Source organism: Tianweitania sediminis, assembly GCF_017813335.1.
GTDB classification, from domain to species: Bacteria; Pseudomonadota; Alphaproteobacteria; order Rhizobiales; family Rhizobiaceae; genus Tianweitania; species Tianweitania sediminis.
Genome location: NZ_JAGIYY010000010.1, coordinates 1 through 54300 on the forward strand (window position 1 = coordinate 1; position 54300 = coordinate 54300).

64 protein-coding genes (1 of these 64 only partly in view) are annotated in these 54300 nt (G+C 61.4%); 52 read left to right on the plus strand and 12 right to left on the minus strand.

Translation table 11 applies throughout. The annotated features are described in order from the left end of the window. The 35 genes from J5Y06_RS19730 to J5Y06_RS19900 form a co-directional block, all read left to right on the plus strand. Positions 1-547, plus strand: a 547-nt coding sequence (locus tag J5Y06_RS19730; RefSeq protein WP_245248161.1) for an EF-Tu C-terminal domain-related protein, incomplete at its 5' end; no start/stop codon positions are given. Positions 548-613: 66 nt separating this feature from the next. Continuing rightward, complete coding sequence (gene rpsJ, locus J5Y06_RS19735; RefSeq protein WP_007066362.1) at positions 614-922, plus strand: 30S ribosomal protein S10; 309 nt, start codon at positions 614-616, stop codon at positions 920-922. A 105-nt stretch (positions 923-1027) separates the two neighbouring features. Next, positions 1028-1750: a 50S ribosomal protein L3 gene (gene rplC / locus J5Y06_RS19740; RefSeq protein ID WP_209336919.1), complete on the plus strand. Its 723-nt coding sequence runs from the start codon at positions 1028-1030 to the stop codon at positions 1748-1750. Next, on the plus strand, positions 1750-2370 hold the full coding sequence (rplD, locus tag J5Y06_RS19745; RefSeq protein ID WP_209336920.1) for a 50S ribosomal protein L4: 621 nt from the start codon (positions 1750-1752) through the stop codon (positions 2368-2370). Before rplC ends, rplD begins: the two co-directional genes overlap by 1 nt. After that, a complete protein-coding gene (locus J5Y06_RS19750) occupies positions 2367-2660 on the plus strand; it encodes a 50S ribosomal protein L23 (RefSeq protein ID WP_209336921.1) in 294 nt (97 codons plus the stop codon). The genes rplD and J5Y06_RS19750 overlap by 4 nt, the downstream gene beginning before the upstream one ends. A gap of 22 nt (positions 2661-2682) precedes the next feature. Then, positions 2683-3516, plus strand: coding sequence for a 50S ribosomal protein L2 (gene rplB / locus J5Y06_RS19755; RefSeq protein ID WP_209336922.1), 834 nt, complete (start codon positions 2683-2685; stop codon positions 3514-3516). 18 nt (positions 3517-3534) lie between these two features. After that, complete coding sequence (gene rpsS, locus J5Y06_RS19760) at positions 3535-3813, plus strand: 30S ribosomal protein S19 (RefSeq protein WP_209336923.1); 279 nt, start codon at positions 3535-3537, stop codon at positions 3811-3813. A gap of 1 nt (position 3814) precedes the next feature. Continuing rightward, positions 3815-4204 (plus strand): 50S ribosomal protein L22, encoded by a 390-nt coding sequence (rplV, locus tag J5Y06_RS19765; RefSeq protein WP_209336924.1) that lies wholly within the window; start codon positions 3815-3817, stop codon positions 4202-4204. Then, entirely contained in the window at positions 4204-4908 is a 705-nt protein-coding gene (gene rpsC, locus J5Y06_RS19770) for a 30S ribosomal protein S3 (protein WP_209336925.1), read from the plus strand. The genes rplV and rpsC overlap by 1 nt, the downstream gene beginning before the upstream one ends. A 31-nt stretch (positions 4909-4939) precedes the next feature. Further along, positions 4940-5353, plus strand: coding sequence for a 50S ribosomal protein L16 (gene rplP, locus J5Y06_RS19775; RefSeq protein WP_209336926.1), 414 nt, complete (start codon positions 4940-4942; stop codon positions 5351-5353). Positions 5354-5368: 15 nt separating this feature from the next. Continuing rightward, positions 5369-5569: a 50S ribosomal protein L29 gene (rpmC, locus tag J5Y06_RS19780; RefSeq protein WP_209336927.1), complete on the plus strand. Its 201-nt coding sequence runs from the start codon at positions 5369-5371 to the stop codon at positions 5567-5569. Between the two features lie 11 nt (positions 5570-5580). Next, a complete protein-coding gene (rpsQ, locus tag J5Y06_RS19785) occupies positions 5581-5823 on the plus strand; it encodes a 30S ribosomal protein S17 (protein ID WP_209336928.1) in 243 nt (80 codons plus the stop codon). A 63-nt stretch (positions 5824-5886) separates the two neighbouring features. Next, a complete protein-coding gene (gene rplN, locus J5Y06_RS19790) occupies positions 5887-6255 on the plus strand; it encodes a 50S ribosomal protein L14 (RefSeq protein WP_209336929.1) in 369 nt (122 codons plus the stop codon). A gap of 13 nt (positions 6256-6268) precedes the next feature. Next, positions 6269-6580 carry a 50S ribosomal protein L24 gene (gene rplX / locus J5Y06_RS19795; RefSeq protein ID WP_209336930.1) on the plus strand — a complete coding sequence of 104 codons (312 nt, stop codon included), beginning with the start codon at positions 6269-6271 and terminating at the stop codon, positions 6578-6580. Continuing rightward, complete coding sequence (rplE, locus tag J5Y06_RS19800) at positions 6573-7130, plus strand: 50S ribosomal protein L5 (RefSeq protein WP_209336931.1); 558 nt, start codon at positions 6573-6575, stop codon at positions 7128-7130. Before rplX ends, rplE begins: the two co-directional genes overlap by 8 nt. A 25-nt stretch (positions 7131-7155) precedes the next feature. Next, positions 7156-7461: a 30S ribosomal protein S14 gene (gene rpsN / locus J5Y06_RS19805; protein WP_209336932.1), complete on the plus strand. Its 306-nt coding sequence runs from the start codon at positions 7156-7158 to the stop codon at positions 7459-7461. 12 nt (positions 7462-7473) lie between these two features. After that, entirely contained in the window at positions 7474-7872 is a 399-nt protein-coding gene (gene rpsH / locus J5Y06_RS19810) for a 30S ribosomal protein S8 (RefSeq protein WP_209336933.1), read from the plus strand. A gap of 31 nt (positions 7873-7903) precedes the next feature. Further along, entirely contained in the window at positions 7904-8437 is a 534-nt protein-coding gene (rplF, locus tag J5Y06_RS19815) for a 50S ribosomal protein L6 (protein ID WP_209336934.1), read from the plus strand. A gap of 12 nt (positions 8438-8449) precedes the next feature. Beyond that, positions 8450-8809 (plus strand): 50S ribosomal protein L18, encoded by a 360-nt coding sequence (gene rplR, locus J5Y06_RS19820; protein WP_209336935.1) that lies wholly within the window; start codon positions 8450-8452, stop codon positions 8807-8809. A gap of 89 nt (positions 8810-8898) precedes the next feature. Then, a complete protein-coding gene (gene rpsE, locus J5Y06_RS19825) occupies positions 8899-9465 on the plus strand; it encodes a 30S ribosomal protein S5 (protein WP_209336936.1) in 567 nt (188 codons plus the stop codon). 11 nt (positions 9466-9476) lie between these two features. Then, on the plus strand, positions 9477-9677 hold the full coding sequence (gene rpmD, locus J5Y06_RS19830; protein WP_209336937.1) for a 50S ribosomal protein L30: 201 nt from the start codon (positions 9477-9479) through the stop codon (positions 9675-9677). A 14-nt stretch (positions 9678-9691) separates the two neighbouring features. Continuing rightward, positions 9692-10162: a 50S ribosomal protein L15 gene (gene rplO / locus J5Y06_RS19835; RefSeq protein WP_209336938.1), complete on the plus strand. Its 471-nt coding sequence runs from the start codon at positions 9692-9694 to the stop codon at positions 10160-10162. Positions 10163-10318: 156 nt separating this feature from the next. After that, on the plus strand, positions 10319-11659 hold the full coding sequence (secY, locus tag J5Y06_RS19840; RefSeq protein ID WP_209336939.1) for a preprotein translocase subunit SecY: 1341 nt from the start codon (positions 10319-10321) through the stop codon (positions 11657-11659). Next, positions 11656-12240 (plus strand): adenylate kinase, encoded by a 585-nt coding sequence (locus tag J5Y06_RS19845; RefSeq protein WP_209336940.1) that lies wholly within the window; start codon positions 11656-11658, stop codon positions 12238-12240. The genes secY and J5Y06_RS19845 overlap by 4 nt, the downstream gene beginning before the upstream one ends. A 200-nt stretch (positions 12241-12440) precedes the next feature. After that, positions 12441-12809 carry a 30S ribosomal protein S13 gene (gene rpsM, locus J5Y06_RS19850; RefSeq protein ID WP_209336941.1) on the plus strand — a complete coding sequence of 123 codons (369 nt, stop codon included), beginning with the start codon at positions 12441-12443 and terminating at the stop codon, positions 12807-12809. Positions 12810-12957: 148 nt separating this feature from the next. Continuing rightward, on the plus strand, positions 12958-13347 hold the full coding sequence (rpsK, locus tag J5Y06_RS19855; RefSeq protein ID WP_209336942.1) for a 30S ribosomal protein S11: 390 nt from the start codon (positions 12958-12960) through the stop codon (positions 13345-13347). Positions 13348-13461: 114 nt separating this feature from the next. Beyond that, complete coding sequence (locus J5Y06_RS19860) at positions 13462-14472, plus strand: DNA-directed RNA polymerase subunit alpha (protein WP_209336943.1); 1011 nt, start codon at positions 13462-13464, stop codon at positions 14470-14472. Between the two features lie 59 nt (positions 14473-14531). Beyond that, on the plus strand, positions 14532-14960 hold the full coding sequence (gene rplQ, locus J5Y06_RS19865) for a 50S ribosomal protein L17 (protein ID WP_209336944.1): 429 nt from the start codon (positions 14532-14534) through the stop codon (positions 14958-14960). A gap of 142 nt (positions 14961-15102) precedes the next feature. Next, a complete protein-coding gene (locus tag J5Y06_RS19870) occupies positions 15103-16599 on the plus strand; it encodes a DegQ family serine endoprotease (protein WP_245248163.1) in 1497 nt (498 codons plus the stop codon). Then, positions 16599-17921 (plus strand): replication-associated recombination protein A, encoded by a 1323-nt coding sequence (locus J5Y06_RS19875; RefSeq protein WP_209336945.1) that lies wholly within the window; start codon positions 16599-16601, stop codon positions 17919-17921. The genes J5Y06_RS19870 and J5Y06_RS19875 overlap by 1 nt, the downstream gene beginning before the upstream one ends. Before the next feature lie 29 nt (positions 17922-17950). Continuing rightward, positions 17951-18709: a siderophore-interacting protein gene (locus tag J5Y06_RS19880; protein ID WP_209336946.1), complete on the plus strand. Its 759-nt coding sequence runs from the start codon at positions 17951-17953 to the stop codon at positions 18707-18709. A 61-nt stretch (positions 18710-18770) separates the two neighbouring features. Beyond that, the gene (locus J5Y06_RS23630) at positions 18771-19148 is read left to right on the plus strand and encodes an HNH endonuclease (RefSeq protein ID WP_209336947.1); all 378 of its coding nucleotides are present in this window, start codon (positions 18771-18773) and stop codon (positions 19146-19148) included. 42 nt (positions 19149-19190) lie between these two features. Then, positions 19191-19568 (plus strand): fluoride efflux transporter CrcB, encoded by a 378-nt coding sequence (crcB, locus tag J5Y06_RS19890; RefSeq protein WP_209336948.1) that lies wholly within the window; start codon positions 19191-19193, stop codon positions 19566-19568. 33 nt (positions 19569-19601) lie between these two features. Continuing rightward, positions 19602-20591, plus strand: coding sequence for an RluA family pseudouridine synthase (locus J5Y06_RS19895; protein WP_209336949.1), 990 nt, complete (start codon positions 19602-19604; stop codon positions 20589-20591). A gap of 122 nt (positions 20592-20713) precedes the next feature. Continuing rightward, positions 20714-21508 (plus strand): ATP12 family chaperone protein, encoded by a 795-nt coding sequence (locus J5Y06_RS19900; protein ID WP_209336950.1) that lies wholly within the window; start codon positions 20714-20716, stop codon positions 21506-21508. A gap of 23 nt (positions 21509-21531) precedes the next feature. On the opposite strand, the gene J5Y06_RS19905 is transcribed toward J5Y06_RS19900, so the two are convergent. Next, on the minus strand, positions 21532-21723 hold the full coding sequence (locus J5Y06_RS19905; protein WP_209336951.1) for a DUF2735 domain-containing protein: 192 nt from the start codon (positions 21721-21723) through the stop codon (positions 21532-21534). Between the two features lie 356 nt (positions 21724-22079). Between J5Y06_RS19905 and J5Y06_RS19910 the strand changes: the two genes are divergently transcribed. Next, positions 22080-23120: a glutamine synthetase beta-grasp domain-containing protein gene (locus J5Y06_RS19910; protein ID WP_209336952.1), complete on the plus strand. Its 1041-nt coding sequence runs from the start codon at positions 22080-22082 to the stop codon at positions 23118-23120. Positions 23121-23186: 66 nt separating this feature from the next. Here the strand turns inward: J5Y06_RS19910 and J5Y06_RS19915 are convergent, their stop codons facing one another. The 3 genes from J5Y06_RS19915 to J5Y06_RS19925 form a co-directional block, all read right to left on the minus strand. After that, complete coding sequence (locus J5Y06_RS19915; protein ID WP_209336953.1) at positions 23187-23654, minus strand: pyridoxamine 5'-phosphate oxidase family protein; 468 nt, start codon at positions 23652-23654, stop codon at positions 23187-23189. Between the two features lie 84 nt (positions 23655-23738). Beyond that, positions 23739-25148, minus strand: coding sequence for a type I glutamate--ammonia ligase (gene glnA / locus J5Y06_RS19920; protein WP_209336954.1), 1410 nt, complete (start codon positions 25146-25148; stop codon positions 23739-23741). Between the two features lie 42 nt (positions 25149-25190). Further along, on the minus strand, positions 25191-25529 hold the full coding sequence (locus tag J5Y06_RS19925; protein ID WP_209336955.1) for a P-II family nitrogen regulator: 339 nt from the start codon (positions 25527-25529) through the stop codon (positions 25191-25193). Positions 25530-25823: 294 nt separating this feature from the next. Between J5Y06_RS19925 and J5Y06_RS19930 the strand changes: the two genes are divergently transcribed. Then, positions 25824-27305 (plus strand): NAD(P)H-hydrate dehydratase, encoded by a 1482-nt coding sequence (locus tag J5Y06_RS19930; RefSeq protein WP_209336956.1) that lies wholly within the window; start codon positions 25824-25826, stop codon positions 27303-27305. Here the strand turns inward: J5Y06_RS19930 and J5Y06_RS19935 are convergent. The 3 genes from J5Y06_RS19935 to uvrA are packed head-to-tail and all read right to left on the minus strand — an operon-like array spanning position 27295 to position 31712. Beyond that, the gene (locus J5Y06_RS19935) at positions 27295-28101 is read right to left on the minus strand and encodes a DUF72 domain-containing protein (protein ID WP_209336957.1); all 807 of its coding nucleotides are present in this window, start codon (positions 28099-28101) and stop codon (positions 27295-27297) included. The two genes, J5Y06_RS19930 and J5Y06_RS19935, sit on opposite strands and share 11 nt — an antisense overlap. A 31-nt stretch (positions 28102-28132) precedes the next feature. After that, the gene (locus J5Y06_RS19940) at positions 28133-28759 is read right to left on the minus strand and encodes a glutathione S-transferase family protein (protein WP_209336958.1); all 627 of its coding nucleotides are present in this window, start codon (positions 28757-28759) and stop codon (positions 28133-28135) included. A 28-nt stretch (positions 28760-28787) separates the two neighbouring features. After that, complete coding sequence (gene uvrA / locus J5Y06_RS19945; protein ID WP_209336959.1) at positions 28788-31712, minus strand: excinuclease ABC subunit UvrA; 2925 nt, start codon at positions 31710-31712, stop codon at positions 28788-28790. A 678-nt stretch (positions 31713-32390) separates the two neighbouring features. Between uvrA and ssb the strand changes: the two genes are divergently transcribed. From ssb to lpxB, 14 genes are all read left to right on the plus strand, one after another. Further along, the gene (ssb, locus tag J5Y06_RS19950) at positions 32391-32921 is read left to right on the plus strand and encodes a single-stranded DNA-binding protein (RefSeq protein WP_209336960.1); all 531 of its coding nucleotides are present in this window, start codon (positions 32391-32393) and stop codon (positions 32919-32921) included. A 223-nt stretch (positions 32922-33144) separates the two neighbouring features. Continuing rightward, positions 33145-33939 carry a 30S ribosomal protein S2 gene (gene rpsB, locus J5Y06_RS19955; protein ID WP_209336961.1) on the plus strand — a complete coding sequence of 265 codons (795 nt, stop codon included), beginning with the start codon at positions 33145-33147 and terminating at the stop codon, positions 33937-33939. 121 nt (positions 33940-34060) lie between these two features. After that, entirely contained in the window at positions 34061-34984 is a 924-nt protein-coding gene (gene tsf / locus J5Y06_RS19960; protein WP_209336962.1) for a translation elongation factor Ts, read from the plus strand. 132 nt (positions 34985-35116) lie between these two features. Next, a complete protein-coding gene (pyrH, locus tag J5Y06_RS19965) occupies positions 35117-35842 on the plus strand; it encodes a UMP kinase (protein ID WP_209336963.1) in 726 nt (241 codons plus the stop codon). 28 nt (positions 35843-35870) lie between these two features. Further along, positions 35871-36431: a ribosome recycling factor gene (gene frr / locus J5Y06_RS19970; RefSeq protein ID WP_209336964.1), complete on the plus strand. Its 561-nt coding sequence runs from the start codon at positions 35871-35873 to the stop codon at positions 36429-36431. 70 nt (positions 36432-36501) lie between these two features. Then, positions 36502-37191 carry an isoprenyl transferase gene (locus J5Y06_RS19975; RefSeq protein WP_245248188.1) on the plus strand — a complete coding sequence of 230 codons (690 nt, stop codon included), beginning with the start codon at positions 36502-36504 and terminating at the stop codon, positions 37189-37191. Further along, positions 37188-38054, plus strand: a complete 867-nt coding sequence (locus J5Y06_RS19980) for a phosphatidate cytidylyltransferase (RefSeq protein ID WP_245248166.1) — start codon at positions 37188-37190, stop codon at positions 38052-38054. The genes J5Y06_RS19975 and J5Y06_RS19980 overlap by 4 nt, the downstream gene beginning before the upstream one ends. An 80-nt stretch (positions 38055-38134) precedes the next feature. Then, a complete protein-coding gene (gene rseP, locus J5Y06_RS19985) occupies positions 38135-39274 on the plus strand; it encodes an RIP metalloprotease RseP (RefSeq protein ID WP_209336966.1) in 1140 nt (379 codons plus the stop codon). A 204-nt stretch (positions 39275-39478) separates the two neighbouring features. After that, positions 39479-41845 carry an outer membrane protein assembly factor BamA gene (gene bamA / locus J5Y06_RS19990; protein ID WP_209336967.1) on the plus strand — a complete coding sequence of 789 codons (2367 nt, stop codon included), beginning with the start codon at positions 39479-39481 and terminating at the stop codon, positions 41843-41845. Positions 41846-41899: 54 nt separating this feature from the next. After that, positions 41900-42952, plus strand: a complete 1053-nt coding sequence (lpxD, locus tag J5Y06_RS19995) for a UDP-3-O-(3-hydroxymyristoyl)glucosamine N-acyltransferase (protein ID WP_209336968.1) — start codon at positions 41900-41902, stop codon at positions 42950-42952. A gap of 28 nt (positions 42953-42980) precedes the next feature. Continuing rightward, positions 42981-43418, plus strand: coding sequence for a 3-hydroxyacyl-ACP dehydratase FabZ (gene fabZ, locus J5Y06_RS20000; RefSeq protein WP_209337077.1), 438 nt, complete (start codon positions 42981-42983; stop codon positions 43416-43418). Beyond that, complete coding sequence (lpxA, locus tag J5Y06_RS20005; RefSeq protein WP_209336969.1) at positions 43419-44258, plus strand: acyl-ACP--UDP-N-acetylglucosamine O-acyltransferase; 840 nt, start codon at positions 43419-43421, stop codon at positions 44256-44258. It abuts the gene before it with no gap. Next, complete coding sequence (locus tag J5Y06_RS20010; RefSeq protein ID WP_245248168.1) at positions 44227-45129, plus strand: LpxI family protein; 903 nt, start codon at positions 44227-44229, stop codon at positions 45127-45129. The genes lpxA and J5Y06_RS20010 overlap by 32 nt, the downstream gene beginning before the upstream one ends. Further along, the gene (gene lpxB, locus J5Y06_RS20015; RefSeq protein ID WP_209336970.1) at positions 45126-46283 is read left to right on the plus strand and encodes a lipid-A-disaccharide synthase; all 1158 of its coding nucleotides are present in this window, start codon (positions 45126-45128) and stop codon (positions 46281-46283) included. Before J5Y06_RS20010 ends, lpxB begins: the two co-directional genes overlap by 4 nt. A 48-nt stretch (positions 46284-46331) precedes the next feature. Here lpxB and gltA read toward each other — a convergent pair whose 3' ends face one another. Continuing rightward, a complete protein-coding gene (gltA, locus tag J5Y06_RS20020; RefSeq protein ID WP_209336971.1) occupies positions 46332-47621 on the minus strand; it encodes a citrate synthase in 1290 nt (429 codons plus the stop codon). A gap of 165 nt (positions 47622-47786) precedes the next feature. Continuing rightward, the gene (gene gltX, locus J5Y06_RS20025) at positions 47787-49208 is read right to left on the minus strand and encodes a glutamate--tRNA ligase (RefSeq protein WP_209336972.1); all 1422 of its coding nucleotides are present in this window, start codon (positions 49206-49208) and stop codon (positions 47787-47789) included. A gap of 346 nt (positions 49209-49554) precedes the next feature. Here gltX and J5Y06_RS20030 point away from each other — a divergent pair, with 346 nt between their 5' ends. Then, on the plus strand, positions 49555-51657 hold the full coding sequence (locus J5Y06_RS20030) for a ComEC/Rec2 family competence protein (protein WP_209336973.1): 2103 nt from the start codon (positions 49555-49557) through the stop codon (positions 51655-51657). Positions 51658-51677: 20 nt separating this feature from the next. Here the strand turns inward: J5Y06_RS20030 and lexA are convergent, their stop codons facing one another. The 3 genes from lexA to J5Y06_RS20045 all read right to left on the minus strand — a co-directional run. Continuing rightward, positions 51678-52391 (minus strand): transcriptional repressor LexA, encoded by a 714-nt coding sequence (lexA, locus tag J5Y06_RS20035; RefSeq protein ID WP_209336974.1) that lies wholly within the window; start codon positions 52389-52391, stop codon positions 51678-51680. 138 nt (positions 52392-52529) lie between these two features. Next, positions 52530-53189 carry a DsbA family oxidoreductase gene (locus J5Y06_RS20040; RefSeq protein ID WP_209336975.1) on the minus strand — a complete coding sequence of 220 codons (660 nt, stop codon included), beginning with the start codon at positions 53187-53189 and terminating at the stop codon, positions 52530-52532. Next, a protein-coding gene (locus J5Y06_RS20045) for an extracellular solute-binding protein (RefSeq protein WP_209336976.1) crosses the window boundary here: on the minus strand, positions 53186-54300 show its 3' portion. 697 nt of this gene lie beyond the right edge of the window; the window shows 1115 of its 1812 coding nt (coding positions 698-1812); its start codon lies off the right edge, out of view — the gene reads right to left on this strand; it ends in the stop codon at positions 53186-53188. The genes J5Y06_RS20040 and J5Y06_RS20045 overlap by 4 nt, the downstream gene beginning before the upstream one ends.

The window sequence follows — 54300 nt, forward strand, 5'->3', positions numbered from 1 at the left end:
GCCGATCGAAGACGTGTTCTCGATCTCGGGCCGCGGCACGGTTGTGACCGGTCGCGTTGAGCGCGGCATCGTGAAGGTGGGTGAAACGGTTGAGATCGTGGGCATCCGCGCGACATCGTCGACCACGGTGACGGGCGTTGAGATGTTCCGCAAGCTGCTGGACCAGGGCCAGGCTGGCGACAACATCGGTGCGCTGGTTCGCGGCGTTGACCGTGACGGCGTTGAGCGTGGCCAGGTTCTGGCCAAGCCGGGTTCTGTGAAGCCGCACAAGAAGTTCAAGGCGGAAGCTTATATCCTGACCAAGGATGAAGGTGGCCGTCACACGCCGTTCTTCACGAACTACCGTCCGCAGTTTTATTTCCGCACCACCGACGTGACGGGCATCGTTTCGTTGGCCGAAGGCACGGAAATGGTGATGCCGGGCGACAATGTGACGGTTGACGTGGAACTGATCGTTCCGGTTGCGATGGAAGAAAAGCTGCGCTTCGCGATCCGCGAAGGCGGCCGCACCGTCGGCGCTGGCGTCGTCATCTCCATCACCGAGTAATCAAGGCACGGGCTCCTCTCACGGCTGCAAGGCAGTCGTGAGATGGCAGCGCAAGGAAGTGACGCAATGAACGGACAAAATATCCGCATCCGCCTGAAAGCGTTCGACCATCGCGTGCTCGACGCTTCCACGCGTGAGATCGTTTCGACGGCAAAACGTACGGGTGCGAATGTACGCGGACCGATCCCGCTCCCGACCCGCATCGAGAAGTTCACCGTGAACCGCTCGCCGCACATCGACAAGAAGAGCCGCGAACAGTTCGAGATGCGCACCCACAAGCGTCTTCTCGACATCGTGGATCCGACCCCGCAAACGGTAGACGCGCTGATGAAGCTCGATCTCGCCGCTGGCGTGGATGTTGAGATCAAGCTTTAGGATGCTTTCGCGACAGGCTTGTGACGCGAGAGCGTGGGCAGCCTGAGGAAGAACAAGAGACGTGGACGGCTGCGGCCGACAGCGAACTCTGAAGGAAACGAACCGATGCGTTCAGGTGTAATTGCACAGAAGTTGGGGATGACGCGCATCTACAACGATGCCGGCGAGCATGTGCCCGTGACGGTTCTCCGCATGGAGAACTGCCAGGTGGTCGCTCAGCGCACCCAGGAAAAGAACGGCTACACGGCCGTGCAGCTTGGCGTTGGCCTTGCGAAGGTGAAGAACACCTCCAAGGCGCTGCGTGGGCATTTTGCCGGCGCGTCCGTCGAGCCCAAGGCGAAAGTCGCCGAGTTCCGGGTGACCCCCGACAATCTGCTGGATGTCGGCGCAGAGATCACGGTTGACCACTTCGTGGCTGGCCAGAAGGTCGATGTCACCGGCACCTCGATCGGCAAGGGCTTCCAGGGTGTTATCAAGCGTCACAACTTCGGTGGTGGCCGCGCAACCCACGGTAACTCGGTATCGCACCGCGTTCACGGCTCGACTGGCCAGCGCCAGGATCCGGGCAAGGTGTTCAAGGGCAAGAAGATGGCCGGCCACATGGGCGACGTTCGCGTCACCACCCAGAATGTGGAGATCGTCTCGACCGATACCGATCGTGGCCTCATCCTGATCCGCGGCGCCGTGCCGGGCTCCAAGGGTGCCTGGATCATGGTCCGTGATGCAGCCAAGGTGGCTTTGCCCGACAATGCGCCGAAGCCGGCTGCCATTCGCGCTGCCGCCGCTCAGGCTTCCAACGAAGCTCCGGCTACTGAAGGGGCCGAATAATGGATCTGACGGTTAAAACACTTGCCGGCGGCGATGCCGGGCAGCTCCAGCTGAACGAAGGCATCTTCGGCCTTGAGCCACGCGACGACATTCTCGCTCGCGTTGTTCGCTGGCAGCTTGCCAAGCGCCAGCAGGGCACACACCAGACCAAGGGCCGCGCGGACATTTCGCGCACTGGCGCTAAGATGTACAAGCAGAAGGGAACGGGCCGCGCTCGTCACTCTTCGGCACGTGCGCCGCAGTTTCGCGGTGGTGGTAAGGCTCACGGCCCGGTTTCGCGCTCCCATGAGCACGATCTGCCGAAGAAGGTTCGTGCGCTTGGCCTGAAGCATGCCTTGTCTGCAAAGGCGAAGGCTTCGAGCCTGATCGTGATCGATGATCTCGCCGTGCAGGATGCCAAGACCAAGGCGCTGCTCGCCAACTTCGCCACGCTTGGGCTGACCAATGCGCTGGTGATCGGTGGCGCCGAGCTCGACCAGAACTTCGCCCGGGCTGCCTCGAACATCCCGAACATCGACGTGCTGCCGATCCAGGGCATCAACGTTTACGACATCATGCGCCGCGGTACGCTTGTTCTTTCCAAGTCGGCCGTGGAAGCTCTCGAGGAGCGCTTCAAATGACGGACCTGCGCCATTACGACGTGATCGTCAGCCCGGCGATCACCGAGAAGTCCACGATGGCTTCCGAATACAACCAGATCGTCTTCAACGTGGCGAAGAAGGCTTCCAAGCCCGAAATCAAGGCCGCTGTTGAAGCTCTGTTCAACGTCAAGGTCACGGCAGTGAACACGCTCGTCCGCAAGGGCAAGGTGAAGCGCTTCCGCGGCACCGTCGGCCAGCAGGGCGACGTAAAGAAGGCCGTAGTGACCCTGGCGGACGGCGACTCGATCGACGTTTCGACGGGTCTGTAAGAAGGCCGGAAGGACAAGAACAATGGCACTCAAGTCATACAATCCGACGACGCCGAGCCAGCGCCAGCTGGTTATCGTCGATCGTTCCGCGCTCTACAAAGGCAAGCCGGTCAAGGCGTTGACCGAGGGTCTGACCAAGAGCGGCGGTCGCAACAACTACGGTCGCATCACCGCCCGCTTCATCGGCGGCGGTCACAAGCGCTCTTACCGCATCATCGACTTCAAGCGTCGCAAGTTCGACGTGACTGGGACGGTGGAGCGTTTGGAATACGATCCGAACCGCACGGCCTTTATCGCGCTCATCCGCTATGAAGATGGCGAGCTGGCTTACATTCTTGCTCCGCAGCGTATTGCTGCCGGTGACAAGGTGGTGGCGGGCGCTTCCGTTGACGTGAAGCCGGGCAACGCAATGCCGCTGCAGGCCATGCCGGTCGGCACCATCATCCACAACGTGGAGATGAAGCCGGGCAAGGGTGGTCAGATTGCACGGTCTGCTGGTGCCTACGCCCAGTTGGTCGGTCGCGACCAGGGCATGGCAATCCTGCGCCTCAACTCCGGTGAACAGCGCATCGTTCATGGCACCTGCATGGCGACCGTCGGCGCGGTGTCCAACCCGGATCACGGCAACATCAACGACGGCAAGGCTGGTCGCACGGTTTGGCGCGGCAAGCGCCCGCACAACCGCGGCGTTGTCATGAACCCGGTCGATCACCCGCACGGCGGTGGTGAAGGCCGCACCTCTGGTGGTCGCCATCCGGTGTCCCCGTGGGGCAAGCCGACCAAGGGCAAGAAGACGCGGTCCAACAAGGCGACCGATAAATTCATCATGCGCTCGCGCCACCAGCGCAAGAGCTAAGAATAGAGGTACGCAGCAGTGACCCGTTCAGTCTGGAAAGGCCCGTTCATTGACGGCTATCTCCTGAAGAAGGCCGACAAGGTTCGCGAAGGCGGCCGCAGCGAAGTGATCAAGATGTGGAGCCGTCGCTCCACCATCCTGCCGCAGTTCGTTGGCCTCACCTTCGGTGTTTACAACGGCCAGAAGCACATTCCGGTCGCCGTGTCCGAGGACATGGTCGGCCACAAGTTCGGTGAGTTCGCTCCCACCCGGACCTATTACGGTCATGGCGCGGACAAGAAGGCGAAGAGGAAGTAACATGGGCAAGGCCAAAGCTCCGCGCCGGCTTGCTGACAACGAGGCGCGCGCCGTTCTGCGCACCATCCGTATCAGCCCGCAGAAGCTGAACCTCGTTGCCGCGCTGATCCGCGGCAAGAAGGTCCAGACCGCGCTGTCGGATCTGGAGTTCTCGCAGAAGCGCATCTCCGGCACCGTCAAGAAGACGTTGGAATCGGCGATCGCTAATGCCGAGAACAATCACAACCTCGATGTCGACGCCCTGGTGGTTGCTGAGGCTTATGTCGGCAAGTCGATCGTGATGAAGCGCTTCCACACCCGTGGTCGTGGCCGCGCCAGCCGCATCGAGAAGCCATTCGCGCACCTGACGATCGTTGTGCGCGAGAAGGAAGAGAAAGTGGAGGCTGCCTGATGGGCCAGAAAGTCAACCCGATCGGTCTGCGCCTCGGCATCAACCGCACGTGGGACTCGCGCTGGTACGCGAACACCGGCGAGTACGGTCAGTTGCTCCATGAGGATCTGAAGATCCGCAAGTACTTGATGAGCGAGCTCAAGCAGGCTGCGATCTCCAAGGTTGTGATCGAGCGTCCGCACAAGAAGTGCCGCGTCACAATTCATGCCGCGCGTCCGGGCCTCATTATCGGCAAGAAGGGTGCGGACATTGAAAAGCTTCGCAAGAAGCTCACGGAGATGACCAAGTCCGAAACGCACCTCAACATCGTTGAAGTGCGCAAGCCGGAGATTGACGCAACGCTGGTTGCCCAGTCGATCGCCCAGCAGCTCGAGCGCCGCATTGCGTTTCGCCGCGCCATGAAGCGCGCCGTGCAGTCGGCAATGCGTCTCGGTGCCGAAGGCATCCGCATCAACTGCTCGGGCCGTCTCGGCGGCGCGGAAATCGCACGTATGGAATGGTACCGCGAAGGTCGCGTGCCACTGCACACGCTGCGCGCCGACGTTGATTACGGGACGGCTGAAGCCCACACCGCCTATGGCATCTGTGGCGTCAAGGTTTGGGTCTTCAAGGGCGAGATCCTGGAACACGATCCGATGGCGTCGGAGCGTCGCGCGACCGAAGGCGAGCAGTCTTCGTCTAATCGCCGCCGCGAGAACGCGTAAGCGGTCGCAAGGAAATTTGGAGTAGAGAACAATGCTGCAGCCAAAGCGCACAAAGTTCCGCAAGCAGTTCAAGGGCCGTATCCACGGCCTGGCCAAGGGCGGCACCGACCTGAACTTCGGTGGCTTTGGTTTGAAGGCGCTTGAGCCGAACCGTGTCACTGCACGCGAGATCGAGGCGGCCCGCCGCGCGATTACTCGCGAAATGAAGCGCCAGGGTCGCGTCTGGATCCGGGTATTCCCGGATCTGCCGGTGACCTCGAAGCCGACCGAAGTCCGCATGGGTAAGGGCAAGGGCGCAATCGATTACTGGGCATGCCGGGTCAAGCCTGGTCGCGTGATGTTCGAGATCGATGGCGTTCCGGAAGAAACGGCGCGCGAGGCTCTTCGCCTTGGTGCTGCCAAGCTTTCGGTTAAAACGCGCTTCATCCAGCGCATCGCAGAATAAGGAAGGGCGAGGATCATGAAGACCGCCGACGTCCGGGCGATGAGCCAGGATCAGATGAACGACAAGCTGGCTGAGCTCAAGAAGGAGCAGTTCAACCTGCGCTTCCAGAAGGCGACCGGCCAGATGGAAAAGACAGCCCGCGTCAAGCAGATCCGCCGCGACATTGCGCGGATCAAAACGATCGCCGCCGAGCAGTCGGCCGGTCAGAAGGCATAAGGAAGACAACGATGCCAAAGCGCGTGATGCAGGGCACTGTGGTCAGTGACAAGAACGAGAAGACGGTTGTGGTCAAGGTGGAGCGTCGCTTCACCCACCCGGTCATGAAGAAGACCATCCGTATGTCTAAGAAGTACAAGGCTCATGATGAGGGCAACGACCACAAGGTGGGCGATGTCGTTTTCATCCAGGAGTCGGCACCGATTTCGCGTGATAAGCGCTGGGTCGTGATTTCGGCCGAAGAAGCCAAGTAAGAACAGTTGACAAGCCGGGGAGGGTGCAAGCCTTCCCTTTGAAAAAGAAGAAGGCGGCCAGTCATGATTCAGATGCAGTCGAACCTCGACGTGGCGGATAATTCCGGTGCGCGTCGCGTCATGTGCATCAAGGTGCTGGGCGGTTCCAAGCGCAAGTACGCTTCCGTGGGCGACGTTATCGTCGTGTCCATCAAGGAAGCGATCCCGCGGGGCCGCGTAAAGAAGGGTGACGTGATGAAGGCCGTCGTGGTTCGCACCGCGAAGGACATTCGCCGTCCCGATGGCAGCGTGATCCGCTTCGACAAGAATGCGGCCGTGCTGATTGACAACAAGAAAGAGCCGATCGGTACGCGTATCTTCGGGCCGGTTCCGCGCGAGTTGCGCGCCAAGAACCACATGAAGATCATCTCGCTCGCGCCAGAAGTGCTCTGAGGAGAACGGACCAATGAACAAGATCCGCAAAGGCGACAAGGTCGTCGTCCTCTCGGGCAAGGACAAGGGCCGCAGCGGCGAAGTGCTGCAGGTCATGCCCAAGGACGACAAAGCACTCGTCCGTGGCGTCAACATCGTGCGCAAGCACCAGAAGCAGACGCAAGCACAGGAAGGCGGCATCATTTCCAAGGAAGCCCCCATCCACCTGTCCAACATTGCGCTCGCCGATCCGAAGGATGGCAAGCCGACGCGTGTCGGCTTCGATGTCCGCGACGGCAAGAAGGTGCGCATTTCCAAGCGCTCGGGAGACGTGATCAATGGCTGAGCAGCAATACACGCCGCGCCTGAAGACGCTTTACCAGGATACGATCAAGGCAGCGCTGCAGGAGCAGTTCTCCTACGCCAACGAGATGCAGATCCCGCGCCTCGACAAGGTCGTGATCAACATGGGCGTGGGCGAAGCAACCGCCGACTCCAAGAAGCCTTCCGTGGCAGCCGAGGACCTCGCCCTGATCGCCGGCCAGAAGGCTGTTGTGACGCGGGCCCGTACCTCCATCGCCGGCTTCAAGGTTCGCGAGAACATGCCGATCGGCGCCAAGGTGACGCTTCGCAAGGAGCGCATGTACGAGTTCGTCGACCGCCTGGTCACAATCGCCTTGCCGCGCGTTCGCGACTTCCGCGGCCTGAACCCGAAAAGCTTCGATGGCCGCGGCAACTTCGCCATGGGCATCAAGGAACACATCGTGTTCCCCGAGATCAACTACGACAAGGTCGACCAGATCTGGGGAATGGACATCATCGTTTGTACGACTGCGGCAACGGATGACGAGGCGAGGGCACTCCTCAAGGCCTTGAACTTCCCGTTCCGCCAGTAACGGCTACGAGCAAAGGATTATCTGAATGGCAAAGACCAGCTCAGTCGAGAAGAACAAGAAGGTCCGCAAGACGGTCAAGCGTTACGCTGCCCAGCGCAAGGCGCTGAAGGACCTGATCATGGACCAGGACAAGCCGATCGAAGAGCGCTTCCGCGCGCAGCTGAAGCTCGCAGCGCTGCCGCGCAACTCGGCCAAGGTCCGTATTCGGAACCGCTGCGAGGTTACGGGTCGTCCGCGCGCCTATTACCGCAAGCTCGGTATGTCGCGTATTGCCTTGCGTGATCTGGGCTCCGTGGGTGCGATCCCCGGCCTGGTCAAGTCGAGCTGGTAAGGGGAACACGTTATGTCGATGACAGATCCTCTCGGCGATATGCTGACCCGTATCCGCAACGCCCTCGGCCGCCGCAAGCAGACGGTTTCAACCCCGTCGTCGCGTTTGCGCCAGCGCGTTCTGGATGTGCTGAAGTCCGAAGGTTACATTCGCGATTATTCGGTGTCTGATTTCGAGAACGGCAAGTCCGAGATCGAGATCCAGCTGAAGTATCACGAAGGTGCTCCGGTGATCCGCGAGATCACCCGCATTTCGAAGCCGGGCCGTCGCGTCTATGTTTCGATGAAAACCATTCCGCACGTGGCCAACGGCCTCGGCATCTCGATCCTGTCGACGCCCAAGGGCGTAATGGCCGATCACGAGGCGCGCGAGCAGAACGTCGGCGGCGAAATCCTCTGCCAGATCTTCTGATCGGCGGACAAGAAGAACGAGGACAAGACCAATGTCTCGTATTGGCAAGAAACCGGTTCCGGTCCCGCAGGGCGTGACCGCAAACGTGAACGGCCAGACCGTCACGGCAAAGGGCCCGAAGGGCGAGCTCAACTTCGTCGTCAATGACGAAGTGCTCGTGAAGATGGAAGGCAGCGACATCTCGGTGGAGCCGCGCGACCAGTCCAAGGACGCGCGCTCCAAGTGGGGCATGTCGCGCACCCAGATCGTCAACATCCTGACGGGTGTCGACAAGGGTTTCGAGCGCCGTCTCGAAATCACGGGCGTCGGCTATCGTGCCGCCATGCAGGGCAAGAACCTGCAACTGGCCCTTGGCTTCAGCCATGACGTCGTTTACGAGACGCCGCAGGGCATCACCATCGCGACGCCGAAGCCGACGGAAATCGTCGTCACCGGCATCGACAAGCAGGCGGTGGGCCAGGTCGCTGCCGAGATTCGCGAGTATCGCGGTCCCGAGCCCTACAAGGGCAAGGGCGTGCGCTATGCTGGCGAGCGGATTGTCCGCAAGGAAGGCAAGAAGAAGTAAGGATCGCCGGTTATGGCCAACAAAGTTGCTCTCAAGAAGCGCGCCTCCCGCATCCGCCGTCAGATCAAGGCGGTTTCCGGTGATCGTCCGCGCTTGTCCGTTCATCGCTCGTCGAAGAACATCTATGCGCAGGTCATCGATGATGCCAGCGGTCACACGCTGGCTGCGGCGTCCACCCTCGAGAGCGATCTCAAGGGCTCGCTGAAGACCGGTGCTGACGCGGCGGCTGCTGCTGCTGTCGGCAAGCTCGTTGCCGAGCGCGCGACGAAAGCGGGTGTCACGCAGGTCGTGTTCGACCGTGGCGCCTACATCTTCCATGGCCGCGTCAAGGCCCTGGCGGAAGCTGCCCGCGAAGGCGGTCTCAGCTTCTAAGACCTGGATTAGTCGCCCCAGCCGGTGCTTTCACGCGCCGGCTGGATTTTATTTCAGCTGTGCTTCCGGAAAAGAACAAGGAACAGGATATGGCACAAGAACGTCGGGAAGGCGGCCGCGAGCGCCGCGACCGCGAAGAGCGTGATGACGGTTTCGTCGACAAGCTCGTTCACATCAACCGTGTTGCCAAGGTCGTAAAGGGTGGTCGTCGCTTCGGCTTCGCCGCACTCGTCGTCGTCGGCGATCAAAAGGGCCGCGTAGGCTTCGGCCACGGCAAGGCACGTGAAGTGCCTGAAGCGATCCGCAAGGCGACTGAAGCTGCCAAGCGCGATTTGATCTTCGTGCCGCTGCGCTCGGGCCGGACGCTCCACCACGACGTGGAAGGCCGCCACGGCGCCGGACGTGTTCTGCTTCGCGCCGCAAAGGCCGGTACCGGTATCATCGCCGGTGGTCCGATGCGCGCTGTGTTTGAAACGCTCGGCATGCACGACGTGGTCGCTAAGTCGATGGGGTCTTCGAACCCGTACAACATGGTTCGTGCGACGTTTGACGCCCTGAAGAGCCAGGTGCATCCTAAGGATGTCGCCGCTGCTCGCGGGATCAAGTTCTCGACCCTCCAGGCTCGTCGCGGCACTGCCGTCACGGCTGAAGAATAAGGAGCGGGATCATGGCAAAAAGCGAAGGCGCCAAGACGCTCGTCGTTGAGCAGATCGGAAGCCCGATCCGCCGTCCCAAGGAACAGCGCGCAACGCTGATCGGACTGGGATTGAACAAGATGCACCGCCGCAGCACTCTGGAAGACACCCCTTCCGTGCGCGGCATGATCGCCAGCGTGCAGCACCTCGTCCGCATCGTGGACGAGGCCTGAGCGAGGAGGCCAACATGAAACTCAATGAAATCCGCGACAACGAAGGCTCCACCTATTCGCGCAAGCGTTTGGGTCGCGGCATCGGCTCTGGGTCTGGCAAGACCGGCGGCCGCGGCGTCAAGGGTCAGAAGGCACGCTCCGGGGTTGCCATCAACGGCTTCGAGGGCGGCCAGATGCCGCTTTATCGTCGCCTTCCGAAGCGCGGCTTCAACAACCTTTTCCGCAAGGATTTTGCGGCGGTTTCGCTGAAGCGGATCCAGGCGGCTGTTGACGCTGGCAAACTTTCTGCTGACGAAACCGTCACGGGCGAAGCTCTGGTGAAGGCCGGCGTTCTGCGCCGTGCCAAGGACGGCGTTCGCCTTCTCAGCGATGGCGAACTGACCTCCAAGCTGTCCTTCGACGTAGCGGGCGCTAGCAAGACCGCGCGCGAAAAGATCGAGAAGGCCGGCGGCTCGCTGAAACTGCCAGAAGCTGCCGCTGAGTAGGTGGTGATGGTCTGGTGGGGATGACCCGCCGGACCGTGCTTGCATCTTTTCCTGCCGGAGCCTATCTCGGGATTTCGGCGAAACGCGGCGCCCGCTTTGTCGGGCGCCTTGTTGCGTAAGGAAGCGCCTTCACACGGCGCGAGCGGAGACTTCCCCATGGCATCTGCTGCAGAGCAGCTCGCATCGAACCTGAACTTCTCTGCCTTTGCCAAGGCCGAGGATCTCAAGCGTCGCATCTGGTTCACCATCGGCGCGCTGCTTGTTTACCGGCTCGGCACCTATATACCGATGCCTGGCATCAATCCCGACGCTTTCGCGCAGGCCTTCCAGCAGCAGTCTGGCGGCGTGCTTGGCATGTTCAACATGTTTGCGGGCGGTGCGGTTGAGCGCATGGCGATCTTCGCGCTCGGCATCATGCCCTACATCTCCGCTTCCATCATCGTGCAGCTCATGACCTCGGTGATTCCGAGCCTTGAAGCGCTGAAGAAGGAAGGCGAGGCGGGCCGCAAGGTTATCAACCAGTACACCCGCTACGGCACCGTGCTTCTGGCGACCGTGCAGGCCTACGGCATCGCGGTCGGGCTTGAAAGCGCAGCCAACCTTGTGGTCGATCCCGGCTGGTTCTTCCGGCTTTCCACCGTGATCACGCTCGTGGGGGGCACCATGTTCCTGATGTGGCTGGGAGAACAGATCACCGCCCGCGGCATCGGCAATGGTATCTCGCTGATCATCTTCGCTGGCATCGTTGCCGGACTGCCGGTTGCCATCAGCGGGACGCTTGAACTTGGCCGCACCGGCGCGCTGTCCACTGGACTGATTCTCGCCATCCTCATCCTTGCGGTGGCGGTGATCGCCATCATCGTGTTCTTTGAGCGCGCACAACGTCGGCTGCTGATCCAGTATCCAAAGCGCCAGGTCGGCAACCGGATGTTCCAGGGCGACACGTCGCATCTGCCGCTGAAGCTCAACACGGCGGGCGTGATTCCGCCGATCTTCGCCTCGTCGCTGCTGCTGTTGCCGGCAACGGCCGCCGGCTTCACGAACAGCACGGAATTGCCGGGCTGGGCTGGCAGCGTGCTCGCGGCCCTGGGGCACGGTCAGCCGCTTTACATGCTGCTTTATGCGGCGCTGATCATGTTTTTCTGCTTCTTCTACACGGCCATCGTCTTCAATCCGAAGGACACGGCTGACCAGCTCAAGAAGCATTCGGGCTTCATCCCGGGCTATCGCCCTGGCGAGCGCACGGCAGACTATATCGATTACGTCCTGACACGCATTACGGTGGTCGGCGCGATCTACATCACTCTGGTTTGCTTGCTGCCGGAGTTCCTGATTTCGGCCACCGGTGTCCCGTTCTATCTTGGCGGCACCTCGCTTCTGATCGTTGTCAGCGTCACGCTTGATACCGTCGCGCAGATCCAGGGCCATCTGGTCGCACATCAGTACGAGGGACTGATCAAGAAGTCGAAGCTACGTGGAGGGAAGAGGGGACGATGAGGCTTATTCTGCTTGGACCCCCGGGGGCGGGTAAAGGCACGCAGGCGCAGCGCCTAGTGGAGCGGCACGGAATCCCGCAGCTTTCAACGGGAGACATGCTGCGTGCCGCTGTCAAGGCTGGGTCGGACGTCGGGCTAAGAGCGAAGGCGGTTATGGACTCCGGTCAACTCGTGTCCGACGACATCGTCAACCAAATCGTGTCGGAGCGGGTGGAGCAGCCGGATTGTGCGAAAGGCTTCATTCTCGATGGCTTTCCCCGTACGGTTCCGCAGGCGGAAGCCCTGAACGACATCCTCGCTGCCAAAGACATGAAGCTCGACGCGGTCGTTGAGTTGAAGGTGGATGAGGCTGCTTTGATGCAGCGCATCGAGAAGCGCGTAGCCGATACGGTTGCCGCGGGCGGGGTGGTCCGGGCGGATGACAATGCGGAAGCCTTCGCCAAGCGTCTTGAAGAGTACCGCGCGAAAACCGCGCCTCTGTCTTCCTATTACGAGAAGACCGGGCAGTTGCGAACCGTTGATGGCATGGCCGACATGGATGTGGTGACTGCAGCGATCGAAGAGATCGTGGGCGGGCGCTGAGGCGCCGGCCGAAAACGAAGTACCGGCTGTTGACGAGTCGCCGTGTTCGCACTATACGGGCGGCCTGCTATCAGACACGTGGCTGAATGGCCTCTCCGGTTGTGGCATTGACGTCGCGACCGAACAACCCGCAAGGGCCGGCCTCCACCGGACGCGGGATAATCAATCGCCGGTTCAACCGGCCGACATGGAGTAGACACATGGCTCGTATCGCGGGCGTTAACATCCCGACCAACAAGCGCGTCGTTATTGCGCTGCAGTACATTCACGGCATCGGCAAGCATTTTGCTCAGGAGATCGTCGACAAGGTCGGCATCCCCGCCGAACGCCGCGTCAACCAGCTGACCGACGCTGAAGTCCTGCAGATCCGCGAAGCGATTGATCGTGATTACCAGGTAGAAGGCGATCTTCGCCGCGAAACCTCGATGAACATCAAGCGCCTGATGGACCTCGGTTCGTATCGCGGCTTGCGTCACCGCCGCAACCTGCCGGTTCGCGGCCAGCGCACGCATACGAATGCGCGCACCCGCAAGGGTCCGGCTAAGGCAATCGCCGGCAAGAAGAAGTAATCGGCGAGGCGACTATGCGGATTAGGCGAACAGGTGAATGATGGGGCAAAGCCTCCCCTATTCACCTATTTGCCTGCTCACTTAGTCGCTTCGTAAGGTGGAGCCGCTGGCACTACGGCGGCGTAGAGATCAATAAGAAAGGACTACCATGGCCAAGGATGCCGGTCGCATTCGCCGTCGCGAACGCAAGAACATCTCGTCGGGCGTCGCCCACGTGAACTCGACCTTCAACAACACGATGGTGACGATCACCGACGCGCAGGGCAATGCGATCGCTTGGTCGTCGGCTGGCGCGCAGGGCTTCAAGGGTTCGCGTAAGTCGACCCCTTTCGCTGCTCAGATGGCTGCTGAAGATTGCGCCAAGAAGGCGCAGGAACACGGCATGCGCACGCTTGAGGTTGAAGTGTCGGGCCCGGGCTCGGGTCGTGAGTCCGCGTTGCGCGCCCTTCAGGCTGCCGGGTTCACCATCACCTCGATCCGCGACGTGACGCCGATCCCGCACAATGGCTGCCGCCCGCGCAAGAAGCGCCGCGTCTAAGCCGCACCAATCTGAGCCGCGATTGCGCCGGGCAGCTTGCCTGGCGTTTCGTGGTTTCTCCGAGCCGATGATTGCCACGATTGGATGGTGGCAACGCAGGAAGGAATGAAACGAATGATCCAGAAAAACTGGCAAGAACTGATCAAGCCGAACAAGGTCGAGTTCTCATCGAAGAACAAGACGTTGACGACGCTTGTTGCCGAGCCGCTTGAGCGTGGTTTCGGGTTGACGCTGGGCAACGCCCTGCGTCGCGTGCTGCTTTCTTCGCTTCGCGGTGCTGCTGTCACCGCCGTGCAGATTGACGGCGTGCTGCATGAATTCTCCTCGATCCCCGGCGTCCGCGAAGATGTCACGGACATCGTGCTGAACATCAAGGAAATCGCCATCCGCATGGAAGGCGATGGACCCAAGCGCATGGTCGTGCGCAAGTCGGGACCAGGAACGGTGACAGCCGGCGACATCCAAACGGTGGGCGATGTCGAGATCCTCAATCCCGACCACGCGATCTGCACGCTCGACGAGGGCGCGGAGATCCGCATGGAATTCACCGTGGATACCGGCAAGGGCTATGTACCCGCTGACCGAAACCGCGCCGAAGACGCGCCAATCGGCCTGATCCCGGTCGACAGCCTGTATTCGCCGGTGAAGAAGGTGTCCTACAAGGTCGAGAACACCCGCGAGGGCCAGGTTCTCGATTACGACAAGCTGACCATGTCGATCGAGACCAATGGTTCGATCACGGGTGAAGATGCTGTTGCGTTCGCTGCCCGCATCCTGCAGGACCAGCTCGGCCTGTTCGTCAACTTCGACGAGCCGCAGAAGGAGCAGGTTTCCGAGCAGGTCACGGAGCTTGCCTTCAACCCGTCGCTTCTCAAGAAGGTCGACGAGCTGGAGCTTTCGGTACGTTCGGCAAACTGCCTGAAGAACGACAACATCGTTTACATCGGCGACCTGATCCAGAAGTCGGAAGCAGAGATGCTGCGGACCCCGAACTTTGGCCGCAAGTCGCTGAACGAGATCAAGGAAGTTCTCGCTGCCATGGGTCTGCACCTTGGCATGGAAGTGGCCGAATGGCCGCCAGAGAACATCGACGATCTCGCCAAGCGTTACGAAGACCAGTATTGAGCCAACATCAGCCTGGAAGCGACTTCCGCTTTCCGGCTTAAACCCAAAGGAGATTAGCCATGCGCCATGGACGTGCCCATCGCCGGTTGAATCGGACCCATAGCCACCGCAAGGCACTGTTCACCAACATGGCTGCCTCGCTGATTGAACACGAGCAGATCGTGACGACGTTGCCGAAGGCCAAGGAGCTTCGCCCCATCGTGGAGAAGCTGGTGACCCTCGGCAAGCGTGGCGACCTGCATGCTCGCCGCCAGGCCATCAGCGCCATTGGCAGCGAAGCAATGGCCAAGCGCCTGTTCGACACCATTGCTCCGCGCTATGCCACCCGCAATGGTGGTTATCTGCGCATCATGAAGGCGGGCTTCCGTCATGGCGACAATGCTGCCATGGCTGTGATCGAATTCGTGGATCGCGATGTTTCCGCCAAGGGCGCGGCAGATCGTGCCCGTCACGAAGCTGAACAAGCCGAGGAAAACGAGGCGGCCTGATCGGCTTCCACGTATTCATTGACGATGAGAGGGGCCTTTCGGCCCCTTTTTCTTTCTTGAAGCACCAGGTGCCGTGTGATGTGTATGGCATCCCCGCCCTGATCGCTTACATAACCTGCGCTTGTTCGCAGGGATTCGGTTCATGCCTTTCTTTAAACGATCCGCCGTGGCTGCGTTCGGCCTCGCAACTCTGCTCCTGTTCGGCCAGTCGGCCATGGGCCAAGACAACGGAGGAGGCTTGCGCTCGCTCCTGCGCAATCTTCTTGGCAGCGAGCAGCCAGAAACGAGTCCTGTCGAGCCGGCAACGCCCGGCGAGCGGATGCGGCGGGTGCCATTCGGGCAAGAGGAACTCCAGCTTTCGTTTGCACCTCTGGTAAAGGCCACCGCTCCAGCCGTTGTGAATGTTTACGCGTCGCGGCAGCCGCAGGGGATGCGCTCGCCTTTTGCCGGCGATCCATTTTTCGAGCAGTTCTTCGGCCGGCAATTACCGCCGCGGGCCCAGTCGGCGTTGGGGTCCGGCGTTATTGTCGACCCTTCCGGTCTCGTGGTGACGAACTACCACGTCATCAAGGACGCCGACGAGATCCGCGTTGCGATGGCGGACGGACGGGAGTTTCAATCAAGCATTCTCCTGCGCGACGAGTCGCTCGATCTTGCGGTGCTTCAGATCGAGGGCGGGGGTACATTTCCGGTGGTGGCCGTTGGCGACTCCGAGGCTCTGCAGGTCGGAGACCTCGTTCTAGCGATCGGGAACCCGTTCGGCGTGGGGCAAACAACCACCAGCGGCATCGTGTCGGCGCTTGCGCGGACCCACATCGGCGTTAATGATTTCGGCTTCTTTATCCAGACCGATGCGGCCATCAATCCCGGCAATTCGGGCGGCGCGCTGATCGACATGGGCGGGCGGCTGGTCGGCATCAACACGGCGATCTACAGCCGCTCCGGCGGCTCGATCGGAATCGGCTTTGCGATCCCGTCGAACATCGTTCGCGCCGTTGTTGCCTCGGCAAAGGCCGGCAACGACTACTTCGAACGGCCCTATGTGGGCGCGACCTTCGACGCTGTCACGCCCAACATCGCAGAAGCGCTCGGAATGTCCCTCCCGCGCGGCGCGCTTGTTGCGGATGTGGCTGAAGAGGGACCGGCGGAAAAGGCCGGCCTGCGGGCGGGCGACGTCGTCCTTTCCATGAACGGGATGCCCATCTTGAACCCCGATGGGCTGGGTTACAGGCTTGCAACGCAGGAGATTGGAAGCACCGCCACCATGCGCGTGATGCGGTCCGGGGCTGAACGGGACGTCACCATTGAGCTCGCACGAGCACCCGAAAGCGAGGCGGGCGAGGTGGAGATCAGCGGGCCAAGTCCACTGGCAGGTGTGAGGGTTGCCGAGCTGTCGCCGGGTCTCGCCCAGCGCATCGGCATGCCCATCAACAAGGTCGGCGTGGTCGTGGTGGATGTGAAAGCGCCGTCACCAGCTGCTGACGTCGGCTTTCGGCCAAAGGACGTGATCCGCGAGGTCAATGACGTCGAGATTACAGGTGCGCAGGACCTCAGCGAAGCGACATCCGCCCGTGCACGCTGGTGGCGCCTTGTGATCGAGCGCGACGGGCGCCTGATCCAGCAGACCCTGCGCTTCTGATGGCTGATCTTTTCGGCGCCGGCGATGGAGCGAAACGGGGTGCGGCGGACCCGTCGCCGCGACCCCTTGCTGATCGTTTGCGCCCGAAGACGCTTGGCGAGGTGGTGGGGCAGGAACACATCACGGGAGAGGACGGCGTCCTTACACGGATGATCGCGTCCGGCTCGCTGGGCTCGATGATCTTTTGGGGACCACCCGGCACGGGCAAGACCACTGTCGCCCGGTTGCTTGCCCACCAAACCAACTTTGCCTTTGAACAGATCTCAGCCGTGTTCTCCGGCGTCGCCGACCTGAAAAAGGTGTTTGATGCGGCCAGGCTTCGCCGCGGCAATAGCCGACAGACCCTGCTTTTCGTGGATGAAATCCACCGCTTCAACCGGGCGCAGCAGGATTCGTTTCTGCCCGTCATGGAAGACGGCACGGTCGTGCTGATCGGTGCCACAACGGAGAACCCGTCCTTCGAGCTCAATGCGGCTTTGCTGTCGCGTGCACGCGTTCTGACCTTCAAAGCCCATTCGGAAGACAGCATCGGCAAGCTGCTGGCGCGTGCGGAGGAGGTGGAGAATAAGCCACTGCCGCTGGATGACGATGCGCGGGCAATGCTCATTCGCATGGCGGACGGCGACGGGCGTGCTTCCCTGACGCTGGCCGAGGAAGTCTGGCGCACTGCCAAACCCGGCGAGATCTTTGATGGTGGCGGACTCGTGCGGGTCGTGCAGCGCCGTGCCCCGGTCTACGACAAGAGCCAGGACGGCCACTACAATCTCATCTCGGCCCTTCACAAGTCGGTGCGCGGCTCCGACCCCGATGCGTCTCTGTATTACCTGGCCCGCATGCTCGATGCCGGCGAGAACCCGCTTTACATCGGCCGCCGCCTCGTGCGCATGGCTGTGGAAGACATCGGCCTTGCCGATCCCCAGGCATTGGTTATCGCCAACGCGGCCAAAGACGCCTTTGATTACCTCGGCTCGCCGGAGGGCGAACTGGCGCTGGCAGAAGCTTGCGTTTATCTGGCAACCGCGCCCAAGTCGAATGGCGTGTACACCGCCTTCAAGGCTGCCATGCGGGCCGCCAAGGAGCACGGTTCTCTCGTTCCGCCCAAGCACATCCTCAACGCGCCGACCAAGCTCATGAAGGACGAGGACTACGGACAGGGCTACGCCTATGACCATGACGAACCCGAAGCATTTTCCGGCCAGAACTATTTTCCGGAAAAGCTTGGCCGCCCGACCTTCTATGATCCGCCCGACCGCGGCTTTGAGCGGGAAATTCGCAAGCGATTGGATTATTGGTCGAAGCTTCGCCGGGAACGGCAGGGCTGAGGCCTGCTTCCACCCTTCAGCTTCCTAGGATGATCCCCATGAACGACTCCTCCGCCGCTGCTGACAAGCCGTTGACGACCCGCATCAAGCACGAGCTGGTTCGGCGCCGCTTGACTGTAAAGGCAGTCGATCGCCTGTCGCCCGGAATGGTGCGCATCCTGCTCGGGGGTGACGAATTGAAGGGCTTTACTAGCGCAGCTCCGGATGACCACATCAAGCTCTTCTTCGGCGACGACATGCGTGACTTCACGCCGCGCTTTTATGATCCGGAAGAGAACACGCTTGCGGTCGACTTCGTTCTTCACGCGGGCGGCCCGGCCGGCGACTTCGCGGCACGAGCGAAGGTCGGTGACCACCTCACCATCGGCGGTCCGCGTGGTTCCCTCGTCGTTTCGGATGAGGTGACGAGGTGGTTGCTGATCGGCGATGAAACGGCGCTGCCGGCGATCGCGCGGCGTCTGGAGGAGCTGCGGCCCGGCAACCGTGCGCAAGCCGTGGTTGTTGTTGCGGATCCCGACGAGGAACAGCCGCTCACATCACCCGCCGATTGCCGCGTCACCTGGGTGCACCGCCCCGCTTCACAAGCTGGCGACGCGACTGCCGTGATCGACGTGGTGCGGGCGCTCTTGCTTACACCTGACACTTTCATCTTCGTGGGGGCGGAAGCGTCGGTCGCCAAGGCTCTGCGGCATCATCTTCTTGAACGCGGACATCCGCGCGCCTGGATCAAGGCTGCAGGCTACTGGGTTAAAGGTGCGCCGGGTGAGCACCAGCCGCTGGACGACTGAGAATCCAAGCTTTGTTAAGTGATGCGGCTGTAGAGGTAAAGCATCCATCTGCAGGACGCTTATGTCACAAGCAAATCCCATCGCACTGATCAGCAGGAAGACTGGCAACTGGTGGGCTGACGATCGTCGCCATTGGTGTGCTTACTGCGGTGACAAGCTGGAGGGCAAAGCTGGTAGCACACCCAAAGCAACACGCGACCACGTTCTGCCGCGCGCCCACCTTGGACGTCACGTCACCATTCCGGCTTGCCGGCCTTGCAATCAGGCAAAGGCGAACACGAGCTTGCCCGACTTCCTCCTGACGCCGTACTTCGCATCTGTAAGAGCACGGGAACGATCGACACGCTGGCCACTGCGGGACCTTTGGCTCGTGATGGCCTTGGCGGCTGTGGAACAGGCGCGAAGCCTGAGCGATACCTGGCCCGACAGTTCGGCCTAGCGCCAGCTTGACCAAAGCCTCCGCCTGCGGGCATCTGAGGTCATGCTGAACTTCCTCCTTGTGGCACTCGGCGGTGCCTTGGGCGCATCGGCCCGCCACCTCGTCAGCCTTGGGGCGATCCGTGCCGGCCTAACCACCTTTCCCTGGCATACAACGGCCGTCAACATCCTTGGCTCGCTCGTCATGGGCGCGTTTATCGGCTGGTTGGCGCGACGCGGCAGTTCGTCAGACGCGTTGCGCTTGTTTGTGGCGACGGGGGTCCTTGGCGGCTTTACGACCTTCTCCGCCTTCTCCCTCGATTTTGCGACCCTGTGGCAGCGCGGAGAGCTAGGCTATGCCTTTGGCTACGCAGCCGGCAGCGTGCTTCTGTCGCTGATGGCCGTCTTCCTCGGTTTATGGCTCGCAAGGGTCATCCCCTGATGCTATGGCCGCCGCAAACGAGAGCACGAAGACATGGCCGGGGTTGAACAAAAAGCGGTAAGCGCAGACGAAGCCGGCATGCGCCTCGACCGCTGGTTCAAGGTTCATTATCCGGGCCTCGGCTTTGGGCACCTCCAGAAGCTTTTGCGCTCCGGCCAGGTGCGCGTGGATGGCGGCCGCGCCAAGGCGGATACGCGTATCCAACCCGGGCAAATGGTCCGTGTTCCCCCGTTGCCGATTGACGAAAAGGGGAGTCCCGGGCCGCTCACGGCAAAAACCATCCGCTCGCAGCAGGACGGCGACGTTCTGGCCAAGATGCTGATCTACGAAGACGACAAGGTTTTCGTGTTCAACAAGCCGTCGGGCCTCGCCGTGCAGGGCGGGTCCGGCGTCACAAGACACGTCGATGGCCTCCTGGAAGCCTGGCGTTCAAAGAAGGGTGAGAAGCCCCGCCTGGTGCATCGCCTTGATCGTGATACATCGGGGGTACTTGTTGTCGCCCGTACACGTCTGGCAGCCATGAAGCTCGCTGAAGCTTTTCGCGCGCGCGAAACCCGCAAGACCTACTGGGCACTCGTGAAAGGCGTTCCAAAGAACCGCGACGGAAAGCTTTCAACGTGGCTGGTCAAGGAACAAACCCCGGACGGTGATCGCATGCGCATCGCCGCACATGGGGAAAAGGGCGCTGATCACGCGGTGTCGTACTATCGTGTCGTTGATCAGGCCGGGCAGAACCTCAGCTGGCTTGAGATGGAGCCTTACACCGGGCGAACCCACCAGCTACGCGTTCATGCCTTGGAGCTTGGCTGCCCGATCATCGGGGATCCGAAATATTTCGAGGCCGATACGAATTGGGACTTTCCTGGCGGCATGCAGAACCGGCTTCACCTCCATGCGCGCCGGATCATCATCCCGCATCCGGAACGCGGCAAGCTTGACGTGACGGCCGAAATGCCACCCCACATGGTGCAAAGCTGGAACCTGATCGGCTTCGAAGAGGCAACCGGCAACGATCTGGCGTAAGTGCCTGTGTCGGTGCGGTTCTTCGCCGCTGGGATCTTGGATCCGAGGCGGCCAATACGCATCTTCGATGCGACGCTTCAAGCGCCCCGGGCGGGCGCAACCTTCCCTTCGAAAGCAAGATCATGCGTGACATCCTGAGCGACCTCGAAGACAGCAAGTTTCATTCGGACGTGGATCCAGTGAAGCGTGCCCAGCAGTTGACGAAGCCGGTAATGCCTAAACGCTTCTACAAGAGCGTCGACGTGGAGGAGGGTGAGGGCGGCTGGACGGTTCTGCTGGACGGGAAGGCAATCCGCACGCCTGCTCAGGCGCTCATCGTGTTGCCGACCGAAAATGCCGCCTTGCTGGTTGCTGCGGAGTTCAGCGCTCAGACAGACGTCGTGAACCTCGCGACCATGCCGGCTTATCGTCTGGTGAACACGGTGATCGACGGGGTCTCTGCGGACCCGCAGGCGGTGATCGAGGACATCATGCGCTTCGCATCGAGCGACATGACCTGTTACCGCGCCGATGCGCCGGATGCTCTCGTCGTTTCACAGTCCAGCGCATGGGATCCGGTGCTGGACTGGGCGCAGGAGCGCCTTGGAGCGCGGTTCACCTTGTCGGAAGGCGTGATGCATGTGGAGCAGCCGCGCGAAAGCATCGCGGCAATCGGCCACCACCTGCGTCAGGACGCCGATCCGTTTCGTTTGGCGTCGCTGCATGTGATGACGTCGATTAGTGGCTCGGCGCTGATCGCACTGGCGCTGGAGGCTGGCACGCTGTCGTTCGATCAGGCCTGGGCCGCGGCTCACGTTGACGAAGATTGGAACATCGCGCAATGGGGCGAGGACCAAGAAGCTGCCGCACGCCGCGCGTTCCGCAAGCGTGACATGGAAGCAGCTTACGCTGTTCTGGCGGCGCGCCGGGCGACCTAGCTAGCGCGACCCACTGCCCTCCATCAGTTCTTCCGGGTGTGATCGACCGATTGGATTTCCGTGTCGTGATACCAGCCGCTGCTCGCCATCACAGGCACCAGGGGGCGCATGGTGCTTGCAGCCGCGGCCTTGCCCTCGCTGCCGGCCGCGCGACGGCCTCCGAGTGGAAAATGGAAGATCTTTGCTGACGTTTGTTCCTGCGGGAGACGGGACATGAAAGGTTCCTTCTTCTGGCTCCTCGAACTCGAAGATGGGGTGCAGCATAGGTGATGAAAATAGATGCATCACATGATTATTCGTTGGGCAATCTATCACCCGAACCGTTTGGAAGGAGGCGAGAAAAGGCGTCGAAGCATTGGTTTCTGTGATGTTCCGGATCAACAGGCAGAATGGTTTGGCGGCAAACAGGTTCCGCTAAGGCGGTTTGTAGGGCTGAACGGATCCCGGTAGCAGGCCCTGCTCACTATGCTTCGAATTGGCACGCGGTTTGCAAAGGAGGTTGCGGAACCGCCGGTGCCTTCACGACCGGGACCGGTGCGGCAGTTCCAGGTCGTGGTTGCGAGAGGCTAGAATGACGAAGTACAAGCTCGAATATATTTGGCTGGACGGTTACACGCCTGTCCCCAATCTTCGCGGCAAGACGCAGATCAAGGAATTCGCTTCCTTCCCGACTCTGGAAGAGCTGCCGCTGTGGGGCTTCGATGGCTCATCGACCTTGCAGGCTGAAGGACACTCCTCGGATTGCGTTCTCAAGCCGGTCGCCTTGTATCCCGATCCGGCGCGCACCAATGGCGTGCTGGTGATGTGCGAAGTCATGATGCCGGATGGCGTGACCCCGCACGCCTCCAACAGCCGTGCCACGATCCTTGATGATGATGGCGCATGGTTCGGCTTCGAACAGGAATACTTCTTCTACAAGGACGGCCGTCCGCTCGGCTTCCCCGCGTCCGGCTATCCTGCGCCACAAGGCCCGTATTACACGGGCGTCGGCTACAAGAATGTCGGCGACGTGGCTCGCCAGATCGTTGAAGAGCACCTCGACCTTTGCCTCGCGGCTGGCATCAACCACGAAGGCATCAACGCCGAAGTGGCCAAGGGCCAATGGGAATTCCAGATCTTCGGCAAGGGCTCGAAGAAAGCCGCGGACCAGATCTGGATGGCGCGTTACCTACTCCTGCGCCTAACCGAGAAATACGGCATCGACATCGAGTTTCATTGCAAGCCGCTCGGCGACACTGACTGGAACGGCTCGGGCATGCATTGCAACTTCTCGACCGCCTATATGCGCGAAGTCGGCGGCAAAGAGTATTTCGAGGCGCTGATGGCGGCTTTCGACAAGAACCTGCACGACCACATCGCAGTCTACGGCCCTGATAACGACAAGCGCCTGACCGGCAAGCATGAAACCGCGCCGTGGAACAAGTTCTCCTATGGCGTGGCGGATCGCGGCGCTTCGATCCGCGTGCCCCACTCCTTCGTCAACAACGGCTACAAGGGTTATCTCGAGGATCGTCGTCCGAACTCGCAGGGCTGCCCTTACCAGATCGCCTCGCAGGTTCTGAAGACGATTGCGGAAGTACCGACCGAGGCCTTCAAGAAGGCGGCCGCTTGAGCCGCTAGCTACTCCAAAGGGGAACACGAGGAAACGGCCCGGCAGCAACTGTCGGGCCGTTTCCTTTCATTCGGCGTTCGGACGAACCCGGTAGCGGCGGAACGCTTCTGCCATGCGTTCGCCTTCGCTGCGCTCTGGGAAGAGCTGGTAGCTCGGAGCCCAGATCCGGCTGATCTTTTCGATGCGTAAGGCGATGACGTTGCGCACCGGATAATCGGGACCTGCAAGATCGATCAAGCCTGCCGCGAACCGCTCGAAGTTCGGGTCGTCTTGTGCAATGATGCGGGCCGAGCCCGCCGCTTTGAACCCCCGCTGACGAAACACATCCACGAAGGACAGGCAGGCGCGAGGCTGTCCCCCAATGTTGCGGACGCTGTTGGACGACATGATGTCAGCCACCACGAGCGTTTCCTCGTCATGCACCGTGAAGATCTCCTTTGGCGTGACGTTCGGCATGCCATCCCCGTCCACAGTGGCAAGCCAGCACAGCACTGCGCCGTCGAGCTCGGCGCGGAAGGTCTCGTTGATCTTCATGGCGAGAGAACTCCTCGTATAGCCAAAGAAAAAGCCCGGCGGATGGTCCGCCGAGCTCCCCTTGTTGTTCGGTAGGCGGCTGCCTTACACGGAGTAGTACATGTCAAACTCGACGGGGTGCGGCGTCATCTCGAAACGCATGACCTCGGCCATCTTGAGCTCGATGTAAGCGTCGATCTGGTCATCGTCGAACACGCCGCCTGCCTTCAGGAATCCGCGATCGCGATCAAGGTTCTGCAGGGCCTCGCGCAGCGAACCGGACACGGTCGGGATCTTCTTCAGTTCCTTCGGCGGCAGATCGTAAAGATCCTTGTCCATCGGCTGACCCGGGTGGATCTTGTTCTTGATGCCGTCCAGACCAGCCATCAGCAGGGCTGCGAAGGCGAGGTATGCATTCGCACCCGGATCCGGGAATCGCACTTCAACGCGCTTCGACTTCGGCGACGAACCGAACGGGATACGGCAGGAGGCCGAGCGGTTGCGCGCCGAGTACGCGAGCAGCACTGGCGCTTCATAACCGGGCACGAGGCGCTTGTAGGAGTTGGTCAGCGGGTTGGTGAAGGCGTTGATCGCCTTGGCGTGCTTGATCACGCCGCCGATGAAGAACAGGCAGTTCTCCGATAGGCCGGCATATTCGTTGCCGGCGAAGGTCGGCTTGCCGTCGCGCCAGATCGACATGTGCACGTGCATGCCCGAGCCGTTGTCGCCGAAGATCGGCTTCGGCATGAAGGTCGCGGTCTTGCCGTAGGCATTGGCGACCTGGTGCACGACATACTTGTAGATCTGCATCTTGTCGGCGTTGCGCACCAGCGTATCGAACTTTAAGCCGAGTTCGTGCTGGGCCGCAGCCACTTCATGGTGGTGCTTCTCGGTGCGAACGCCCATCTCGGTGAGAACCGTGAGCATCTCCGAGCGCATGTCCTGCGCGGAATCGATCGGTGGAACCGGGAAATAGCCGCCCTTCATGCGCGGCCGATGACCCATGTTGCCGGTTTCGTAGTCCGTATCGTCGTTGGTCGGCAGTTCCGTGGAGTCTAACTTGAAGCCGGTGTTGTAGGGGTCGGCCTTGTACTTCACGTCATCGAAGATGAAGAACTCGGCTTCCGGGCCGACGAAGATCGTGTCGCCAACGCCTTCCGACTTCATATAGGCTTCCGCCTTCTTGGCGGTGCCGCGCGGATCGCGGTTGTAGGCTTCGCCCGAAACCGGATCCAGGATGTCGCACATGATCACCATGGTCGACTGCGCAAAGAAGGGATCCATGTGGACGGTGTCGGTGTCCGGCATCAGCACCATGTCCGACTCGTTGATCGCCTTCCAGCCGGCGATGGAAGACCCGTCGAACATCACGCCGTCGGCGAACATGTCCTCGTCGACTTCTGCGATGTCCATGGTGACATGGTGCATCTTGCCCTTCGGATCAGTGAAGCGCAGGTCAACGAACTTCACCTCGTTGTCCTTGATCTGCTTCATGATGTCACTGGCTGTCGTCATGTGCTCTTCCTGTCTCCGATGAAGGTGGGTCCGCCCAATGGGTCAGATCGCGTCTATGCCGGTTTCGCCGGTCCGAATTCGCACGACTTCCTCGACATTGGAAACGAAAATCTTGCCGTCTCCGATGCGTCCCGTCTGTGCTGCATTACGAATTGCGTCGATGGCCGCTTCAACGGCATCGTCGCCCAATACAACCTCGATTTTCACCTTGGGCAAGAAGTCCACGACATATTCAGCGCCACGGTAAAGCTCGGTGTGTCCCTTCTGCCGTCCGAAGCCCTTCGCTTCGGTGACGGTGATGCCTTGCAGGCCCACTTCCTGAAGCGCCTCCTTGACCTCATCGAGCTTGAAGGGCTTGATGATCGCTTCAATCTTCTTCATGGCGCATGCTCCCTGCGTGCGGCCTTGCGCCGCGTGAATCCGAGTAGCAGGAAGCATGCCAGACCCTCGCGCCGTCGCAAGCCCTTTAGAGGCTTCAGCTTTCTGCTCGTTGCCTGATCAATAAGCCAAGAGCTGGCGGAAAGGGAGCGTGATTGCGTTTTGAAGTGCTCAAGCTTGTGGCAGTTCATGCTCAAACAGTGAGCGTTCTGTCTGCAAAGGGTGCAACGCAGCCCGGTTGTTGCAATTCATCGTCCAACGGCGATCATGCCACGCGTCGGAATAGCGAGTGCTTCCATGCAGATTCTTGATCCCCAGGAGATGAACGAAGCCGATCGCCTGGCGGCGGCTGGTGGGGTCACAACGCTGCAGCTCATGCGAAACGCCGGCGCAGCGGTTGCCCGTGTTGCATTCGAGCGTTTCCCGGATCATTCACGCATCGATGTGCTGTGCGGGCCCGGCAATAACGGCGGCGACGGCTTCGTCGCCGCGCGCCTGCTGAGGCAAAGCGGATGCGACGTCCGGGTTTGGCAGAATGCGCCGGCACGCCCCGGTAGCGACGCCGACCAGGTTGCTCGGGAGTGGGATGGTGATGTCGGAACGCTGGCGGAGTTTCAGCCGGATGTCCGCGCGCTGGTGATCGACGCGCTTTATGGTGCCGGGCTCAGTCGCGCCCTCGCAGGCGATGATCTTGCTGCCATTCAGCGGATCCGTCAGAACGGATGTCGGGTGCTTGCGGTGGATCTCCCCTCGGGAGTGTCTGGCGCCACGGGCGCGGTGCTGGGCTATGCTCTAAAGGCAGATTGCACCGTCACCTTCTTTCGCAAGAAGCCTGGGCACCTCCTTTACCCCGGGCGTGAGCTTTGCGGCGCCCTCGTTTTGGCCGATATTGGGATATCAGACGCCGTTCTCCATCTGATCAAGCCAGGCCTGTGGGAGAATGGGCCGGCGCTCTGGCAGCCGCATCTGCCGAAACCGAACGCCACCGCACACAAGTACCGTCGCGGCCATGTCGCCGTCCTGTCTGGGGGTGCAACGTCCTCGGGTGCCGCCCGTTTAGCAGCCGAAGCCGCCGCGCGGGCAGGCGCGGGCGCCGTCACGGTGCTCAGTCCGCCAGCCGCGCTTTTGCCGAATGCCGCTCACCTGACCGCGACCATGCTTCGACGGGTGGAAGATGCAGCGGCGGCTCGGACGTTCATCGGGGAGCGCAAGGTTGCAAGCGTGGTTTGTGGGCCGGGTTTCGGCACGGGGGATTGGCACGGCTCGATGGTGGCGTCACTCCTTCGGGTGAACGAAACGGCTTTGGTGCTCGATGCCGATGCCATCACCTTGCTGGCCAGGGATCCGGGCCTGCTCCAGGACAGGCCGACTGAGGCGGCACCCTCCATTGTCTTGACTCCGCATGAGGGCGAGTTCGGCCGGCTGTTTCCAGATCTCGCTGCCGACACGGCGCTATCCAAGGTGGACCGCGCCCGGCTCGCTGCCCGGCGTGCCCAGGCTGTGGTGATCCTGAAAGGTCCCGATACAGTGGTCGCAGCATCCGACGGGCGTGCGGCCATCAACAGCAACGGAACGGTGTGGCTGGCGACTGCCGGCTCGGGAGACGTCCTGGCGGGGATCGTTGCGGCGCTGATCGCAGGCGGCATGCCCCCGTTCGGGGCCGCCTGTGCTGCCGTTTGGGTTCACGCGGAAGCGGGGCGGGAGGAAGGCTTCGGCTTAACTGCGGAAGATCTGCCGCAGGCCGCGCGACGTGTGCTGGCGCGCTTGATTAGCCGTTGACCTTCTCTTGCAAGGCCATGGCTGCCTGAGGCGCCCGCACCTTTCCTTCATGGATGAAGTAGACGAATACGTCGCGCGGCATCTTTTTGGCTTGGCGTCCCGGCGCCGCCAAGGGCAAGTTTTCCGGCTGCTCGCCCGCCGCCCACGCTTTTGCATGCCTACTCCAAGCGGCGATGTCCTCGGGCGGGTAAGCGGTCGGGATCTCGTCTTCGCCCTTCTGCAGACGGGAATACACGAAGTCCGCCGTCACATCGGCGATTTCCGGATAGGCGTGATGATCGGCATGACAGATCGCCACCTTGTACTTCTCCGCCAAGGCAACGAAGTCGGGATCGACGAAGCTGGCGTGTCGAACCTCGAGAACGTGGCGAAGCGCCAGTCCGCCACTTCTGTCGGGCAGGAGCTTCAGGAAACCCTCGAAATCGTCTGGCTCGAACTTCTTGGTCGGCGCGAACTGCCAAACGATGGGCCCAAGCCTGTCGCCAAGTTCATGCACGCCCGTGTCGAAGAACCGCTTCATCGACTCGCCGGCTTCCGCCAGCACCTTCTTGTTTGTGACGAAGCGGTTGCCCTTCACGGCAAACACAAAGCCTTCCGGCGTATCCGCCGCCCACTTGGCAAAGGTTTCTGGCGTTTGGCCCCGATAGTAGGTGCCGTTGATCTCGATGGTCCTGAGCTGCCGCGAAGCGTATTCCAGCTGCCTCTTCTTGGACAGGTCACTTGGGTAGAACGTGCCTTCCCAAGGCTCGAAGGTCCAGCCGCCGATGCCGGCACGGATTGTTCCGCTCGAACTCATCTTTGATGCCTCCACCACTCGGAACGCCGTCCTATGCCGGTGGGATAAAGGGTTGCGAAATCTCCTGAAAGACCGGCATGGCCTCGAAGAAGTCTGCATGCCTGCGGAGCGCAGGAAAGGAACTCATCGATACCAGGTCCGGATGTGAGTCCTGCATGTGCTTCAAAGAGGCCGTGGCGGCGATGTCGGCATGTGTGATGCGGTCGCCGAACCAGAAGGAGCCCGCAACAGCGGAGCGCTCGCCTTCGAGCACCTGAAGTGTTGCCAGCATCTGCGTGCGACAGCGATCGATCCAGGCCTGCGAGGCTTGGTCGTGGAGACGAAGCTCGTAGAAAAGGCTGACCGTCTTGTCGGCCAGGCCAGCGGCCAAAGCCGTCACGCGCATGACCCGGTAGCGCTCCGGTTGTGCTGTCGGATGCAGCGCACGCTCCGGCCCTGCCAGTGTGTCGAGGTAGTCGAGGATGCTCGTGCTGTCGACCAGCGCCTCACCGGTGTCGAGAACGAGGGTCGGTACCCGCGTAAGCGGGTTGATCTCGCGGATGCGCTCGGCGTCTCCGAACACCGACCATGGCCGGTGCTCAAAGGGAAGATCGTACAAGCGCAGGGCGATGCCGACCCGGCGCACAAAGGAAGAATCGTATTGGCCGATCAAGATCATCGCGCGCCCCCCTCCAGGTGACCCATGACTATTCAGCTGCTTCCGCGCGCGCCGCAGTCGGGCGACGCTCCAGAAGCTCCTTCAGGAACCTACCGGTATAGCTGCGCGGCTCGCGCACGACGTCCTCCGGCGTGCCGCTGGCAACCAGTTCGCCACCGCCGTCACCACCTTCCGGACCCAAATCCAGCAACCAGTCCGCGGTCTTGATGACCTCGAGATTGTGCTCGATCACCACCACCGTATTGCCCTGGTCCACCAGTTCCTGAAGCAATTCTAGCAGCTTGGCGACGTCGTGGAAGTGCAGGCCGGTGGTGGGCTCATCCAGAATATAAAGCGTCTTGCCAGTAGCTTTGCGGGAAAGCTCCTTGGCGAGCTTGATGCGCTGGGCTTCACCGCCCGAAAGCGTGGTCGCCTGCTGCCCAACCTTGATGTAGCCGAGACCAACCTGCTTCAGGGTTTCCAGCTTGTCCCGCACCACCGGAACGGCGGCAAAAAACTCAACGCCTTCTTCCACCGTCATATCCAGAACGTCAGCAATCGATTTGCTTTTGAAGGTAACATCCAGCGTTTCGCGGTTGTAGCGCTTGCCGTGGCAAACGTCGCACGTGACATACACGTCCGGGAGGAAGTGCATCTCGATCTTGATGACACCGTCGCCCTGGCAGGCTTCGCAACGCCCGCCTTTGACGTTGAAGGAAAAGCGGCCGGGCTGATAGCCGCGCGCCTTGGCTTCCGGCAAACCGGCGAACCAGTCTCGGATCGGCGTGAAAGCACCAGTGTAGGTGGCAGGGTTGGAGCGCGGGGTGCGTCCGATCGGCGACTGATCGATGTCGATGACCTTGTCGATGAACTCCAGCCCTTCGACGCGGTCATGCTCCGCCGGCAGTTCCCGCGATCCCATCACGCGGCGTGACGCGGCTTTAAACAGCGTTTCGATCAGGAAGGTCGACTTGCCGCCGCCGGATACGCCGGTCACGGCCGTGAAGGTGCCCAGCGGGATCTCGCCGGTGACATTGCGCAGGTTGTTGCCGCGTGCGCCAACGACCTTGATGCTCTTGCCCTTCTTCGCCTTGCGACGCTCCTGCGGCACGGCCACCTGCAAGGCACCAGACAGGTACTTGCCCGTCAGCGATTGTGGGTTCTGCATGATCTCGGCGGGCTTGCCCTGCGCCACCACCTGGCCGCCATGCACGCCAGCCGCCGGCCCGATATCGACGACATAGTCAGCGGTGAGAATCGCGTCCTCGTCGTGCTCCACGACAATCACCGTGTTGCCGAGGTCGCGCAGGTGCTTCAGCGTATCGAGCAAGCGCGCATTGTCGCGCTGATGAAGGCCAATGGACGGCTCGTCCAGAACATACAGGACGCCGGTGAGCCCCGAGCCGATCTGCGAAGCCAAGCGGATGCGCTGGCTTTCGCCGCCCGACAGCGTGCCGGAATTCCGGGCAAGCGTCAGATATTCAAGGCCAACATCGTTCAGGAAGCGCAGCCGCTCACGAATCTCCTTGAGGATGCGGTAAGCGATCTCATTCTGCTTGGCGGTGAGGTGCTCCGGCAGCGCTTCGAACCAGCCGACAGCCTTTCGGATCGACAGGGCCGTTGCTTCGCCGATGTGCTGCCCCGCGATCTTCACAGCCAGCGCTTCAGGCTTCAGCCGGAAACCCTTGCAGGCGGGGCAGGGCGTTGCCGACATGAAGCGCTCGATCTCCTCGCGCATCCAGGCGGACTCGGTTTCCTTCCAGCGCCGCTGCAGATTGGGGATCACGCCCTCGAACGTCTTGGTGGTCTTGTAGGCCCGCATGCCGTCATCATAGGCAAAGGCGACCTGACGATCGCCCGTGCCATGCAGCACAGCCTGTTTCGCCTCATCGGAAAGGTCGCGCCAGCGGTCCGACAGCTTGAAGCCGTATTCGCGGCCGAGCCCTTCCAGAGTCTGCCCGTAGTATGGGGAACTCGACTTTGCCCACGGGGCGATAGCGCCTTCCTTCAGGCTGACATGGTCTTCTGGAACAACCAGCGCTTCGTCGATGGCGCTTTGGCTGCCGAGGCCATCACAGGTGGGGCAGGCACCGAATGGATTGTTGAAGGAAAACAGCCGCGGCTCAATTTCCGGGATGGTGAATCCGGACACGGGGCAGGCGAACTTTTCCGAGAACAGGATCCGCTCATGCGTCTCGTTCTTCGACTTGTTGACCGCGTCCGCACCTGTCTGGCTGGCATCCAACGGCTTATCGGCAAACTCTGCAACAGCGAGCCCCTCGGCCAGCTTCAAGCAGGTTTCCAGACTGTCCGCCAGGCGCGCCTTGATGTCGCCGCGCACCACAACACGATCAACCACGACGTCGATGTCATGCTTGTACTTCTTGTCCAGCGAAGGCGCGTCGGCGATCTCGTAGAATTCGCCATCGATCTTGACCCGCTGAAAGCCCTTTTTCTGGAGTTCGGCCAACTCCTTTTTGTATTCGCCCTTACGGCCACGAACCATCGGCGCCATGATGAAAAGGCGCGTGCCTTCCTCCAGCGCCATAACGCGATCCACCATCTGGCTGACCGTCTGGCTTTCGATCGGCAGGCCCGTCGCGGGCGAATAGGGAACACCGACGCGCGCATAAAGCAGGCGCATGTAGTCATAGATCTCGGTCACCGTGCCCACGGTCGAGCGCGGGTTTCGGCTGGTGGTTTTCTGCTCGATCGAGATCGCTGGTGAAAGCCCGTCGATCTGGTCGACATCGGGCTTCTGCATCATTTCCAGAAACTGGCGCGCGTAGGCCGAAAGGCTTTCGACATAGCGGCGCTGTCCCTCCGCGTAGATCGTGTCAAATGCAAGCGAAGACTTGCCGGAGCCAGACAGGCCGGTCATCACGATCAGGCTGTCACGGGGAAGGTCGAGATCGACATTCTTGAGGTTGTGCTCGCGCGCGCCTCGAATGGAGATATGCTTGTGGTCGGCCATGCCGCCTCGCAATAGAATCAATCGGGATTGGCGCGGCGTCATCCAAGCGGCGCGCGTTTCTCATGTAGGCACGCCCGGACTGCCTGTCCACGTTGTCGGGGCAGCATTAGCGGGTTCGAAGGTTGCTGCAAGCAAAAAGAACAAAGACCGAACTCGCTGCTGACAGGCTTCTCCGATCACAATCTTCGTTAGCCGGTTGACGTTACGGCAGAGCGGGCGCATGATCCTCCTTGTCGAAGAAAACGGGCGGTGGCCATTCCAAACACACCGAGCCCTGTTTTCTTTGAAAGCGCAGACAACGCGGGAGACAGGCATGACTCCACCGGACTGTGACTGAGGGGCTTCGGCTAAGCTGAGGTCCCGCCGCCGCAAGGCCCAAAAAACCAGAGCGGACGGCAAACCGACAATCAGAGACCGCAGTCGGATCGCGAGCGATCGCATGGCATCCGAAACAGCGTCGGGAGCTCCGTCCCGACCGGAGGCTCAGCCTCATTTCAAGCTCTGCGTTCTTCCCCATGGAAGCGCAGAGCTTTTCCATGTGCAGTCCCTCACCTTGTGTCAGCAGTCAGACTGCACTAGAACATATCAAGAACTTTCTGGATAACCTGTTGCGGCAGGCGACATGCGGCGCTGGGCTTTGTAGGGTGCGGCAGTTTCGAACGAGAACGGAGTGGCGTCATGGCGGGAAGCGTAAACAAGGTCATCCTGGTGGGAAATCTGGGGGCTGATCCGGAAGTCCGCCGGCTGAACTCGGGCGACGCGGTCGTGAACCTGCGCATCGCGACGTCGGAAACCTGGCGTGACAAGAATTCCGGCGAGCGCAAGGAAAAAACGGAATGGCATTCCGTGGTGATCTTCAACGACAACCTCGCGAAGGTTGCCGAGCAGTATCTCAAGAAGGGCATGAAAGTGTATCTTGAGGGGGCTCTGCAAACCCGGAAATGGCAGGACAAGGACGGCCAAGACCGTTACAGCACGGAAGTGGTGCTGCAAAAGTTCCGCGGCGAATTGCAGATGCTGGATTCGCGCGGCCAAGGCGGCGGTGAGATGTCCGAATATGGCGGTGGCGGCTCTTCCTATGGCGGCGGCAGCGGTGGTGGTGGTCGGCGCGGCGGCTCCGATTTTGGCCAGTCGAGCCCGTCCGACGACCGCGGTGGACGCGGCGGTGGTGGCTTCGGCCGGGACCTCGACGACGAAATTCCGTTCTGACAAGTCGCGCGGTTCGCCTGAAAAGCGCGGTTCTGACGATCATGCAGCGCCGCGCCACGCGCAGCGGCCTTGCTTTTACGTGCCGTAGCTTGTAAGGCGCGGCGCATTCCACACACGGACTTAGGTGTTTCGCCGTTTTTCGGCAAAACCCTCCGGTGGCGGCGGGAGCTGATCCCGACCGTCGGTGTCCGTGGAGGCTCAACCGGAAAGGACGATAAAACCAATGGCTTTGCCAGATTTCTCCATGCGCCAGCTACTTGAAGCCGGTGTTCACTTCGGCCACCAGACGCACCGCTGGAACCCGAAGATGGCTCCCTTCATCTTTGGCGCCCGCAACAACATCCATATCATCGACCTCAGCCAAAGCGTGCCGATGCTGCACCAGGCTCTCAAGGTCGTGTCTGACACTGTGGCACGTGGCGGCCGCGTGCTGTTTGTCGGCACCAAGCGTCAGGCCGCTGATATCGTTGCCGATGCTGCCGACCGTTCGGCTCAGTACTACGTCAACTCGCGTTGGCTGGGCGGCATGCTCACCAACTGGAAGACGATCTCGAACTCCATTCAGCGCCTTCGCAAGCTCGACGAGATGCTTGGCGGCGGTGAAGCGCAGCGCCTCACGAAGAAGGAGCGCCTGAACCTTGATCGCGAACGCGACAAGTTGTCGAAGGCCCTCGGCGGCATCAAGGACATGGGTTCGACGCCGGACCTGATGTTCGTGATCGACACCAACAAGGAAGCGATCGCCATCCAGGAAGCCAAGCGTTTGGGCATTCCGGTGGTCGCGATCATCGACTCGAACTGCGATCCGGACAAGATCGACTACCCGATCCCCGGCAACGACGATGCCCAGCGCGCGATTTCGCTTTATTGCGACCTGATTGCCAAGGCAGCACTCGACGGCATTGCACGGCAGCAGGGTTCGCTCGGCGTGGATGTCGGCGCTTCGGAAGAAGCTCCGGTCGAGCCGGCCCTCGAGGAAGCTCCGGCTGCTGCTGAAGGCGATACGCCGGCCGCTTGACGAACAGGACCCGGGCCAACCCGGGTCTGACTTTTTTGCCGGCTTCGCCGGCTGCAATCAGGCGCATCATCGAACCCTCGATGGTGCGCCCGCGTGTTTCATAGGCATGAAGAGGTTTGAGATGACGATTTCCGCCGCTCAGGTGAAAGAACTCCGCGACACCACCGGCGCGGGCATGATGGATTGCAAGGCTGCCCTCGCCGAAACCAACGGCGACATGGAAGCCGCGGTTGATTGGCTTCGCAAGAAGGGCATCGCCAAGGCGGACAAGAAGGCAGGCCGCACGGCCGCCGAGGGTCTGGTTGGCGTCGCCAGCAACGACCTGTCGGGCGTGGCCGTCGAAGTGAATTCCGAAACCGATTTCGTTGCACGCAACGACGCATTCCAGCAGATCGTGCGCAACGTCGCGCTGGTGGCCTTGGAAACCGATGGCTCGAGCGAAGCTGTTGCTGACGCGCGCTATCCCGGCGGCACGGCGTCCGTCACGGACACCATCAAGGACGCTGTCGGCACAATCGGTGAGAACATGAGCTTCCGCCGTTCCGCAAAGCTGACGGTTTCGGCGGGCGCCGTGGCGACCTACGTCCACAATGCCGTCGCCGAGAACCTCGGCAAGATGGGCGTTCTGGTGGCGGTGGAAACGTCGGGCGATGCTGAAGCCGCGCGCGCCTTTGCGCGTCAGGTGGCAATGCACGTTGCTGCGACCAACCCGCTGGCGCTGAGCGAATCGGAAATCGATCCGGCTGTTGTGGCCCGTGAGAAGGACATCTTCTCTGATCAGGCGCGCCAGTCCGGAAAGCCGGAAAACATCATCGAGAAGATGGTGGAAGGCCGCCTGCGCAAGTTCTACGAGGAAGTCGTGCTTCTGAAGCAGGCTTTCGTGTTGAACCCCGACATGACCGTTGAAGCGGCCCTGAAGGATGCGGAAAAGACGATCGGTGCGCCCGCCAAGATCACTGGCTTCATGCGCTTCGCTCTTGGCGAAGGCATTGAAAAGGAAACCAGCGATTTCGCCGCGGAAGTTGCGGCAGCTGTGAAGAAGTAAGGGCAGAACGGGGTGCAGCGCGACAGCCTGCATCTCTCGCTGAAGTCGACGGAGGGCATCGCGTGACATCGCGGTGCCCTTCGTGTATCCGCAGTCCGCTTCCGCCTGCCTGACCTTCTCGAAGGACAATCCATGCCTGACCAACACCCCGTGTTTCGCCGCGTCCTGCTCAAGGCATCGGGTGAGGCGTTGATGGGGGAGCAGAAGTTTGGGATCGACGTTTCCGTGGCCGATCGTATTGCGGCCGACATCTCCGAAGCGCGCAGCATGGGCGTGGAAGTGGCCGTGGTGATCGGCGGGGGAAACATCTTCCGCGGGGTTGCCGTCGCGTCGGCCGGCGGTGATCGGGTGACCGGCGACCACATGGGCATGCTGGCAACGGTGATCAACTCGCTCGCTCTTCGCACCTCATTGATGAAGATGGGGATCGAATCAGTGGTTCTTTCAGCGATCGCCATGCCCGAGATCTGCGAAAGCTTTTCGCAGCGACAGGCCACCGCCTACATGGACCAGGGCAAGGTCGTCATTTTCGCCGGTGGTACGGGCAACCCCTTCTTCACCACCGATTCGGCTGCCGCTCTCCGTGCGGCGGAGATCGGTGCGGATGCGTTGTTCAAGGGCACCCAGGTGGATGGGGTTTATTCGGCAGATCCGAAAAAGGACCCCACGGCCAAACGCTACGAGCGCATCACCCATGCTGAAGTTCTGCAGCACGACCTTGCGATCATGGACACGGCCGCGATTGCCCTTGCACGTGAGAACGACATTCCGATAATCGTGTATTCCATTCACGAACAAGGCGGGTTCGGCGAGATCCTGCGCGGCGGCGGCCGCTGCACGATCGTATCGGACAAGTAATCCGCCCCTCTTTTCCAAGGAGCCTACAATGAGTTCTGGAGCCGACTTCAAGGATCTTCAGCGCCGCATGGACGGTGCGATCTCGGCCTATCGCAACGATCTTGCTTCCCTTCGTACCGGCCGTGCATCGAGCAACCTTCTGGATCCCATTCAGGTCCAGGCTTATGGCAGCGCCATGCCGCTCAACCAGGTGGCGACGGTGACTGTGCCTGAACCGCGCATGATCGCCGTTTCTGTTTGGGACAAGTCGATGGTGAACGCCGTTGATCGCGCGATTCGTGAATCCAATCTCGGCTTCAATCCCATCATGGACGGCACCACACTGCGCATCCCGCTGCCGGAGCTGAACGAACAGCGGCGCAAGGAACTGGTGAAGATTTCGACCGGTTACGCGGAAAACGCCCGCGTTGCGGCGCGCCATGTGCGACGCGACGGCATGGATGCCTTGAAGAAGGCGGAAAAGGATGGCGATCTGGGTCAAGATGACGTTCGTTCCCAGTCCGAACGCATTCAGAAGATGACCGACGACACAATCGCGACGATCGACTCGCTGTTGACGGAAAAACAAGCAGAAATCATGCAGGTTTGACCCGCCTGCAAAGTTGCGGGCTGAGGGAGCGAGGAAACAGGCCGTGACGCCGAGGCACGTGGCGATCATCATGGATGGCAATGGCCGCTGGGCAGAGGCTCGGGGCTTGCCCCGTGTTTTTGGACACCGCGCAGGCGTCGAGGCCCTGCGGCAGGCTGTTCAAAATGCCGGGGATCTCGGCATTGAATGGCTTACGGTCTATGCCTTTTCTTCGGAAAACTGGTCACGTCCGCCAGCCGAAGTGTCGGACCTCATGGGCCTGCTGAAGCTGTTTATCCGCCGGGACCTGGCCGACCTGCATCGGAACGGCGTTCGGATCCATATCGTGGGGGAGCGCAAGACGCTCAGCCCTGATATCGCCGCTCTGCTTGAAGACGCCGAGGTCCTGACGGCCGGCAACCGGGCGATGAACCTGGTGATTGCCTTCAATTATGGCTCGCGAAACGAGATCACGCGCGCGGTTCGCAGCTTGGCCATGGCCCTGGCACAAGGGCGATTGTCGGCCGCACAGATCGATGAGGACCTGCTCGGCTCGTTTCTGGACACGGCTCACATGCCCGACCCGGACCTCGTGATCCGCACCAGTGGTGAGATGCGCTTGTCCAACTTTTTGATGTGGCAAGCAGCTTACAGCGAATTCGTTTTTCTGCCGGTGCTTTGGCCGGACTTCAGCCGCGTTCATCTCGAGGAAGCCATCGCTTCCTTTGCCGGACGGGAGCGCCGCTTTGGTGGCCGCCCGGCTCGAGAAGCCGTTTCATGATGCGCTCACGCCAAGGCGAGGGCCTGGATTTCCGCCGCCCGAGACGGTTGAACAATTTTGGGCTGCGCGTGCTCTCGGCGGTCGTGCTGGGCGGCCTCGTGCTCTTGGTCACTTATTTCGGCGGTCTGCTGTTTCACTTGATGATCGCCTTGTTCGCCGGCGCGCTGCTTTATGAGTGGCTTGCCATGGTCGGCGATGGGCTGCGTTTGCCGACCCGCCTTGCACTTTGGGCGCTTCTGCTGATCGGCTTGGTGCCGCTCGTGTTCAACATGGACGCCGCGGTGGTGGTGTTTGTTGCCCTCGTCGCGATGGGTTGCGGCATCGGCCTGGAAGCACGCCGTTCCGGCACCTGGGTTGCGGGCGGGCTGGTTTATGCACTGGTTGCTGCTGTTTCGATCCACCAGATCCGCGAAGGCGGATCGTCGGGCTTGGCGGCCATCGTGTTCCTTTTTTCCGTGGTCTGGGCAACCGACAGCTTCGCCTATGTTTTCGGCCGCTTGATCGGGGGGCGCAAGCTCGCGCCGCGAATCTCACCAAGCAAGACCTGGAGCGGAGCCTTGGGCGGGGCACTGGCTGCCGTGATCGCCGGCACAGGGAGCGCGCGGTTGATGGGGCTGCAGCCCGGCTTCGTCCTGGCGATGGCCGCCCTCGTGCTTTCCGCGGTTTCGCAGGCAGGCGACCTCTTCGAATCGGCCGTGAAGCGGCGCTTCGGCGTCAAAGACTCCGGCAACATGATCCCCGGTCACGGTGGCGTTATGGATCGGGTGGATGGACTTGTCGCAGCGGGCTTGGCCTTGTACCTGATCGGCCTTCTGGTGGGCGGGATTCACGAGCCGTCCCGAGGGCTGTTTTATCTCCCCTGAGGGTCAAGCTGGGTTGGCACGAATGCCGGCACCCGCATTGGACAGAACGAGGACCCTGCAAGGGTGAACATGGGGCTTGCGTGGCTGACTTCCTGACTTCGATCTTCGGCACTGAGGGCCTTATTTTGGGAACGCTGTTGCCGTTCCTGTTTGTGCTGCTCGTCGTCGTGTTTGTGCACGAGATGGGGCACTACCTTGTCGGCCGCTGGTGTGGGATCGGTGTCACGGCTTTTTCGATTGGCTTCGGCCCTGAGCTTCTCGGCTATACGGCACGCAATGGCACGCGCTGGAAGCTTTGTGCAGTTCCGCTTGGCGGGTATGTCAAGTTCGTCGGCGATATGAACGCGACGAGCACGCCGGATGCGGAAGAAGCGAATCGCCTCAGTGCAGAAGAACGACGGGTCGCCTTCCACACCCAGCCGGTTTGGAAGCGGGCACTAACGGTTTTTGCCGGCCCGATGTTCAACTTCCTTCTGACCATTGCCGTTTTTGCGGTGATGTTTTCGATCTATGGGCGTTCGGTTCTTGATCCGACGGTGGCGGAAGTGCGCCCGGACAGCCCTGCCGCAATGGCCGGCATTCAGCCGGGCGATCGCTTCGTGGCCGTGAATGGCCAAAGCGTTTCGAGCTTCGCGGACGTGCAGCGCCTTGTTTCAGGCCGTGCCGGTGATTCGCTCACGCTCACCATGGACCGAAACGGCCAACGGCTTGACCTGACGGCGACGCCGGAAATCGTCGAACAGTCGGACGCGCTCGGTAACACGGTGAAGGTGGGGGTCATCGGCGTCGTCAACAATCAGGATGTCGGGCAGGGCAGGCAGGTCACCTACACGCCCCTTCAGGCACTGGAGCAAGGTGTTCTCGAGACCGGCTACATTATCAGTCGCACCGGTCAATTCTTGCAACGCTTCGTCGTGGGTCGTGAAGACAAGTGCCAGCTCGGCGGCCCGGTGAAGATCGCCGAAATGTCAGGACAGGCCGCCAAGCTTGGTTTTCAGTGGCTGATCCAACTGGCGGCGCTGCTGTCCGTCGGTATAGGCATCCTCAACCTTCTTCCGATTCCCCCGCTGGACGGAGGGCATCTGCTCTTCTACGGATTGGAAGCTGTGATGCGCCGGCCGGTGTCGGAGCGGATCATGGAAGCGGTTTATCGGGTGGGGATCTTCGCTGTTCTGGGCTTCATGGCCTTTGTTTTCTGGAACGACCTTTTTGGATGCTGAGCATCGGGAAGGCTCACAATTAGAAGCCTGTTTACCATGGCGGCCAAATTGCGTGACGGGAACGACACGGCTGCGGGATTAGTAAATGCAATTTAACCAGAAACCTTGCGTGTAAGGAAAATACGGCTATTAGGGTTGGGCGACCGACCGGACAGCCGGGTTTCTCGCTCTGGGGACTACGAGAATAAAGGTTTTAGGGGCCCGATGAAGGCAGTATTTCGTTTCAAGAGCGCCGTTTCCGCGGTGGCGTTGTCCGCCACTCTGGTCGCTCCAGGGGTTGTTATCGCACAGCTCGGCACAATCGCCGCGGCACAGGCGGCCGTGGTCAGCCGTGTTGAGGTTCGGGGGAACCAGCGCGTCGACGCCGACACTGTCCGCAGCTACATCGGCATCACGCCGGGGCAGAACTTCTCCAACGCCGATGTCGACGACGCCGTGAAGCGCCTGTTCGACACGGGTCTCTTTTCGGACGTTCGGATCAGCCAGGCCGGTGGCGCTCTGGTCGTGGATGTGACCGAATACAAGATCGTCAACCAGGTGCTGTTCCAGGGCAACAGCAAGGTCAAGGACGAGCAGCTCAGCCAGGGCGTTCAAAGCAAGCCGCGGCAAGGGTTCTCGCAAGCCACCGTTGATGCAGACGTCGAAGCCATCCGTGCCGCGTACCGCCAGATCGGCCGCGATGACGCGCAGGTCACGGCGCAGGTTACAGACCTCGGCGACAACCGCGTCAACGTCGTCTTCCAGATCACCGAAGGTGACCGCACGCGAATCGCAGCCGTCAATTTCGTCGGCAACAGCGCCTTCCCAAGCCGCCGCCTGCGCGACGTGGTGTCCACCCGCGAATCAAACTTCCTGTCGTTTCTGACGCGCAATGACATCTATGATGAAGATCGCCGCCGGGCCGACGAAGAAGCGCTTCGCCGCTTCTACTACAATCGCGGCTACGCCGACTTCCAGTTGATCTCGTCGGAAGGCGTGCTTGATCCCGCGACCAACGAGTACACGGTCACCTTCACTGTCGATGAAGGCCAGCGTTATACGTTCGGGGATGTCACGATCGACTCGGCCATTCCGGGTGTCGATGCCGCAACGCTCCAGTCCTCCGTGGAAACCCGCCAAGGCGACGTTTACAGCGCCAAGGAAGTGGAAGACACGATTATTGGGTTGACCGAGCGTGTTGCAGGCTCCGGCTACGCCTTTGCGCAGGTTACACCGCAGGGCGATCGCAATTTCGAGAACCGCACAATTTCGGTGGTGTACACGATCGACCAGGGTCCGCGGACCTATGTTGAGCGCATCGAAATCCGCGGCAACGAGCGGACGCGTGACTATGTCATCCGTCGCGAGTTCGATGTCAGCGAGGGCGATGCCTTCAACCAGGTGCTGATCCAGCGTGCCAAGCGCCGGCTCGAGCGGCTCGACTTCTTCCAGACAGTCAACATCTCCACGGCGCCGGGATCGCAGGCCGACCAGGTGATCCTTGTCGTGGATGTCGTGGAAAAGCCAACGGGCGAGTTTTCCATCGGCGCCGGTTACACCACAGGCGGATCCACGGGCGGCGGACCAACCGCGGAAGGCTCTATTGCCGAGCGCAACTTCCTCGGCCGCGGCCAATTCATCCGCGTGGGCGTCGGTGGCGGGCGGAATTCCCGCGACTACAACTTCCAGTTCACCGAGCCATATTTCCTTGGACGGCGCATTTCGGCTGGCTTCGACATCTTCCGGCAAACGCGGGAATATGATGAGTACGAAAGCACGGTCGATGGCGGTTCCATCCGCTTCGGTCTGCCGATCACGGAAGCCTTGACGTCGCAGCTCGCGTACAATCTGACGCGCGAGAAGTACGAATATACCGACGAGTGCGACCGGAACGAGAACGGCGTTCTCGAGATCAGCGACAATTGCAGCCTCGCGCCTGCCATCGTCACGGCCATCGAGGAGCAAAGCCCATGGGTGAAGTCCTCCGTCAGCGCCGCGTTGACCTACAATACGATCGACAACCAGAAGAACCCGCATGCCGGTGTCTTCGCCACGTTCTCGACCGAAGTGGCGGGTCTCGGCGGCGACGCGCAGTGGGTGAAGTTCACGGGACGCGGCAGCTACTACAAGACACTTTCGGAAGAAATGGACATCGTGGGCGTTCTTGCGCTCGGTGCCGGCCACGTGCAAAGCTACGGCCAGGACCTTCGCGTGTTCGACTATTTCCAGGGGTCTGACCGGTTGATCCGCGGCTTCGACTACGGCGGCTTCGGACCCGTGGATGCGCGGACGGGCGACCATCTGGGCGGCTCGACCTACTTCAATGCCTCGGCAGAAGCACAGTTTCCGTTGCCGGTGCTGCCGCAAAGCTTTGGCTTGAAGGGTGCGCTGTTCGCGGACGCGGCTACGCTCTATAACAACGACCTTCGCGGGGCGGTCGGAACCGACATGGAGTGGCGGGCTTCGGTCGGCGCTTCCGTGATCTGGGCATCGCCCTTCGGTCCGTTGCGCCTGGATTACGCGGTGCCGATCAAGAAAGAAGACACTGACGACGTTCAGAACTTCAATTTCGGCATCTCCACGCGCTTCTGATATCGCGAGGCTTTCTCCCGTTCCCCCTTGGGGACGGGAGGTGCGGAGAGCATCATGACATTGCCGGTGTTTTTTGCGCCCGCGCGCAGTTATACCGTTGCGGAGATCGCCACGATCGCCGGCGCCACCCTCACGATGCCGCAACTGGCGTCACGTGAAATCGGCGGCGTCGCACCGGTTTCGCAGGCGCGGGAACGCGATCTTACCTTCGTTGACAGCAAGCACCGCAAGGCCTTGGCAGATCTCCGGGCCGGGGCTGTCATGGTGGGCCGAGCTATCGCTGGCGACGTGCCACCGGAAGTGGCAGCGCTGGTGGTGGACCAGCCGCAATCGAGCTTTTCCGCCATTGCGCGCCTGATCTATCCGACGGCGGCGCGTCCCACGGGCGCAACCGGCGTCACGGGGATTTCGCCGGCGGCGCACCTTGACCGGGACGCTATGATCGAAGACGGCGCCACGGTTGAGGCCGGAGCGGTCGTCGCCAAGGGTGCCGCGATCGGCGCCGGCGCGATCGTGTCTGCCAATGCTGTTGTGGGCGTGAATTGTCGGATTGGCCGCGACAGCTATATCGGACCGGGTGCTTGTGTGTTGAATGCCTTGATCGGCAACAACGTCATCATCCATGCGGGCGTTCGGATCGGCCAGGACGGCTTCGGCTATGTTCCCGGACCGCGCGGACCGGAAAAGGTGCCGCAGATCGGTCGGGTGGTGATCCAGGATCACGTTGAAATCGGCGCCAACACGACGATCGATCGCGGCGCAATGGACGACACCGTGATTGGCGAGCACACCAAGATCGATAATCTCGTGCAGATCGCGCATAATGTGAAGATCGGCCGGGGCTGCATCATTGCAGGCATGTGCGGGCTGTCGGGCTCTGTAGTGATCGGAGACGGGGTGATGATGGGCGGGCGCGTCGGCCTTGCCGATCACCTGAAGATCGGTTCGGGGGCGCGTCTCGCCGCAGGAAGCGGCTTCATGAACGATGTGCCGGCCGGTGAGGTGTGGGGCGGCTACCCGGCGCAGCCGATGGGCGAAATGATGCGTGAGATCGCCACCGTGCGCCGTATGGCGAAGCGGCCAAGCAAGGGAGGATCCGGTGACTGACGCCGTGACATCGTCGACACTGGAAAGCATGGATATCCTGAAGCTCCTGAAGCTTCTGCCGCACCGTTACCCCTTGATGCTGGTTGACCGCATCGTGGAGATCGAGGGCGACGAAACCGCTGTCGGCATCAAGAACGTCACGATTAATGAGCCGCATTTCCAGGGCCATTTTCCGGATCAGCCGGTGATGCCGGGCGTGCTCATCATCGAGGCCATGGCGCAAACCGCGGGCGCGATCTGTCTCAACGCCCGGGGCGGGGACAAGCCATCACTGGTGTACTTCATGACCATCGACAACGCGAAATTCCGTAAGCCGGTCGTCCCTGGAGACCAGTTGCGGATCCACGTCCGTAAAACGAAGCAGCGCCGCGATATCTTCCGGTTCATCTGCGAGGCGCGTGTCGACGGGTCGCTGGTGGCTGAGGCAGAAGTATCCGCCATGCTGTCGGTGCGGGTTCCCGACTAGATGTCTGAAGCTGGCACGCAGATCCACCCAACCGCGCTCGTAGAGCCCGGCGCCCAGCTTGGCGAGGGCGTCAGGGTTGGTCCGTTCTGCCAGGTCGGGCCGGACGTCGTCCTCGGAGATCGCTGCGAGCTCGTCGGCCATGTCAGTCTGCTGGGTGCCACCAGCCTTGGCTCGGATTGCATCGTTTATCCGCAGGCGGTGCTTGGGGCGCCACCGCAGAACCGCGCTCACAAGGGTGGCCGCACAACCCTGACTATCGGCGCCAATTGCACGATCCGCGAAGGCGTCACCATGCATCGCGGCACGGACACCAGTCGTGGGAAGACGACGGTCGGCAACAACGGCAACTTCCTGGCTTATTGCCACATCGGCCACGACTGCGACGTCGGCAACAACGTAACCTTTGCGAACCAGGTGGCGCTTGGCGGACATGTCGAGGTCGGCGACTTCGTGACCATCGGCGGCCTGTCGGCGGTTCATCAGTTTTCTCGGATCGGGCATCATGCGTTCGTGGCCGGGATGACGGGCGTCACCGGCGACATCATCCCCTTCGCCATGGCTTCGGGTTCGCGCTCCAGGCTTTATGGCTTCAACATCATCGGCATGAAGCGCAGCGGCATGTCGCGCGCCGACATCCATGCAGCACGCCGCGCTTACCGGGAACTCTTTGAGGCTGACACACCGCTGCGCGAAAACGTCGAGCGGCTTGCCGCGGAGGGCGGGCACACGGAACTGGTTGCGGATATCCTCGCCTTCCTACAACATCGCGGGAAGCGGCATTATGTTGCCGCCGCCAAGCGAGGTCAGAATGGAGACGGCGACGACCACGATGGCGAGTGAGCGGCGGCAGGTGCCGCTCTTGCCGCCGGACAGTCGCGTCGGGATCATCGCAGGCAGCGGCAGCCTGCCTGTCAACGTCGCACAAAGCCTCGCCTTGGCCGGGCACCACCCTTTCATCGTCATCATCGAAGGGGAAGCCGACCGGCTCAGCGACTTGCAGGCGCACCAGCATGTCGTTTTGCCCCTCGAGGCTGCTGCCGTTGCATTCGACCGGATGCGCAAGGAGGGCGTCACGCACGCGGTTCTGGCAGGCGGCATCCGTCGGCGACCGCAACTGCGCAAGCTGCGGCCCACCCTGCGCCTCATCACCGCGCTGCCCAAGGTGGCCTGGGAATTGACGCTCGGAGACGACGGTCTTCTGCGCGCTGTTATGCGGCACATCGAATCCACCGGCATAAAGCTTGTCGGTGCCCAGGAGATCGTTCCCGATCTCTTGGCACGCGAAGGCGTGATGACGCGTGCTGCGCCTGAAAAAGCGGATCGCCGTGACATCGACGCTGCCTTGCAGGCGGCGCTCGCCATCGGACGGCTCGATATTGGTCAGGCAGCCATTGCGGTGGGAGGCCGGGTGGTTGCGCTGGAAGGGGTGGAAGGAACGGACGGGCTGCTCGAGCGCATGGTCGCGCTGCGCTCGCATGGGCGTCTCGCCGGCAAAGGCGGGGGCGTTCTGGCGAAATGCACGAAGCCGGGCCAGGATCTTCGTGCGGATCTGCCAGGCATCGGCGTTCAGACCATCCGGGACGCCAAACGCGCAGGTCTGCGCGGCATTGCGGTGGAAGCGAATCGCGCCTTTGTGCTCGACTATGCCGATACTATCGCCGCCGCGGACGACTACGGCTTGTTTGTTGTCGGCGTCGACGTGCACGCATGACACATCCGCTCCGCATCGCCATCGTGTCGGGCGAGGAGTCGGGGGATCTCCTTGGCCACGACCTGATCGTCGCCTTGCAGCAGCAGTCCGGCCGACCGGTTGACCTTGTCGGGGTGGGTGGCAGGCATTTGCAGCAGCTCGGACTTCAGCCATTGTTTGATCCGAGCGACATCGCCTTGATGGGCGTTTCGGCCGTGGTTCGGGACCTGCCGCGGCTCGTTTACCGGATCAACACCACGGCGCGCGCCATCGTTGCCGCCCGACCGGACTGCCTGATCACCGTCGATAGCCCTGCGTTCACCTTGCGCGTGGCAAAAAAGGTGAGGGCGCTCGCGCCTGATATCCCGGTGGTGAAGTATGTCTGCCCGAGCGTTTGGGCCTGGGGACCTGGTCGCGCCAAGCAGATGAAGCCCTATGTTGACCGGGTGCTCTGCATTCTGCCGTTCGAGACGCAGGTGCTGCAGGACCTGGATGGTCCGCAAGGCATCTATGTCGGCCATCGCTTGGCTTCGGATCCATCGATCCTCGCCGCGGCGGACGCACAGCGCACGCGTCAGGGAACCAGCGGGCGGTGGAGCCTGCTTGTTCTCCCCGGTTCACGACGCGCGGAAGTGGCGGGCTTGATGGAGCCATTTGGTGAAGTCGTCCGCCTGCTGCAAAAAAGGGGCCATGCGATAGACGTTGTGATTCCCACGGTTCCACATGTTGCTGAATTGGTGACGCAAGCTGCAAAAGGGTGGTCAACAGCGCCGCAGGTTGTTCAGGGTGAGATCTCCAAAACAGAGGCTTTTGCGCGCGCCGATCTGGCGATGGCGGCTTCCGGCACTGTCTTGCTTGAACTTGCCTTGGCCCGGGTGCCGATGATTTCCTGTTACAGCACAGACATTGTGATGAAGCTCGCCACGCGGATCATCACAACCTGGTCGGCCGCTCTGCCGAACCTGATCGCGGATCGGGTGGTCGTACCAGAATTCATCAACGACTACCTTCGCCCCGCCCTGATGGCGCGCCAGCTCGAAGCTCTGATCCAGGGTCCAGCGCGGCAAGCGCAACTCGATGGCTTCGACGAGGTGGTCAGACGGATGGCGACGGACCGACCATCAAGCCAGATCGCCGCGGAAGCGGTGCTGGACCTGATCAAGACGCGAAACTGAAAAAGGCCCGGTCAGACCGGGCCTTCTCAGTGAAGCGATAAAGAGCGATCAGCGCTTCGCGATCGGCACGTAGTCGCGCAAGGGCGAGCCCGTGTAGAGCTGACGCGGACGGCCGATCTTCTGGCTCGGATCCTCGATCATTTCCTTCCATTGCGAGATCCAGCCCACGGTGCGCGCCACGGCAAAGAGCACGGTGAACATCGTGGTGGGGAAGCCGAGCGCCTTCAGCGTGATGCCCGAATAGAAGTCGATGTTGGGGTAAAGCTTCTTTTCAATGAAGTACTCGTCGGTGAGCGCGATCTTTTCGAGCTCCATCGCGACGTCGAGCAGCGGGTCGTCCTTGATGCCGAGTTCGCCCAGAACCTCATGCGTCGTCTTCTGCATGATCTTGGCGCGCGGATCGTAGTTTTTGTAAACGCGGTGGCCGAAGCCCATCAAGCGAAACGGATCGTTCTTGTCCTTGGCGCGGGCAATGAATTCCGGAATGCGATCAACCGAACCGATCTCGGCCAGCATGTTCAGCGCAGCTTCGTTGGCGCCGCCGTGGGCAGGACCCCACAGGCAGGCAATGCCTGCCGCAATGCAGGCGAACGGGTTGGCGCCCGACGATCCGGCAAGACGCACGGTGGACGTCGACGCATTCTGTTCGTGATCGGCATGGAGGATGAAGATCCGCTCCATCGCGCGAGCCAGAACCGGATTAACCTTGTAGTCCTCGCACGGCACGGCGAAGCACATATGCAGGAAGTTGGCCGCGAAGTTCAGCTCGTTCTTCGGGTAAACGAAGGGCTGGCCGACATGATATTTGTAGGCCATGGCCGCAATTGTCGGCATCTTGGCGATCAGGCGGATGGAAGCGACCATGCGCTGCTTCGGATCCGAAATATCCGTGGAGTCGTGGTAGAACGCGGACAGGGCTCCCACCACGCCGCACATCACCGCCATCGGGTGCGCGTCACGACGGAAGCCGCGATAGAACCAAGCCATCTGCTCGTGCACCATGGTATGGTGCGTGACACGGTAGTCGAAATCTTCCTTTTGCGCCTTGGTCGGCAGTTCGCCGTAAAGAAGCAGGTAGCAGACTTCCAGGAAGTCCCCGTGCTCAGCCAACTGGTCGATCGGGTAGCCGCGATGGAGCAGAACACCTTCGTCGCCGTCGATATAGGTGATTTCCGACTCGCAGGAGGCCGTCGACGTGAAGCCGGGATCGTAGGTGAAGGCGCCGGTCGCCTTGTACAAGGAGCCGATGTCGATGACATCCGGACCGACCGAGCCTTTTCGAACCTTCAGCTCAACAGTTTTGCCATTCAGGTCAAGGTTCGCGCTGGCTTCGGTCATCTGAGACTTCCCTTTCATTACCCGCTGACGCCAATGGGAAATGCAGCCGCTTTGAGGCCACACCCGTTAACGTGAGGCAGTGCTAGCGCATTCGGCAGCACGTGCCAAGGATTACGGCAGCAGTGTTGCACCGCCGAAGGTGCGGTGCAACAGAGCCAGAACCGCTTAATCGATTTGGTCAGCAATGCGGCCGAGCGACTCCTCGCGGCCGAGCACGTCGAGGACGTCAAACACGCCGGGTGAGGTGGTTCGTCCCGTCAGTGCGGCACGAAGGGGCTGGGCGACCTTGCCCAGCTTCAAGCCCGTTTCCTCGGCAACCTTGCGCACTGCCGCTTCCGTTCTGGCCGCCGACCAATCGGACACAGCAGTCAGTGCGGCATGCGCTTTCGCGAGGACCCCGCGCGCATCCGCATCAAGAAGCTGTGCCGCCTTCTCATCGAGAGTCAGCGGCCGGGTGGCGAAAAGATAGGCAGAACTGTCGGCGAGCTCGACGAGCGTTTTCGCGCGTTCCTTTAGGCCGGGCATGGCAGCAAGCCATTGCGCCCGCTTTTCAAGGGTGAGCTTCTCCTGAAGCACGGTTCCACCAGGAAGAAATGGCAGCGTATCGACAAGCGCCTGCACCAGCTTCTCGTCCTCCATGCGCCGGATGTGGACGCCGTTCACCGCTTCAAGCTTTGCGAAGTCGAAGCGGGCAGCCCCCTTGTTGACATCGCCGATCTCGAACCAGCGGACCATTTCTTCAACGGTCATGATCTCGTCGTCACCATGGCTCCAGCCAAGTCGCGCCAGATAGTTGCAGAGCGCTTCGGGCAGATAACCCATCTCGCGGTATGCTTCCACGCCCAGCGCGCCGTGCCGCTTCGAAAGCTTGGCTCCGTCTGCCCCATGGATGAGCGGGATGTGGGCCATCTCGGGCACGTCCCATCCCATGGCACGGTAGATGATGGTTTGACGCGCAGCATTGGTCAGGTGGTCATCGCCGCGAATGATGTGGGTCACGCCCATGTCGTGGTCGTCCACCACCACGGCATGCATATAGGTCGGGTTGCCATCCGAACGCAGGATGATGAAGTCGTCCAGATCCTTGTTGGGGAAGCGGACTTCTCCCTGCACGTGATCCTGAACGATGGTTTCGCCGTCGCGCGGTGCTTTGATGCGGATTGCGGGCTTCACGCCGGCTGGCGCTTCGGACGGGTCGCGATCGCGCCAGCGGCCGTCATAGCGCGGCGGCCGCCCTTCGGCTTTTGCCTTTTCGCGCATTTCGTCGAGTTCAGCAGGGGTGGCGTAGCAACGGTAAGCCTCGCCTTTTGCCACCAGTTCCTCTGCAACCTCCCGATGCCGCGGAGCGCGCTCGAACTGCGAAATCGCTTCGCCGTCCCAGTGGAGGCCGAGCCATTTCAGGCCGTCAAGGATTGCGGCCGTTGCCGCTTCGGTTGAGCGCTCGCGATCCGTGTCTTCGATGCGCAGCAGCATCTTGCCGCGGGTATGCTTGGCAAACAACCAGTTGAACAGGGCTGTGCGCGCGCCGCCGATATGAAGATATCCGGTTGGCGAGGGTGCGAAGCGGGTGATGATGGGCTTCGACATGGAGACGTATCCGATCTTGATTGTGCGCCTGCAGCAAGCATCGTTGCAAGGCTGGCGGAATGCGCCGGCCCGTGTAGCATAGGCACGCCTGAGTGCAAGGTTTGGGGCGCCTAGCCCGAGAAGCCGCGACGAAGAAGGGGCGGGGATGTCCACTGGTACCGTCGAGGACCTTGTCCCTGAACAGAGTGGACGCTAAGGTAGGGGCTACGACGACCGGCGTCGGCCGAGGTCCTGGTTTCGGTTTGGCCGCCGCTGGCGTGCGTTCCAGCTTTGGCTGTTCGAGCAGCCGCTGGCGTTCCGGGAGGCCCTGCAAACGGAGCGAACCCGCGGCATCGCGTTCCTGTGCGTGCCGCTGCTGCTCGGAACGGGTGCGGTTTTCTATTTCCTCGCTCCCGTTGAACCCTCGTTCTCGCCGCTGATGGCCCTTGTTGCCGCGGCTTCCGTCGGGACGTGGCTTTCGCGACGCCACCCGCTTCTGCAAACGCTCGGATGGCTCTTGCTTGTGGTCGCGCTTGGCGGATCCGCTGCCAAGCTCGAAACATGGCGCCGCTCGACGCCGATCCTGGGTTCTCAGATCAGCACGGAACTCACCGGGCGCGTGGTGCTGGTTGAAGAACAAGCCAACGGACGCACGCGACTCACGCTCGATGTTCTCGGCACGGCGCGACCGTCGCTCAGATATGCTCCCGAACGGGTGCGGGTCACCGCCCGCAGCGTTCCCGGCGATGTGCGTCCAGGAGAAGTGTTGCGCGGCATCGTCCGCCTGATACCGCCGGCGGGACCCGTGCGGCCCGGAAGCTACGATTTCGCCTTCCAAAGCTATTTCAACGGGCTCGGAGCAGTCGGCTTCTTCTTGCGCGATCCTCAACGCGTGGAAAATGGAGAACCGCTGTCCCTCGGGGTGAAGATCAGCGCCGGCATCGAAGCGCTCCGACAAACCATTGCCGATCGGATCAGGGCCGTTCTGCCGGCGCCGGAGGGCGAGATCGCCGCGGCCCTGATTGCCGGCGTTCGCGCCGGCATACCTGAAGCGGTGAACGAAGATCTCCGCGTGACCGGCCTTGCCCACGTTCTTTCCATCTCCGGCCTGCACATGGCGCTGGCCGCAACCACGCTGATGGGCTCGATCCGGTTGCTCCTGGCCTGCTTTCCGAACTTTGCCGCGCGTCATTCAGTGAAGAAGTACGCCGCGGGTTTTGCCCTGGCAGGCACGGCTTTTTATCTCCTGCTGGCGGGCGACCAGGTGGCGGCAAACCGCAGCTTTCTGATGATCGCGGTGATGCTAACAGCGATCCTGTTTGATCGCGCGGCGCTTTCCATGCGCAATCTCGCGATCGCTGCTGTTTGCATCATCCTCATCGCGCCGCATGAGGTCATGGGGCCGAGTTTCCAGATGTCGTTTGCGGCAACGGCTGCCCTTGTGGCGGGCTATGCAGGTTGGAGTCAGTTGCGTCGCGACCGACCCCCTCCACCGCTGCCGCGCAGCCTGATAGCCCGGATCAGGCGCTGGCTGCTGCTTTTGATCCTGGGATCCGTTGCCACCTCGATCTTGGCTGGCGGGGCAACGGCCATCTACAGCGCCTATCACTTCCAGCGCGTGTCGCCACTCTCCTTCGTGGCCAACCTGCTTGCCATGCCCATTATCGGAATTGCCGTAATGCCGTCGGCCGTCGCCGCCTTGATCACCATGCCGATCGGTCTGGACTTTGTGCCGCTGACCGTGATGGGCTGGGGACTGACCCTGATGCTGTCGGTTGCGCAATGGAGCGCGTCGATCTCGCCGCCAGATGCGGTCGGCATCGTTCCCGCTCCGACCGTCGCCCTTGCGACGCTCGCGCTGGCGATCGCATGTTTCACAACCACCCGGTGGCGGCTCCTCGCAATGCCCCTTGTTCTTGCCGCGTCCGTCGCTTTCGCGGCACGAACGGCACCGGACGTTTTTGTATCCGAAGATGCGAAACTGATCGGGCTCATGACGGAGAACGGTGAACTCGCGGTGAACCGCAAGCGCCCCAACGCCTTCGCCGTGGAGGATTGGCAGCGCAGCGCCTCCGCAGCAGCGCTTGTCACTCCTAAGGATGATTCAGCCGAAGGCTTTCATTGCACGGAAACCGGATGCACTTTCGCTGGATCGCGGCAGCCACGTGTGACGTGGCTTGCCGAAGGCAGCGTTGTGGAGCCGCATTGTGCGACGGCTGACCTGATCGTGGTGGATGACGCAACGGTGGAAAGCCGCTGCCCGGAGCCCACGCAGATCGTGACGAAGCGCGACCTTGCGTTGATGGGGAGTGCCACGGTGCAGTTTGACCCTGCCACCGGACGATTGAGCGCGCTCGACCATGCGATCAGCCGCCCTTACAGGCCGTGGCACACCCATCGCCGGTTCTCACGCGAAGCGCGCGGCATGGCGCCTTACAAGCGGCCGAACAAGGCCAAGCCGCAGAAATGAGATCGACTGCCGATCCAGGGTCAGTACTTCCGGATCAGGCCGACAAGGCGACCCTGAACCTTGACACGATGCGGCGGAAAGATCCGCGTCTCGTAGGCGGGATTGGCGGCCTCAAGGGCGATGGACGCTCCCTTGCGTCGGAAGCGCTTCAAGGTTGCTTCCTCGTCATCCACAAGCGCCACCACGATGTCTCCCGGGTTGGCCGTTGTTGCATTGCGGATCACCACCGTGTCGCCATCGAAGATGCCGGCCTCGATCATCGAGTCACCACGCACTTCAAGCGCGTAGTGCTCACCGCCCGACAGCATGTCTGGGGGAACGGCAATGGAATGCGTCGGCTGCTGGATGGCGGCGATCGGCACGCCCGCCGCAATCCGGCCCATCACTGGAACGGCAATGCCGGATGCTTCGTCGTCATTGGAGGCATTGCGCGTGAGCTTTGCAGGTTCCGGCTTCTTGCCGAGGCTGCCTTCGATGACGCTCGGCGAAAATTTGCGCGGGCCAGCAGAGGGCGACAAGGAGTCAGGTAGGCGCAGCACCTCGAGCGCGCGGGCCCGGTTCGGCAATCGGCGGATGAAGCCCCGTTCTTCCAAAGCCGTGATCAGCCGATGAATGCCCGATTTGGACGCCAGATCCAAGGCTTCCTTCATCTCATCGAAGCTGGGCGGAATGCCGGTTTCCTTCATCCGTTGATTGATGAAGGTGAGCAGTTCCATCTGCTTGCGTGTCAGCATGCGAGAGCCTCGGAATCAAAAAACAAACCCGGAACAATCCGTATCTGTTCCATATGTGTTCCGCAACTATTTAAACTTTAGTGAATTCCGCAACCGTTTGTTCGCATTTTCGTCCGCGACCGTCGCGGCGCGCTGAGATCAGTTGGAGACAGCCTGGTCAGCAACCTGGCCGATGGCCTGCGCAAGCGCTTCGGCATCCTGGGCGCCCATCAGCGCATAACGCTGATTGAGGAGAAAGCAGGGCACCCCAGTGATCCCCATCTGGCCGGCAACCGTGATCTCGCTCCGAACCGCTTCAACATCCGCGTCCGTGGGCAGAAGCGCTGCCATCACGGGCATATCCAGTCCGGCTTCTTCGGCAATCTGCAGAAGCACGTCGTGATCCCCGACATCGCGACCCTCTTCGAAAACCGCGCGAAACAGCGCCTGCACCACCTGGTCCTGTGTTCCCGGCAGATCAGAATTTGCTGCCCAGCGGATGAGGCGATGAGCGTCGAGCGTGTTGGCCGCCACCTTTATGGCCGCAAAGTCGAAGGCAATGCCGACGCTTTCTCCGACGACTTCTAGCTTTTCGTGCATCTGGTTGACCCGTTCCAGGCTGCCGAACTTGGCAAGCATGTAGGCCTGACGATCGGTGCCGCCCGGAGGGATCGTCGGATCAAGTTGGTAGGGTCGCCAGTTCACCACGACGTTCAGATCCGGCAGGAAGGTCAGCGCGCGATCCAGCTGCTTCTTGCCCACATAGCACCATGGGCAAACCACGTCCGATACGACATCGATGCTGACGGCAGTCTTCATTGGGTTGCTTTCTCCGACCACCATGTTGGCAGCTGGTGGCCGTAAACTGGCGTGCGTTCCGGATGCCGGATGTGATCCCAGCGCGCGACCCATTGCTCCGGCTGGAAATAAAGCGGCACAAGGTAGGCGCCGCTGAGAAGCACCCGGTCGTAAGCGCGCACGATTGTCACGAACTCCTCGCGCGAGCGGGCATTGACCATCCGGTCGATCAGCGCGTCGATCGCAGGCTCGGAGACGCCGGCGAAGTTGAAGGTCCCGTCCACCTTGGCTGACGCCGAACCCCAGCGGAACTGTTGCTCCACGCCCGGCGACAGCGAGGACGTGTAGCGCATCAGCATCACGTCGAAATCGTAGGTGCGCTGCCGCTGCAGATACTGCGCGGCATCAACGGCGCGGATGGACACGGCGATCCCCAGACGCGCCAGCGTGCGCTGCCAGGCAATGGCGATCTGTTCGGTGGACCGGCCGTTAAGCAGCATCTCGAATGCGAGCTGGTGGCCATTCGCATCCACCATCTTGCCATCGCGCATGGAATAGCCCGCTTCCTTCAGCGCCTCGAAACCCTTGCGCAGGAACTCACGATCCCGACCGCTGCCGTCTGAAGTTGCCGGTTTCCAGGTCCCGGCCAGGATGGATGGGCGAACGGCGTCGGGGTAGGGCGCGAGCAGCGCCTTTTCCGCGTCAGAGGCCGGACGCCCCGTTGACGCCAGTTCCGAGCCGTCGAAATAGCTGGTTGTCCGCTCGTAGGCGTTGTTGAACAGGTTGCGGTTGACCCATTCGAAGTCGAACAGCCCCGCCAAAGCAGCGCGTACGTTTCGATCCTGGAAGACCGGCCGCCGTGTGTTCATCACGAAGCCCAGCATGTCGGCTGGTGTTTTTTTCCTGAAGGTGTCCTTAACCACGTTGCCTGCGGCAACGGCGGGAAAGTTATAGCCATTGGCCCAGCGCGCCGTCTGGTCTTCCAGAAAGACGTCGATCAACCCTTTCTTGAAGGCTTCGAACATCGCGTTCGAGTCGCGGAAATAGCTCATCCGGATCTCGTCGTAGTTGTCGAAGCCGCGCTTGGTCGGCAGGTCCTTGGCCCAATAGTCTGGGTTGCGCTTCAGGATTA

Coding starts and splice junctions, on each gene's coding strand:
- rpsJ (WP_007066362.1), top strand. CDS start 614: ATGAACGGACAAAATATCCGCATCCGCCTGAAAGCGTTCGACCATCGC.
- rplC (WP_209336919.1), top strand. CDS start 1,028: ATGCGTTCAGGTGTAATTGCACAGAAGTTGGGGATGACGCGCATCTAC.
- rplD (WP_209336920.1), top strand. CDS start 1,750: ATGGATCTGACGGTTAAAACACTTGCCGGCGGCGATGCCGGGCAGCTC.
- J5Y06_RS19750 (WP_209336921.1), top strand. CDS start 2,367: ATGACGGACCTGCGCCATTACGACGTGATCGTCAGCCCGGCGATCACC.
- rplB (WP_209336922.1), top strand. CDS start 2,683: ATGGCACTCAAGTCATACAATCCGACGACGCCGAGCCAGCGCCAGCTG.
- rplV (WP_209336924.1), top strand. CDS start 3,815: ATGGGCAAGGCCAAAGCTCCGCGCCGGCTTGCTGACAACGAGGCGCGC.
- rpsC (WP_209336925.1), top strand. CDS start 4,204: ATGGGCCAGAAAGTCAACCCGATCGGTCTGCGCCTCGGCATCAACCGC.
- rplP (WP_209336926.1), top strand. CDS start 4,940: ATGCTGCAGCCAAAGCGCACAAAGTTCCGCAAGCAGTTCAAGGGCCGT.
- rpmC (WP_209336927.1), top strand. CDS start 5,369: ATGAAGACCGCCGACGTCCGGGCGATGAGCCAGGATCAGATGAACGAC.
- rpsQ (WP_209336928.1), top strand. CDS start 5,581: ATGCCAAAGCGCGTGATGCAGGGCACTGTGGTCAGTGACAAGAACGAG.
- rplN (WP_209336929.1), top strand. CDS start 5,887: ATGATTCAGATGCAGTCGAACCTCGACGTGGCGGATAATTCCGGTGCG.
- rplX (WP_209336930.1), top strand. CDS start 6,269: ATGAACAAGATCCGCAAAGGCGACAAGGTCGTCGTCCTCTCGGGCAAG.
- rplE (WP_209336931.1), top strand. CDS start 6,573: ATGGCTGAGCAGCAATACACGCCGCGCCTGAAGACGCTTTACCAGGAT.
- rpsN (WP_209336932.1), top strand. CDS start 7,156: ATGGCAAAGACCAGCTCAGTCGAGAAGAACAAGAAGGTCCGCAAGACG.
- rpsH (WP_209336933.1), top strand. CDS start 7,474: ATGTCGATGACAGATCCTCTCGGCGATATGCTGACCCGTATCCGCAAC.
- rplF (WP_209336934.1), top strand. CDS start 7,904: ATGTCTCGTATTGGCAAGAAACCGGTTCCGGTCCCGCAGGGCGTGACC.
- rplR (WP_209336935.1), top strand. CDS start 8,450: ATGGCCAACAAAGTTGCTCTCAAGAAGCGCGCCTCCCGCATCCGCCGT.
- rpsE (WP_209336936.1), top strand. CDS start 8,899: ATGGCACAAGAACGTCGGGAAGGCGGCCGCGAGCGCCGCGACCGCGAA.
- rpmD (WP_209336937.1), top strand. CDS start 9,477: ATGGCAAAAAGCGAAGGCGCCAAGACGCTCGTCGTTGAGCAGATCGGA.
- rplO (WP_209336938.1), top strand. CDS start 9,692: ATGAAACTCAATGAAATCCGCGACAACGAAGGCTCCACCTATTCGCGC.
- secY (WP_209336939.1), top strand. CDS start 10,319: ATGGCATCTGCTGCAGAGCAGCTCGCATCGAACCTGAACTTCTCTGCC.
- J5Y06_RS19845 (WP_209336940.1), top strand. CDS start 11,656: ATGAGGCTTATTCTGCTTGGACCCCCGGGGGCGGGTAAAGGCACGCAG.
- rpsM (WP_209336941.1), top strand. CDS start 12,441: ATGGCTCGTATCGCGGGCGTTAACATCCCGACCAACAAGCGCGTCGTT.
- rpsK (WP_209336942.1), top strand. CDS start 12,958: ATGGCCAAGGATGCCGGTCGCATTCGCCGTCGCGAACGCAAGAACATC.
- J5Y06_RS19860 (WP_209336943.1), top strand. CDS start 13,462: ATGATCCAGAAAAACTGGCAAGAACTGATCAAGCCGAACAAGGTCGAG.
- rplQ (WP_209336944.1), top strand. CDS start 14,532: ATGCGCCATGGACGTGCCCATCGCCGGTTGAATCGGACCCATAGCCAC.
- J5Y06_RS19870 (WP_245248163.1), top strand. CDS start 15,103: ATGCCTTTCTTTAAACGATCCGCCGTGGCTGCGTTCGGCCTCGCAACT.
- J5Y06_RS19875 (WP_209336945.1), top strand. CDS start 16,599: ATGGCTGATCTTTTCGGCGCCGGCGATGGAGCGAAACGGGGTGCGGCG.
- J5Y06_RS19880 (WP_209336946.1), top strand. CDS start 17,951: ATGATCCCCATGAACGACTCCTCCGCCGCTGCTGACAAGCCGTTGACG.
- J5Y06_RS23630 (WP_209336947.1), top strand. CDS start 18,771: ATGTCACAAGCAAATCCCATCGCACTGATCAGCAGGAAGACTGGCAAC.
- crcB (WP_209336948.1), top strand. CDS start 19,191: ATGCTGAACTTCCTCCTTGTGGCACTCGGCGGTGCCTTGGGCGCATCG.
- J5Y06_RS19895 (WP_209336949.1), top strand. CDS start 19,602: ATGGCCGGGGTTGAACAAAAAGCGGTAAGCGCAGACGAAGCCGGCATG.
- J5Y06_RS19900 (WP_209336950.1), top strand. CDS start 20,714: ATGCGTGACATCCTGAGCGACCTCGAAGACAGCAAGTTTCATTCGGAC.
- J5Y06_RS19905 (WP_209336951.1), bottom strand. CDS start 21,723: ATGTCCCGTCTCCCGCAGGAACAAACGTCAGCAAAGATCTTCCATTTT.
- J5Y06_RS19910 (WP_209336952.1), top strand. CDS start 22,080: ATGACGAAGTACAAGCTCGAATATATTTGGCTGGACGGTTACACGCCT.
- J5Y06_RS19915 (WP_209336953.1), bottom strand. CDS start 23,654: ATGAAGATCAACGAGACCTTCCGCGCCGAGCTCGACGGCGCAGTGCTG.
- glnA (WP_209336954.1), bottom strand. CDS start 25,148: ATGACGACAGCCAGTGACATCATGAAGCAGATCAAGGACAACGAGGTG.
- J5Y06_RS19925 (WP_209336955.1), bottom strand. CDS start 25,529: ATGAAGAAGATTGAAGCGATCATCAAGCCCTTCAAGCTCGATGAGGTC.
- J5Y06_RS19930 (WP_209336956.1), top strand. CDS start 25,824: ATGCAGATTCTTGATCCCCAGGAGATGAACGAAGCCGATCGCCTGGCG.
- J5Y06_RS19935 (WP_209336957.1), bottom strand. CDS start 28,101: ATGAGTTCGAGCGGAACAATCCGTGCCGGCATCGGCGGCTGGACCTTC.
- J5Y06_RS19940 (WP_209336958.1), bottom strand. CDS start 28,759: ATGATCTTGATCGGCCAATACGATTCTTCCTTTGTGCGCCGGGTCGGC.
- uvrA (WP_209336959.1), bottom strand. CDS start 31,712: ATGGCCGACCACAAGCATATCTCCATTCGAGGCGCGCGCGAGCACAAC.
- ssb (WP_209336960.1), top strand. CDS start 32,391: ATGGCGGGAAGCGTAAACAAGGTCATCCTGGTGGGAAATCTGGGGGCT.
- rpsB (WP_209336961.1), top strand. CDS start 33,145: ATGGCTTTGCCAGATTTCTCCATGCGCCAGCTACTTGAAGCCGGTGTT.
- tsf (WP_209336962.1), top strand. CDS start 34,061: ATGACGATTTCCGCCGCTCAGGTGAAAGAACTCCGCGACACCACCGGC.
- pyrH (WP_209336963.1), top strand. CDS start 35,117: ATGCCTGACCAACACCCCGTGTTTCGCCGCGTCCTGCTCAAGGCATCG.
- frr (WP_209336964.1), top strand. CDS start 35,871: ATGAGTTCTGGAGCCGACTTCAAGGATCTTCAGCGCCGCATGGACGGT.
- J5Y06_RS19975 (WP_245248188.1), top strand. CDS start 36,502: ATGGATGGCAATGGCCGCTGGGCAGAGGCTCGGGGCTTGCCCCGTGTT.
- J5Y06_RS19980 (WP_245248166.1), top strand. CDS start 37,188: ATGATGCGCTCACGCCAAGGCGAGGGCCTGGATTTCCGCCGCCCGAGA.
- bamA (WP_209336967.1), top strand. CDS start 39,479: ATGAAGGCAGTATTTCGTTTCAAGAGCGCCGTTTCCGCGGTGGCGTTG.
- lpxD (WP_209336968.1), top strand. CDS start 41,900: ATGACATTGCCGGTGTTTTTTGCGCCCGCGCGCAGTTATACCGTTGCG.
- fabZ (WP_209337077.1), top strand. CDS start 42,981: ATGGATATCCTGAAGCTCCTGAAGCTTCTGCCGCACCGTTACCCCTTG.
- lpxA (WP_209336969.1), top strand. CDS start 43,419: ATGTCTGAAGCTGGCACGCAGATCCACCCAACCGCGCTCGTAGAGCCC.
- J5Y06_RS20010 (WP_245248168.1), top strand. CDS start 44,227: ATGGAGACGGCGACGACCACGATGGCGAGTGAGCGGCGGCAGGTGCCG.
- lpxB (WP_209336970.1), top strand. CDS start 45,126: ATGACACATCCGCTCCGCATCGCCATCGTGTCGGGCGAGGAGTCGGGG.
- gltA (WP_209336971.1), bottom strand. CDS start 47,621: ATGACCGAAGCCAGCGCGAACCTTGACCTGAATGGCAAAACTGTTGAG.
- gltX (WP_209336972.1), bottom strand. CDS start 49,208: ATGTCGAAGCCCATCATCACCCGCTTCGCACCCTCGCCAACCGGATAT.
- lexA (WP_209336974.1), bottom strand. CDS start 52,391: ATGCTGACACGCAAGCAGATGGAACTGCTCACCTTCATCAATCAACGG.
- J5Y06_RS20040 (WP_209336975.1), bottom strand. CDS start 53,189: ATGAAGACTGCCGTCAGCATCGATGTCGTATCGGACGTGGTTTGCCCA.